This is a genomic window from Paenimyroides ummariense (assembly GCF_900115115.1).
Taxonomy (GTDB): domain Bacteria; phylum Bacteroidota; class Bacteroidia; order Flavobacteriales; family Flavobacteriaceae; genus Flavobacterium; species Flavobacterium ummariense.
The window spans coordinates 1-57,671 of record NZ_FOVI01000017.1 but is presented as its reverse complement, the minus strand read 5'-3'; the positions used below and the strand labels follow the sequence as shown (position 1 = coordinate 57,671).

The 57,671-nt window shown below is 35.5% G+C and carries 47 protein-coding genes (1 of these 47 running past the window's edge); 9 read left to right on the top strand and 38 right to left on the bottom strand.

Annotated elements, in window-relative coordinates; translation table 11 throughout:
• Window positions 1-793: the 5' portion of an IS200/IS605 family element transposase accessory protein TnpB gene (locus BM253_RS11990; RefSeq protein WP_091524520.1), read on the bottom strand. The gene continues 305 nt to the left of window position 1, outside the view; the window shows 793 of its 1,098 coding nt (coding positions 1-793); its start codon is at window positions 791-793; the stop codon falls past the left edge of the window.
• 10 nt (window positions 794-803) lie between these two features.
• On the bottom strand, window positions 804-1,466 hold the full coding sequence (locus BM253_RS11985; RefSeq protein WP_245758499.1) for a sigma-70 family RNA polymerase sigma factor: 663 nt from the start codon (window positions 1,464-1,466) through the stop codon (window positions 804-806).
• Between the two features lie 2,791 nt (window positions 1,467-4,257).
• Here BM253_RS11985 and BM253_RS11980 point away from each other — a divergent pair.
• Entirely contained in the window at window positions 4,258-4,509 is a 252-nt protein-coding gene (locus BM253_RS11980) for a helix-turn-helix domain-containing protein (protein WP_091524516.1), read from the top strand.
• Window positions 4,510-4,935: 426 nt separating this feature from the next.
• Here BM253_RS11980 and BM253_RS11975 read toward each other — a convergent pair whose 3' ends face one another.
• The 32 genes from BM253_RS11975 to BM253_RS11820 all read right to left on the bottom strand — a co-directional run bounded on the left by BM253_RS11975 (window position 4,936) and on the right by BM253_RS11820 (window position 41,805).
• On the bottom strand, window positions 4,936-5,808 hold the full coding sequence (locus BM253_RS11975) for an aldose 1-epimerase family protein (protein WP_091524512.1): 873 nt from the start codon (window positions 5,806-5,808) through the stop codon (window positions 4,936-4,938).
• Between the two features lie 142 nt (window positions 5,809-5,950).
• Window positions 5,951-7,087 carry a DegT/DnrJ/EryC1/StrS family aminotransferase gene (locus tag BM253_RS11970; RefSeq protein ID WP_091524508.1) on the bottom strand — a complete coding sequence of 379 codons (1,137 nt, stop codon included), beginning with the start codon at window positions 7,085-7,087 and terminating at the stop codon, window positions 5,951-5,953.
• Window positions 7,088-7,099: 12 nt separating this feature from the next.
• Window positions 7,100-7,741, bottom strand: coding sequence for an acetyltransferase (locus tag BM253_RS11965; RefSeq protein ID WP_091524504.1), 642 nt, complete (start codon window positions 7,739-7,741; stop codon window positions 7,100-7,102).
• Window positions 7,742-7,757: 16 nt separating this feature from the next.
• A complete protein-coding gene (locus tag BM253_RS11960; RefSeq protein WP_091524500.1) occupies window positions 7,758-8,432 on the bottom strand; it encodes a PIG-L deacetylase family protein in 675 nt (224 codons plus the stop codon).
• Window positions 8,425-9,399, bottom strand: coding sequence for a formyltransferase family protein (locus tag BM253_RS11955; protein ID WP_091524496.1), 975 nt, complete (start codon window positions 9,397-9,399; stop codon window positions 8,425-8,427). Before BM253_RS11955 ends, BM253_RS11960 begins: the two co-directional genes overlap by 8 nt.
• Window positions 9,392-9,976: a sugar transferase gene (locus BM253_RS11950; protein ID WP_091524493.1), complete on the bottom strand. Its 585-nt coding sequence runs from the start codon at window positions 9,974-9,976 to the stop codon at window positions 9,392-9,394. Before BM253_RS11950 ends, BM253_RS11955 begins: the two co-directional genes overlap by 8 nt.
• 70 nt (window positions 9,977-10,046) lie before the next feature.
• Entirely contained in the window at window positions 10,047-11,258 is a 1,212-nt protein-coding gene (locus tag BM253_RS11945; RefSeq protein WP_091524489.1) for a glycosyltransferase family 4 protein, read from the bottom strand.
• 5 nt (window positions 11,259-11,263) lie between these two features.
• On the bottom strand, window positions 11,264-12,403 hold the full coding sequence (gene wecB, locus BM253_RS11940) for a non-hydrolyzing UDP-N-acetylglucosamine 2-epimerase (protein WP_091524485.1): 1,140 nt from the start codon (window positions 12,401-12,403) through the stop codon (window positions 11,264-11,266).
• A gap of 65 nt (window positions 12,404-12,468) precedes the next feature.
• On the bottom strand, window positions 12,469-12,813 hold the full coding sequence (locus tag BM253_RS11935) for a four helix bundle protein (RefSeq protein WP_091524481.1): 345 nt from the start codon (window positions 12,811-12,813) through the stop codon (window positions 12,469-12,471).
• 41 nt (window positions 12,814-12,854) lie between these two features.
• Window positions 12,855-13,973, bottom strand: a complete 1,119-nt coding sequence (locus BM253_RS11930; protein WP_091524477.1) for a polysaccharide biosynthesis C-terminal domain-containing protein — start codon at window positions 13,971-13,973, stop codon at window positions 12,855-12,857.
• A gap of 27 nt (window positions 13,974-14,000) precedes the next feature.
• Window positions 14,001-14,411, bottom strand: a complete 411-nt coding sequence (locus BM253_RS11925; RefSeq protein ID WP_091524474.1) for a WxcM-like domain-containing protein — start codon at window positions 14,409-14,411, stop codon at window positions 14,001-14,003.
• A gap of 15 nt (window positions 14,412-14,426) precedes the next feature.
• Window positions 14,427-15,461, bottom strand: coding sequence for a polysaccharide biosynthesis protein (locus tag BM253_RS11920; protein ID WP_091524472.1), 1,035 nt, complete (start codon window positions 15,459-15,461; stop codon window positions 14,427-14,429).
• A 5-nt stretch (window positions 15,462-15,466) separates the two neighbouring features.
• Window positions 15,467-16,228, bottom strand: coding sequence for an AglZ/HisF2 family acetamidino modification protein (locus tag BM253_RS11915; RefSeq protein WP_091524469.1), 762 nt, complete (start codon window positions 16,226-16,228; stop codon window positions 15,467-15,469).
• Window positions 16,229-16,231: 3 nt separating this feature from the next.
• Complete coding sequence (gene hisH / locus BM253_RS11910; RefSeq protein WP_091524466.1) at window positions 16,232-16,846, bottom strand: imidazole glycerol phosphate synthase subunit HisH; 615 nt, start codon at window positions 16,844-16,846, stop codon at window positions 16,232-16,234.
• Window positions 16,843-17,985, bottom strand: coding sequence for an N-acetyl sugar amidotransferase (locus BM253_RS11905; protein ID WP_091524462.1), 1,143 nt, complete (start codon window positions 17,983-17,985; stop codon window positions 16,843-16,845). The genes hisH and BM253_RS11905 overlap by 4 nt, the downstream gene beginning before the upstream one ends.
• 4 nt (window positions 17,986-17,989) lie before the next feature.
• On the bottom strand, window positions 17,990-19,132 hold the full coding sequence (locus BM253_RS11900) for a glycosyltransferase (RefSeq protein ID WP_091524459.1): 1,143 nt from the start codon (window positions 19,130-19,132) through the stop codon (window positions 17,990-17,992).
• Window positions 19,132-20,313: a glycosyltransferase gene (locus tag BM253_RS11895; RefSeq protein WP_143095645.1), complete on the bottom strand. Its 1,182-nt coding sequence runs from the start codon at window positions 20,311-20,313 to the stop codon at window positions 19,132-19,134. The genes BM253_RS11900 and BM253_RS11895 overlap by 1 nt, the downstream gene beginning before the upstream one ends.
• 129 nt (window positions 20,314-20,442) lie before the next feature.
• Window positions 20,443-21,489, bottom strand: coding sequence for an EpsG family protein (locus BM253_RS11890; RefSeq protein ID WP_091524456.1), 1,047 nt, complete (start codon window positions 21,487-21,489; stop codon window positions 20,443-20,445).
• Between the two features lie 2 nt (window positions 21,490-21,491).
• The gene (locus BM253_RS11885; protein WP_143095644.1) at window positions 21,492-22,667 is read right to left on the bottom strand and encodes a hypothetical protein; all 1,176 of its coding nucleotides are present in this window, start codon (window positions 22,665-22,667) and stop codon (window positions 21,492-21,494) included.
• Window positions 22,668-22,692: 25 nt separating this feature from the next.
• A complete protein-coding gene (locus BM253_RS11880) occupies window positions 22,693-23,994 on the bottom strand; it encodes a nucleotide sugar dehydrogenase (protein WP_091524450.1) in 1,302 nt (433 codons plus the stop codon).
• Between the two features lie 26 nt (window positions 23,995-24,020).
• Window positions 24,021-24,995: an SDR family oxidoreductase gene (locus BM253_RS11875; RefSeq protein ID WP_091524446.1), complete on the bottom strand. Its 975-nt coding sequence runs from the start codon at window positions 24,993-24,995 to the stop codon at window positions 24,021-24,023.
• An 8-nt stretch (window positions 24,996-25,003) separates the two neighbouring features.
• Entirely contained in the window at window positions 25,004-25,864 is an 861-nt protein-coding gene (rfbA, locus tag BM253_RS11870; RefSeq protein WP_091524443.1) for a glucose-1-phosphate thymidylyltransferase RfbA, read from the bottom strand.
• A gap of 70 nt (window positions 25,865-25,934) precedes the next feature.
• Window positions 25,935-26,126: a hypothetical protein gene (locus tag BM253_RS11865; protein WP_143095643.1), complete on the bottom strand. Its 192-nt coding sequence runs from the start codon at window positions 26,124-26,126 to the stop codon at window positions 25,935-25,937.
• Between the two features lie 106 nt (window positions 26,127-26,232).
• Window positions 26,233-26,736, bottom strand: a complete 504-nt coding sequence (locus tag BM253_RS11860; RefSeq protein ID WP_091524437.1) for a transcriptional regulator — start codon at window positions 26,734-26,736, stop codon at window positions 26,233-26,235.
• Window positions 26,737-29,005: 2,269 nt separating this feature from the next.
• Entirely contained in the window at window positions 29,006-30,028 is a 1,023-nt protein-coding gene (gene galE, locus BM253_RS11855; protein WP_091524434.1) for a UDP-glucose 4-epimerase GalE, read from the bottom strand.
• Window positions 30,029-30,670: 642 nt separating this feature from the next.
• Window positions 30,671-31,519 carry a dTDP-4-dehydrorhamnose reductase gene (gene rfbD / locus BM253_RS11850; protein ID WP_091524431.1) on the bottom strand — a complete coding sequence of 283 codons (849 nt, stop codon included), beginning with the start codon at window positions 31,517-31,519 and terminating at the stop codon, window positions 30,671-30,673.
• A gap of 394 nt (window positions 31,520-31,913) precedes the next feature.
• Window positions 31,914-32,462: a dTDP-4-dehydrorhamnose 3,5-epimerase gene (gene rfbC, locus BM253_RS11845; RefSeq protein WP_091524428.1), complete on the bottom strand. Its 549-nt coding sequence runs from the start codon at window positions 32,460-32,462 to the stop codon at window positions 31,914-31,916.
• An 85-nt stretch (window positions 32,463-32,547) separates the two neighbouring features.
• Window positions 32,548-32,895, bottom strand: coding sequence for a four helix bundle protein (locus BM253_RS11840; protein WP_091524426.1), 348 nt, complete (start codon window positions 32,893-32,895; stop codon window positions 32,548-32,550).
• 158 nt (window positions 32,896-33,053) lie between these two features.
• On the bottom strand, window positions 33,054-34,124 hold the full coding sequence (gene rfbB / locus BM253_RS11835; protein ID WP_091524423.1) for a dTDP-glucose 4,6-dehydratase: 1,071 nt from the start codon (window positions 34,122-34,124) through the stop codon (window positions 33,054-33,056).
• A 1,127-nt stretch (window positions 34,125-35,251) separates the two neighbouring features.
• Window positions 35,252-36,097, bottom strand: a complete 846-nt coding sequence (locus BM253_RS11830; RefSeq protein WP_177205777.1) for an outer membrane beta-barrel protein — start codon at window positions 36,095-36,097, stop codon at window positions 35,252-35,254.
• Between the two features lie 9 nt (window positions 36,098-36,106).
• Window positions 36,107-41,386, bottom strand: a complete 5,280-nt coding sequence (locus BM253_RS11825; protein WP_091524416.1) for a T9SS type A sorting domain-containing protein — start codon at window positions 41,384-41,386, stop codon at window positions 36,107-36,109.
• 2 nt (window positions 41,387-41,388) lie between these two features.
• On the bottom strand, window positions 41,389-41,805 hold the full coding sequence (locus BM253_RS11820) for a hypothetical protein (protein ID WP_091524412.1): 417 nt from the start codon (window positions 41,803-41,805) through the stop codon (window positions 41,389-41,391).
• Window positions 41,806-42,347: 542 nt separating this feature from the next.
• Between BM253_RS11820 and BM253_RS11815 the strand changes: the two genes are divergently transcribed.
• On the top strand, window positions 42,348-43,571 hold the full coding sequence (locus tag BM253_RS11815) for a response regulator transcription factor (RefSeq protein WP_091524408.1): 1,224 nt from the start codon (window positions 42,348-42,350) through the stop codon (window positions 43,569-43,571).
• Between the two features lie 655 nt (window positions 43,572-44,226).
• Here BM253_RS11815 and BM253_RS11810 read toward each other — a convergent pair.
• The 3 genes from BM253_RS11810 to BM253_RS11800 are packed head-to-tail and all read right to left on the bottom strand — an operon-like array spanning window position 44,227 to window position 45,699.
• The gene (locus BM253_RS11810; RefSeq protein ID WP_091524405.1) at window positions 44,227-45,168 is read right to left on the bottom strand and encodes a HipA domain-containing protein; all 942 of its coding nucleotides are present in this window, start codon (window positions 45,166-45,168) and stop codon (window positions 44,227-44,229) included.
• A complete protein-coding gene (locus BM253_RS11805; protein ID WP_091524403.1) occupies window positions 45,161-45,496 on the bottom strand; it encodes a HipA N-terminal domain-containing protein in 336 nt (111 codons plus the stop codon). The genes BM253_RS11810 and BM253_RS11805 overlap by 8 nt, the downstream gene beginning before the upstream one ends.
• Complete coding sequence (locus tag BM253_RS11800; protein WP_091524400.1) at window positions 45,496-45,699, bottom strand: type II toxin-antitoxin system Y4mF family antitoxin; 204 nt, start codon at window positions 45,697-45,699, stop codon at window positions 45,496-45,498. The genes BM253_RS11805 and BM253_RS11800 overlap by 1 nt, the downstream gene beginning before the upstream one ends.
• Window positions 45,700-46,361: 662 nt before the next feature.
• Here BM253_RS11800 and BM253_RS11795 point away from each other — a divergent pair.
• Window positions 46,362-46,871 (top strand): lipocalin-like domain-containing protein, encoded by a 510-nt coding sequence (locus BM253_RS11795; protein ID WP_091524396.1) that lies wholly within the window; start codon window positions 46,362-46,364, stop codon window positions 46,869-46,871.
• Window positions 46,872-48,083: 1,212 nt separating this feature from the next.
• On the opposite strand, the gene BM253_RS11790 is transcribed toward BM253_RS11795, so the two are convergent.
• Window positions 48,084-48,641, bottom strand: coding sequence for a YciE/YciF ferroxidase family protein (locus BM253_RS11790; RefSeq protein ID WP_091524392.1), 558 nt, complete (start codon window positions 48,639-48,641; stop codon window positions 48,084-48,086).
• A gap of 510 nt (window positions 48,642-49,151) precedes the next feature.
• Here BM253_RS11790 and BM253_RS11785 point away from each other — a divergent pair.
• The 6 genes from BM253_RS11785 to BM253_RS11760 all read left to right on the top strand — a co-directional run.
• A complete protein-coding gene (locus BM253_RS11785; protein WP_091524389.1) occupies window positions 49,152-49,829 on the top strand; it encodes a response regulator transcription factor in 678 nt (225 codons plus the stop codon).
• Window positions 49,826-51,106, top strand: coding sequence for a sensor histidine kinase (locus tag BM253_RS11780; protein WP_091524385.1), 1,281 nt, complete (start codon window positions 49,826-49,828; stop codon window positions 51,104-51,106). The genes BM253_RS11785 and BM253_RS11780 overlap by 4 nt, the downstream gene beginning before the upstream one ends.
• A gap of 41 nt (window positions 51,107-51,147) precedes the next feature.
• Window positions 51,148-51,942, top strand: a complete 795-nt coding sequence (locus BM253_RS11775) for an HAEPLYID family protein (RefSeq protein ID WP_091524382.1) — start codon at window positions 51,148-51,150, stop codon at window positions 51,940-51,942.
• A gap of 66 nt (window positions 51,943-52,008) precedes the next feature.
• Entirely contained in the window at window positions 52,009-52,458 is a 450-nt protein-coding gene (locus BM253_RS11770) for a PepSY-like domain-containing protein (RefSeq protein WP_091524527.1), read from the top strand.
• A gap of 929 nt (window positions 52,459-53,387) precedes the next feature.
• Window positions 53,388-53,783, top strand: a complete 396-nt coding sequence (locus tag BM253_RS11765) for a hypothetical protein (RefSeq protein ID WP_143095641.1) — start codon at window positions 53,388-53,390, stop codon at window positions 53,781-53,783.
• A gap of 439 nt (window positions 53,784-54,222) precedes the next feature.
• The coding region (locus tag BM253_RS11760; RefSeq protein ID WP_177205776.1) for a glycine-rich protein at window positions 54,223-57,671 on the top strand (3,449 nt) is incomplete at its 3' end.

Below are 57,671 nucleotides of genomic sequence, written 5' to 3'. Positions count from 1 at the left end.
GTGTATACGCAGCCTGTATTGCCAGCCTTCGGTGTAAGAACTCTTCCTTGTTACCAATGTCCAATCTCTTCCTACCTACCTTTACCGAAATAGGATACTCTAACGATAAAGAAGCTTCAGCAACCACATCGGGCTTTAGGCAATGTACTTCTATTGGGATTTCAAATACCGCCAACCAATAGATTTTACCTTTTTCTAATTTTATACGCGACCTACAAAGTTTTACTTCTCCGCTTAAAAGTTGCTGCAGCAGTTTGTACTTTTCAGTAAAACCCCTACCCAGAAAGGTTTTAAACGGCACCGAATAGAGACGAAAACTAAACGCCTTAATTTCCTCGTTATACTTAAATCTTTTAAAACCTTCGATACCGAATGGAAAAACTGTGTTAGATTTGAAATTGTCTAAAGAACGTTTACCGTTCACGTAGTCCATATAATTTTTTTTGAACTTATTCATCAACTCGTAATTAGCATGATTTAGTATTTTCGTCGGTACTTCGCCTTTGAACCGCTGACTCAGCATCCTGTAGATACTACTACTGTGCGAACATTGCAGCATGCCGTTTGGATCTTTCTTTTCATCTGCCAATTTATACTTTATTCCTTCGGTCAGGTATAAAAAATCTTTAATCATCGCCTGTACGTACAGGTGGCTCATTGTAAGGTTGGCCGCCCTGCAGTATATATTCTGCCACCTGTACAGCTTTTCCCATACCTCTTTACGTTGTTCTTTTGTAGGAAGATCGATGTTTAGCTCTATCTTCCTAGTTAATTTAATTGTTGTCTTACTCATGATATCAGATTTAAAGTGACTGTAACTTATGCTGCTGCGCAAACTTATAGGCTGCCATAAATTCTTCATGCACCTGCTTTTGGGAAAGGTTGAGTTGTTCGGCGATGGCTGCAAATGAAAATTTCTTTTCACAGCGCAGCTTTAAAACCTGTGACTGCCTTTCACTAACTGCTTTCTGCTCCAATTCTGGTTTAAACTTCTTCTCGTTCCTGTTTCTTACAGCAACTATTTTTTTTATATCTTCAATCGCTCTATTTACCTCGTCTACCGTTTGTTTAGTACTTTTACCCATAACCTGTGCAATATGCTTGTACCTAAAACCATATTTCAGACAAAGGTTGATAAGGTGCTTCCGTTCCGGCTTAATGAGCGGCAATACACTGGTTACCAGATCGAACATTTTTTGTTGAGATTCTTGATCCTTTAGGTTTTCCACTACATCAGCGGGATCGTAACCCGCAAGATAGTTCTGAAAGTTTTCATAGCTTTCCAATGACCCTACCTTCCTAAAAAATTTGTTCCTAGGTTTGTTATAATGCGACAAGCAGGATTTCTTAATCACATATTGCAAGAAAAAAAGGATATGCATTGGGTCTTGTATTTTTTCGCGACAATCCCATAGTTTTAGAAAAGTATCCTGTACCAGGTTTTCCACCTCATAATCATCAGCTATTATCCTTCTGCCTATCCAAAAGATCCGTCTGTTGTATAGGGCATGAATTTTTTCTAATGCTGCAGGGTCGCTTTTTTTTTTAGTAATTCAAAGTTTTTTTGTGGCATAATAGTGGGGTTTTATATTATACAAGTTGTGTTTTCTCTCCTGCAAGGTTTTAAAAACCTTGTAGGTATAAACTTTTTAATTTAGTTTCTAACAAATAATTCGGTTTTTACAATTACAATTTGTTTCTTAATTCTTCTTCTTTTCGGATGAAAAGAAGCAAAAATCTCTTTTTCTTTATCTTGCCGTATCATTAAAACGGTCAATCTAAATTTTGAATGCTAAAGAATCGAATCGTAGCAAAGCTACCCGATTCTTTTACGTATTCTTCAATCAATTGACACTCGTTTTAACGATAATGACGCTTCGATTCTGCTACTTAGTATATTCCGTTTTCAATCAAAAATCCAATAATACAAATTACTACAATCTAAAACTGAGCATTCACAACGCAGTGAGCGTCGATTCGATGAAAATAGCGTAAAATCAAATGTTGTCCGAAGCTTTGAAAAAGCAAGTTTATTTGATTTCGCTATTAAATCGTTAATCGACCACGAGTAGTGACGCTCAGGAGTTTTGTTTCTTTTGCGACCAAAAGAAAAAAAAATAAAACTGCGTTTGTTTTTTTAAGCTTCTTGTGAGACCCCTTGTCAGGCAAGGGGTGACAGTAAGCTGATTCTCTTATCGGCATTCCCTATAATAATTCAGAGCTTCGGCACATAACGCTCCCAGGGGCTTTAACTACTTCACTTAACTAACTATATTAACATTTAATCTATTATGGTTTAGAAGCTGTTATGTGCTTTGCCCATGACTTACGCAGCTAACTTTTTGTATGTTGTAATTGTTTTTTAGCTGTAAGATTTATCTTCATATATTTTACATTTTTGTTTTGTTTTATCTTACTACAATTTTTCGTTTAATCTGTCATCTTGAACATTTGATATTAAGAGGAGAAGCGTACGCTTTGGTAATAAAAAGCTCTCTTTCAACTCACAATCCCCATTGTTCCTGATTGATATATTTCGATTTTTCTCTTCTTTTCCGATGAAAAGAAGCAAAAATCTTTTTTTTTATCTTGCCGTATCATTAAAACGGTCGACTACGTTTTGTAAGCTAAATCATAAAAACGTCACTTCGCTCCCTTATGATTTTGCGCTCACTTCAACTTGTCAACGCTCGTTTCACTGATAATGGCGCTTCGATTCTCCTACTTAGTCTATTCCGTTTTCAATCAAAAATCCAATAATTCTATTAACTACAATCTAAAACTGAGCATTCACAACGCAGTGAGCGTCGATTCGATGAAAATAGCGTAAAATCAAATGTTGTCCGAAGCTTTGAAAAAGCAAGTTTATTTGATTTCGCTATTGAGGCGTTAATTGACCACGAGTAGTGACGCTCAAGAGTTTTGTTTCTTTTACGTCCAAAGCATTATTTTACAGCTTGGAAGCCGTGAACCTTACGGTTTGCGGTCAAAAGAAAAAAGATTTCTGAATTAGGTTTAATGAATAAAATTTTTCCTCAAGAACAAATTGCATTTATAGTTCAAAAACCAATTTTAAAAACGGTATTTCCTCCGTTTGTTTTTTATTCGTTATATTTACCTGTCTAAACTTCTAAAAACACCATTTTTCACTTTTTTAAATTTTCCTTATTTTCTATCTAAATTTAAAAATTTAGAATAAACCACTGTTTTTTACTTATTTCTCCGAAAATGTGTTTCATGCACTATCCATACAGTATCCATACACTATCTACTTAGTATCCCCGCAGTTGATATTCCGAAAATCTTTCGGTGACCCGTCCTAAAATAACTGCACCTATTTTTAATTAAATCCTGTTAAAATTATACACCGAAAGAACTCAGTAACAGTTCTACGATTAAACGATTACACAACTAAACGACTAAACGATTTACCACATTGCGTCCCGATCTCAAAATCAACCTTCAAACGATTCCCCCTTTGAAGGGAGCCAGGGGGATGTACTAATAATTGCACAACTTTTCCCAATCTCAAAATCAACACTCGAGCGCAGCGACTGAACTAGGTTAATTAAACAATTAAACGGTTCTACGATTCGACAAACAATTAAACATATCTTGTCCCGTTCACGGCATCAATGACTAAACGATTAAACGGTTCTACGATTTAACAATTCGACAAATCTCGTCCCAATCTCAAAATCAACCTTCAAAAGATTCCCCCTTTGAAGGGGGGCAGGGGGATGTACAGATAATTACACAACCTGTCCCAATCTCAATATCAACATTTAAACGATTAAACATATCTCGTCACGCCCATCGGAATCAACAATTAAACAAATAAACGAATCAACGATTAACAAATCTCGTCCCGACCCTCGGTATCCACGACTAAACGACTAAACAAACAATAATTAGTGCCTGTACACAGCACCATAACCGGCAAAAGGTTGAGTAAAAAGCAAAAAAGGCGTGAAACTCAACATATCCGCCATTGAGGTACTGGTATACCCACACACAGATAAGTGAGCTCACGCCATGGTCGTGAGCTAATCTACTTATCATCTCGTGTGTCTAAAAATTACCAGTTTTCAATGACGAGACTCTAAGCAATAGCTTGATATTTTCTATATAAAGTATTGCAAAATTACAACTATGCTGTAATTGAATAGCAAATATATACAATTATTTTAATATTGGATTATAATCCAATAAATATTTTATTTTTAAAATGCAATTTGCTATATATAATACAGCAAAATGGATATTACAAAAGATTTACAAATACTTATTGGTAAACAGCTACATGATATTAGAATTAAAAATAAACAGACTCAAAATGATATTGCGTTCCTAACAGGTATAGATACTGCAGATGTCAGTAAACATGAGAAAGGAAAAAAAAACCTAACTTTAAAAACTTTAATGAAGTTTGCTACTGCTTTGAATATTCATCCAAAGGAGCTATTTAACTTTGATTTTGACATAAATAGATATAAAACTGAATACTAAGTAAATGGAATGCAAAAGTTTTGAGCAAATTTTTGCCTTAATAAAAATATTAAACAATTAACCTCTAATTCCTCTCAATCAGCAGTTGGTTTTAGATTAAAGATTACAATACTTTGGCTTACATAGATGATAATTTGTATATTTAATCTAACGCAAGAACAAAGACCTAATTTATGAACTGGCACTCTTATTTTTTTAAGAGTGCTTTTTTTATCATATAATTAGTATTATATTTACAACTCATAAGTGTTTTTTTTGGTTAAGTCAAGCGCATCAGCAGTCTATTGTTGGTGCGCTTTTCTCTTGACGCTACAAAACGTAATTTTCGCCTGATCACAAAATTTTGCTGTAGCACTATAATAATTTGTAACTGCAGCAATTATCAAAGTCAATAATATTTTATCCTTAATTCCAAGTTATTCAGTATTATAAAGCAACAGTAACGGTAAAAGATGCGGACCAAATCTCATTAGGCTGAAGCATATTTATGCCAAATTTATCCGTCAACTGCTGATTATGATCTTCAAAATCGGCAACGCCTGCCCACGGTTCTAAACAAACAAAGCCAGAATCTTTCACCGTCCAAATTCCAAAATAAGGAAAGTTTTCAAATTCAAAGTTTAAAATAGGTTCATCATCATTTCCTAACAAAGTGATTTTGTCGGATTTTATATCTAACAGTACCAGCGCATCATTTTCGAACATCTCATAATTTAATTGAAGTTTTTTGTTATTTAATGAAATACTATTCTTATCTGTAGTAAGTAATCCACCTTGCAAAATATTTGGATTTAAAGTAACATCTTTATTGAACTGCAATGTGTAACTCGAGAAATCATCTGCGTTACTACCAACATTAAACGCAGGGTGTGCCCCCAATGAAAAAAACATGGTTTCATCACCCGACAAGTTTTCAACTTTGTATGTTACTTTTAAACTATTTGCAGTTAATTTATAAATAATAAGTAACTTAAATAAAAACGGATATAGTGCCAGTGTTTCAGCTGTTGCTTCCAGAGAAAATATCAGTTGCGATTCTTTAACCTCCTCTAGTTTAAAATCATAATCTCGTGCAAAACCGTGTCGCGGTAAATGATACTCTTTTCCCTGATATATATATTTTCCATATTTCAAAGTACCGACAATGGGGAACAATACCGGACTTGACTTTCCCCAAAATTCTGGATCAGCCTGCCATAGTAATTCTTGCTGAGATACTTTGTTGAAGACTGATTTTGATTCTGCTCCTTTTAGGGCAACAGCTATTTTAAGATTTTGATTTTCTAAATAATAGATCATTTTTTTTATTTTGTATAGTGTAAAACGTATATTGTAATGATTAAACTATTAAATTCTTATTTCTCCACATCTCCCTGTCCCCTTCAAAGGGTTATGTATGTGGGTAAGACAAAAAACGACCGCAATATACGGTCGATTTAATTTATTTTGAAAATACTTCTTTTATTTTTGAAGCGATACGTTCGCGCTCTTCATCGGTTAAATTAGACCCAGATGGTAAACATAAACCGTCATCAAATAATTTTTCGGCTATGTTTGTTCCGTAATAAGGTGCATTAGCAAAAACAGGCTGTAAATGCATTGGCTTCCATAGCGGACGTGATTCAATATTGTCCTCTAAAAAGGCTAAACGTAAATCTTCTCTGGTTTTACCAGTAATCTCTGGATTTACTGTGATTGCCGAAAGCCAGTGGTTTGAATAAAAATCTGAAGAAGGTTCTGTAAATACATCTACTCCATCAATATCTTTAAAAACTTCCACATAAAAATCGTGCATTTTCCTACGTGCTTCTACTCTGCTTGGTAATACCTCCATTTGTCCACGTCCAATTCCTGCAACAATATTACTCATTCGGTAATTATATCCAATATGCGAATGTTGGTAATGCGGTGCATTGTCACGAGCCTGTGTTGAAAGAAATACGGCTTTATCTTTATCTTCTTGTGTATGGCAAACCAAAGCGCCACCTCCTGAAGTTGTAATGATTTTATTACCGTTAAAAGACAATATTCCAAAACGACCAAATGTTCCACACGCTTTTCCTTTGTAAGTAGAACCCAAAGCTTCAGCTGCATCTTCAATAACTGTGATACCGTATTTATTCGCTATGGCAGTTATCTCATCCATCTTAGCCGGCATTCCATATAAGTGTACAACAATGATAGCTTTCGGCTTTTTACCTTTTGAAATTCGATCTTCAACTGCTTCTTGTAATGCAGTTGGACACATATTCCAAGTGTCTTTTTCAGAGTCGATAAATACCGGAGTTGCCCCGCAATACGCAATCGGGTTTGCAGAAGCAGAAAAGGTCATAGACTGACAAATTACTTCGTCACCATACGCTACACCGCATTCAATTAATGCCAAATGCAATGCTGCCGTACCAGCAGAAAGTGCCGCTACTTTAACATCTGCATTTAAAAAACTTTCCAAGTCTTTTTCAAAGCCATCAACATTTGGTCCTAATGGTGCTACCCAATTAGCATAAAAAGCTTCGTTTACATATCTTTGTTCGCTTCCGCCCATGTGTGGGGAAGAAAGCCATATTTTATTTTGCATTATATTTAATTTTTATTCGTGAAATTTAATTGTCTTTGCTGGTATTCCCACTGCCGTACAATTTTCTGGTAATGTCTTAGCCACAACGGCTCCAGCTCCTACGATTGTATTTTGCCCAATCTCCAACTGGTTGATGATTTTTGCACCTGTCCCTACATATACTTTTTCGTGGATTATTACTTCGCCAGAAATATTTACCGAAGGCATGAACGAGGCATACGATTTTATGGTTGTGTCGTGCCCGACAGTACACATTAGGTTTAGAATTACAAAATCTTCGATCTTGATGTTGCAGGTAATGATACAGCCTGCCGTAATGATGTTTCCGATTCCTATTTCAACATAATCATCCGAAATCATTGCTTTTGGATGAATAATGTTGGGGTACTCTATAAGCTCGTTGGTAATTATTTGGTGAATTTTTGCCTTGGTTTTTGGATCGCCAATTGCAATTACTATTGCAAATTTTTCTTGAAGCTGATTGATATCCGCTACTCCACCCAAAACTGGAAAGCCATTGATTATTCCTCTTTGGAATCCGTCATCGAAAAAGCCTACAAAATCATATTGCTTTTTTACTTTATTTATTTCGTCAATAATGGTTTTAACTTCTCTACCAAAACCACCTGCTCCAAAAATTGCTATTTTTTTCATATGTTTTAGGTTAATTTTAAATAATTATTTGACGTTCTATAACAAATGCCTCAGCTCTTTCAACGCCTATAGTTGAGCCTCTATACATTGCCAACGCTTTAAATGCTTCTACAGAACGAGAGTGTGGAAAGCTTTTTATTTGAGATCCAAAAAATGCCATAGCTTCTGTTTTTTTTGAGAAAACATCGGTCACATCTACAAAACAGTTAGGAACAAAAGCTTTCTCTTGCATTGGCGTCCACTCAGTTTCAGAAAGAGTTTCATAGCAAAATATATTTGCTACCTTGTTCTCGCCTTGAGGTCTTGCAGCAACCAAAGAAGCTCTATATATAGCCTTATGATCTTGATGAATATCTCCAGGATGTGGTAAATACAAATGAGTAGGTTTTATTTTTACAAAAATCTTAGATATTTCTACGGATATTTTATACTCAGGATAAGCATTCAGAGCAGGTGCTGGAAAATCTAAAAAAATGGTTTCTTTTACTCCCAAAAATTGATGTGCTGCAATCGCTTCAGATCGTGTATTTTTTATTTGCTCAACAGAAAAAAGTTCTGGAGCTCCTATTGACGCATTTGTCGCTATGATTACAACAACCTCATCTCCAGATTGTATATGTTTAGCTATAGTTGCACCGCAACCAATAATTTCATCGTCAGCATGAGGTGCCACTACAATTACTCTATTCATTTCTAAAGTTTTTTAACATTTTTTTTATATTATAAATCTCATCTTCAATATTATAGCCTAATTTATCTCCTACGTTAATAACAATATTTTCAGTAACATCAGTTTTTTCGAATGAATATTTCTCAACCCAAAGAATACCATTACCTGTCTGTATTAATAACTCATTTCTTGAATTTTTTAGTAGGACTCTTCCAATGACTCCCTTAATTTTCATTTCCTTTTCGATTTTACATGACCAAATCGTTAGTTTTTTATCTCTGAAATATGTATAAGCTCCGGGATGCGGTTTAGCTGCAGCTTTTACTAGTCGATTAACATAAACAGCATCATCATTCCAGTTAATAATTCCATCCTCTTCTTTCCTCACTCCATAATAAGTTGCTAAATGATCACATTGTGGAACAGGATTCCATAAACCTTCTTTTAGATCAGGAAGCCATTCATCTAAAGCTTTATCAATATGGTTAAGAATTTTTTCTTCTACAGTTGATGCATCATCATTTTCATCCACTTTAAAAATGGATTGTGCAAAGACAGGTCCATCATCTGCCCCTTTTCCCATAAGAAAAAAAGAGGCAGAACCATAAGATTGCTCCAAAGTAATCCATGCCAAAGGAGCTCTCCCTCTTCCAAGTGGTAATTTAGTAGGATGAAAACCAATACATCCCATATTTGATACAGAAAACCAATCTTCATGCAAGAGTTGAGAAAAACCTACCGCAAAAATAATGTCTGGTTTTTTCTCGATTGCCCATGAAAAATTTTCTTGGTCATTGATTTTGGTAAAACTTTTATAGTTAACATTTAATACTTCAGCTAATTTTGCTAAGTCTTGCCACCCTGATATTTTTTCCTTATTTCTTGGCTCATGTCCTAAAACTCCAACAATTTCCAAGCTGTATTCAGCTAATTTTTTTATAATTTGTGCCGTAGAGCTTACCGCTCCTATAACTAATACTTTATACATTGGGACTCTTTAAGTATTTATCTTCTCCATTGAAAAGAATTAAAAAAGTTTTAAAAATAATCTTAACATCAAGAATAAAGCTTTGTTTTTCAACATATTGCCTGTCATACTTCCACCTTTCTTCCCAAGACAGATGAATGTTTCCATTTACCTGTGAAAGCCCTGTCAAGCCAGGAACTACTTCAATACGTTTTTTTCCATCTTCATTAAATTCTTTCAACTGTTGGGGTAAACAAGGACGAGGGCCAACCAGAGACATATCTCCCTTAAAAACATTGATAATCTGTGGAAGTTCATCAATTTTAAAACGCCTTAAATAGTACCCTATCTTTGTAACCTCAATATCATTTTTTAGTATTTCTCGATCTGCAACTCTTTCTTTATCAAACATAGTTCTGATCTTGTAAATTTTAAAAACTTTCCCCTGATAACCTAACCTATCCTGAAAAAAGAAAAATCTTCCAGGACTATCGATTTTCACCAAAATATAAATTATGAGAAATAAAGGAAATAAAAAAATTATTACAGAGAGAGCAACTATAAGGTCTAAAAACCTTTTTATAAACTTCTTATACATAGATAGTTTTAATTTCGTTATTTATTATTTCTTTTATCAGAACTTATTAAAAATAGATTAAAATTAAAATTCATGATACGGAATTAATAATTTTCATATAAGATTCGTAAACTTGAAAATTATTTATTAAAAATTTGGAACTATTTTCCCTCATTATTTCAAACTCAGCCTCACCCATTAACTTAAAGGCATTTATCGCTTTGTCCATTTCCTCAATACTCCCCGAATATACAGATAAACCACATTTGTTTTCAATTATATCTGAACCTACATCTGTATTTTTATCTGTAGCTGCTAAAACAGGCATTTTAAATTCCAAATAGGAAAGTAATCTAGATGGATAGTTAGGTATCGTAAATTCTTTATGCAAAAAAATAAGTCCCACGTCACAAACTCGTACCAAATAGTCATATTCTTTTTTAGGTAATGCCGGTAGAAAAAGTACATTTTTAGGGTTATTTTTAATAATCCACTTTTGTATTTTTTCATATTCGGTTCCAGATCCGATAATTACAAAAAAAATGTCATCATCATTTATTTTAAGATGTAAAGTTTCGATAAGAAAATCAATTCCCTGTGGTTTTCCTAAATTACCGCCATAAATAAAAGTTCTTTTGTTTAGGGGAATTTTAAATCTTTTTCTAATCTCCGATTTCTCTTCCAATGTCAATTCTTTAAAATTTTGAATTTCAATTGAATTTGGATTGATTTCCGTTTTACCTTGGTTTACGTTGGAATTGTGTTTGAGAACAAAATCAATATTTGCTCTTGACATACATCCTATTTTATCTGAGATATTATAAAGTTGTTTTTCTTTATTTCTAAAATAATTATATAAAATACCACGGTCTGACATTAATTTCATATCTACCGCATTTTGTGGAAAAATGTCTTTTAACAACAAATAGGTTTTGGCTCCGTCTCGTTTTTTAATGTACTTTATAAGATTTGTGAATGTAATTGGTGGTGTTGAATAAATTACAAGATCAAATTTAACATCAGTAAAATATCTTTTTACCGCCTTTGAGAAGAATTTCTCTATTAATAATGTTGAAAATCCTTTCTCAATAAAATTAGTTTTTTGAATATTTAATGTTTTTACATTAAGAAATTTGGTATTACCCTCTTCTTTCAAAGATGTGTTCAATTTCTCTCTTCTTTCAGAAGGAGAAACAATATACAAATGATGACCATGCTTAGAAAATTCACGCATCAAATCATGATAAATACCTCTTTGCTGTAAGCTATCAATTTTTGCTAAAGTAAGAAACAGTATATTCATTAATATTAAATCTCTTCAGACCAAACCGTCCTTTTAATATAATCTGTATAAGAAATAATGATTCTTACCACTTTTTCTGAAACATTCGGCATTGAATAATCTGAAACAGGTCTAAAGTTTCTTTCAGCACCTACTTTTTGTTGTAAAACCTGAGTCAAACCTTGTAAGATACGTTCCGGAGATAATCCAACCATCATTACACTTGCTTCTTCCATCGCTTCAGGTCTTTCGTGAGCCTGACGAATATTTAGCGCTCTGAAGTTCAATATTGAAGATTCTTCCGAAATTGTTCCCGAATCTGATAATACTGCATACGCTCTTTTCTGTAATGCATTATAGTCATGGAAACCCAAAGGTTTTAAAAACTGGATTTCGGGACGCATTTCAATCTGCATTTTATCAATCATATTCTTAGTACGCGGATGCGTTGAAACGATGATAGGATACTGATATTTTTCTGCAATTGCATTTAAAGAATCCATCAAACCTCTGAAGTTTTTTTCAGAATTGATATTTTCTTCTCTGTGAGAAGAAATTACAAAGAACTTGCCTTCTTTTAAATTTAATTTTTCTAAAACGTTTGAAGCATCAATTTGAGGTAAATAATGATTTAAAACCTCAAACATTGGCGAACCTGTTTTGATAATTCTGTCTGCAGGAAGACCTTCTCTTAAAAGATATTCTCTTGCAATATCAGAATACGTCAAATTAATATCAGAAGTATGATCTACAATTTTACGGTTGGTTTCTTCAGGAACTCTTTGATCAAAACATCTATTTCCTGCTTCCATATGGAAAATAGGAATGTGTCTTTTTTTAGCAGGAATTGCACATAGACAAGAGTTAGTATCACCCAAAACTAAAAATGCATCAGGTTTTAGCTCCTCCAATAAAGGATCAATTTTAATTAAAATATTCCCTACAGTTTCAGTAGCTGTTTTTCCTGCTGCTTCAAGGAAATAATCCGGTTTACGAAGTCCCAAATCTTCAAAAAAGATTTGGTTAAGTTCGTAATCATAATTCTGTCCTGTATGAACAATGATATGTTCTACTGCTTCAGATGCGTCTAAAGCATCCAGTACTCTTGATAATCTTATAATTTCCGGTCTTGTTCCGACGACCGTCATCACTTTTAGTTTTTTCATGTCTTAATTTTATAGGGCAAAGGTTAAAAGTTTAAGGGCAAAGTTTTAAGGGTTTAATAATAAAATTACTGCTTACCTTTTAACAAAATTGCACCAAATATGTTTTTTAACTCCTTACTTTCTTGTAATAATTTATTTAATTCTGCTGAATTGTAACCGATTGCTGCGATTAAACGTAACCAATAATTTGATTCTCTGGCTTCTCGAAGCACAATTCTGATTTTATTATTAAAGTCCGCTTTAGATGAAGCACCTTGCGACTCTTCGTAATTAGCGCCTACCGAAGTAACCGATTTAATCAATTGATATTTAATAATCTTCAGTTCATCGTTATAAGGCAAAGTTCTAAGAAATAAAACAATATTCACACTAAAATCAAAAGTTCTACCCAATAAACTATTTTCTTTCATATTTTTACTTTTGCCTTTATCCTTTTACCTTTTTTAAAAACTTAAACTTCCAAGAAATAAGTATCTGCATTTTCCGGATTAAATGCTTCATTAATCCAAAAAATGGTATATAATTCTTCTTCGCCGATGTTTTTGATGTTGTGTGTGTACCAAATCGGCATATCAACATAAGCAGGTTCATTTCCATCCAGATAAAAATCTAAAACCTCATCAGAATCAATTTTTCTAAGTTGGATTAAAGCTTTTCCTTTGATTACGGCAAATCTTTCAATTTTTCTTGTATGAAAATGATTTCCCCGTGTAATTCCCGGAACCGTAGTTGAGAAAGAACATTGTCCGCCAATCCCCAAACGAATTACCTCCACAAAAGCTCCGCGAGGATCTGTGTGCTGTGTAAATTTCACCGGATAATGCGTTTTATGATCGATATATGAACGATACGTATTGAATAAATTATGTTCAAAAGAATCGTTGATAACCGGAATTTCTCCACCGTCAAAATACTTTGTTCTATAATCATTTAATAAGGCTAAAACTTCAGATACTTTTTTAATTGCTGTAGGTTCAACAAAATATTCTGTTTTGCTGTTGCCTTCTTTAATTTCATTAACAATGGTTTCAACCAATTCCTGAACGTAAATCAGTTTCACTTCTCCATCTGTCGCAATCGTTGGAGTTTCACCATGTGTCAACTGATAACAGAATGTAGAGATAAATGAATTGTAGAAAGGTTTCCCGAAAGCTCCAAAAACATTTGGAATAATCAATCCTGTGATTTTACCACCATTTTCCTGAGCCCAGTTTGCTAATGCTTCTCTTCCTTCTTTTTTTGATTTTCCATATAAATTGTCTCTTTCTTCCTGAGTAGAAGAGGAAATCATCACATGAGCGTTTGAGCCAGTTCGTTTTAATGAATCAACTAATTTTTTAGCTAAACCTACATTGGTTTCATAAATAAACTGTTCACTTTCATGACGATTCATTGCAGCCAAATGAACAATAACATCACACTGAGCAACAAATTTATCTAATTTTGTATCATCTTCGAAATATTCTTTCTGAAAATCAATTCTTTGAAAATCTTCAGGAGATAATCCCAAAGTATTATATAAATGTCTTCCGACAAAACCATTCTGACCAGTAATTCCGATTTTCTTCATGAGTTATGTTTTATTTTTTAATTATAATCAATTTTCATTAAAATAATTTAAATCAAATCGATATTCATCAGCAATTTCTCCTAAACCGTAGTCTGCCAAAACCAATAATTTACTGTCTAAAGATTTTGACTGAATTGCAGTGATATAACCTGCAGGAATATGAAGGTAAGTTAAAACATCATCTTTTAAAAGATATTTCTGAATTGTTAAATCTTTTGAAGGATTTGTGAAATCATCTACCTCAATTACCGAAACTTCAAAACTTCCTTTCATACAGGCAAACCATCTTTGTTCTATTTTATGACCTTGCCAACCACGAATAAAATCCGGTGAATGGTTTTCGATGGTATAAATTCTTTTGATTTCAGATGCATCAAATTCATTATTGAATGTAATAATTCCCCGATCATCCTGATGAGCCTTTCCCTGAAGTAACATTAACTGCTATTTTGGTTAGTAAGGATATTGCATTACATCTTCTCCGAAAACTTCTTTACGAATAAGTGGCAAAGTTGAAATCAGTTTTTTAAGACCTTCTACTCCTTGCTGTTCTGTATTATGTGAGTGATAATCTTCAATTTGGGCAACTTCTTCCTCACCTTCGGAGAAATATTTAGCATAATTCAAATCACGATTATCTGCAGGTACACGGTAGAAATCTCCCATATCTTCTGCTTTTATCATCTCTTCACGAGTACATAAAGTTTCATATAATTTTTCACCGTGACGGGTTCCAATCACTTTTACAGGTACTTCTTTACCAGTCAATTCAATTAAAGCTTTTGCTAAATCTCCGATGCTTCCTGCAGGAGCTTTATTTACGAATAAATCTCCCGGATTTGCGTGTTCAAATGCAAATAACACCAAATCTACAGCATCTTCCAATGACATGAAGAATCTAGACATATTTGGATCTGTAATTGTAATGGGCTCACCTTTCTGAATCTGATTCAGAAACAAAGGAATAACAGAACCTCTTGAAGCCATTACATTTCCGTAACGGGTAAGACAAACCACTGTATCTGTAAGGTTTCTTGCTTCTGCAACGGCTACTTTCTCCATCATTGCTTTGGAAATTCCCATCGCATTAATCGGATATGCCGCTTTATCTGTAGACAGACAAATTACTTTCTGTACTTTGTTTGCTGCAGCTGCACGAATTACATTTTGAGTTCCCTCAACATTTGTTTTTACAGCCTGCATTGGGAAAAACTCGCAAGAGGGAACCTGCTTTAATGCTGCGGCATGAAAGATGTAATCTACACCGCGAGTTGCAGGTTCTACACTTGAAAAATCTCGTACATCACCAATATAATATTTTATTTTATCGTTTTTGTACAAGTTTCGCATATCGTCTTGCTTTTTCTCGTCACGTGAAAAAATGCGGATCTCTTTGAAATGATCGGTTTGTAAAAAACGGTTTAACACTGCTGTTCCAAAAGAACCTGTGCCTCCTGTTATTAACAGAACTTTATTTTGTATTTTCATGGTTATTATTTGAATAATAAATCTTTCTCTGATTTGTTAGGGTAATTAATTAAAACAGCTTTATACTTTCCTTTAAAAACAAACAAACTACCAACTGCAACACCAATAATTTTATGTTTCTCTATCACTTTTTTTATGTCTTCCACAGTTCCAGCCCCGCCAAGAAAAGTCATTGGTAATGATGATCTTTCTCGAGCCTTGTCAATTAAAGACATGTCAAAACCTTTCATTACTCCATCCTGATCAATTGAATTAATGACAATTTCACCAGCTCCCAATCTTTGAGCATCTTCTATAAATTTAAAAGGATTAATTCCTGTTGCCTTTTTTCCATTATGAGTGTAAACTTCATAGCCGCCTAACAACTTCTTTTTTACATCAAGTACCACAATAACACTTTGAGCACCTACCCTGTCAGCGATTTGAGTGATTAACTTTGGATTTTGTAGTACAGATGAAGACAAGGCAATCTTTTCAATACCCAAACCAAAGATCTTTTGTGCTTGTTCTACCGTTTTTACGCCCCCTCCATAACACAAAGGCATTCTAGACTGGTTAGCAATACGTTCAATTAAACTATAGTTAGGGTCTAAGCCTTTAACTGTTGCATCAATATCAAAAATAGCTAGCTCGTCAACTTCTTTTTCATTGAAAATTTTCACAGCGTTTATCGGATCTCCTACATATTTTGGATTCTTGAAATTAACTGTTTTTACTAATCCATTATCTTGGATTAACAAACTAGGTATAATTCTAGGTCTTAACATAAACTATAGTTTTGCAAAGTTATGTAATAAAGTTTCGCCATACGAATGACTTTTCTCTGGATGAAACTGTATTCCATACTTATTTTCATGGTTTGCAGCTGATGCAAATTCTCCACCATACTCTGTAACTGCCATAATATCCTTTGGATTATTACATTCAAAATAATAAGTGTGTAAAAAATAAAAAATGGCATCCTTTTCCAATCCATTAAACAATGGGATTTCTTTAACAGGCTTTACATCATTCCAGCCCATGTGAGGTAATCTCGTCACCTGATTAATTTTTGACTCATCAAATTTTCGTACCGATGCATCAATCCATTTTAGCCCCTCCATCGTTCCTTCATCGCTACTATTCGCCATCATCTGCATACCAACGCAAATTCCAATTACCGGAATTTTATCCACCAAGACCATTTTATCTAATGTGTCGCGCATACCCGAATTATTTAATTGTGTCATTGCATGATCAAAATGACCAACGCCTGGGAGAATCAGTTTTTTCGCTTCAATTAAATCTTCTTTCGTTTTCGCAATTTTCACAGGAACATCAACCCTTTTATACACGTTTACAAAAGCATTAATATTACCTACACCGTAATCAATTAATGTTATCATCTGAACAATCTTTTTTCTAAACCAAAACTCCTCATCATTTTTGAACCAAGCCCAATTAATGATCTTTTATTTTTATAATCGTTAAATGTCTTATTTTCTCCATGAAACAACCTCTGTAGCTCATCCTTAGTGAAATCTAATTTGTCTGCTATATACTCAAATTCTTTCATTAAGAACTCTTCTGATAACTCAGGTTTTGATATCCTTTCTAAAGCTTTGTCTCTTGTCATTTGACCTGTTAATATTAAACTTGAAAAATGAGCTCTTCTTTTTTCATAGCCAAACTTTCTTGGCATCCAATAATCTTCATAAAATCTTGTAAATCTTGATTCGTGGTGTTTATGCTGAAAAGATTCCCAACCAAATTTTTCGAAAAGTAATTTTTCAGCATCAGCTTTTATATATGGTAATAGGTTTAATGGTTTAAATACTTCCATCCCTAATACATACTTATAATACAATTTATATTGCATAATATCAACAATAGGAAATGTTTTTAATTTATTATTTCCAAATCTCTTATAAATATCACTAATTAGCTTTTTATCAATCCCAGGGTACGCACCCCATTCTTCTGGTTCACGACAACATTCAGTAGAATAATTACCACCTGTCAAAACGTATTTAATTTTATTCTTTTTTGCAAATTTATAGAGACCTGAAAAGAATGCTATATCCTGAGGCATGTCCTGATCAGCAATCTGAGACTTAAAAAAAGCTCTTTGTAGGTCTTTCATTTCTTCCCAATTTATAACTTCTGTATATAATTCTACCCCCAAACCGTTTACCAGTTTTTCAATATTTCCAACAGCTTTATCGGTATTCCATCCTGCATCTACATGAAATAGCAAAGGTCTTAACCCCATAATCTCTTTAGCGACATAGGCAACATAGGAACTATCTAACCCACCGCTTAACCCTATAATACAGTCAAAATCACGATTTTTACCATCCTTCTTAATTTTATCTGCGGTAAGCATTAATTCTTTCATACCTTCTTCACCAGTCTTCCAACTTGGTAAGATTTCATTGATGTAGTTAATGTAATAATCACTTTCACCTTTTTCATTAAAAACAATGTTTGGATCGGTTGTATCCATTATTGTTTTTGTGCATATTTGATATGGTCTAGTATTCATTATATTATTTCTTTAAATTATTATATACTTCAGTTACGTAATTAAAGGTCTCTTTACCACATCGATTCCAACTATATTGCTTGGATAAATCTTTTGACTTTTTTGCAAATTCCATACGCTCTAATTCATTATCAATCATCTTTTTTAGTGTATTTGTGATTGTCATACTGTTTTCAGGATCAAAATAGAGACCTCCATTTTGGAGCACTTCAGGCATTGGACCTCTGCTAGAACATATTATGGGTATTCCCGTACACATTCCTTCAATTAATGTATTTGGCATATTCTCACAACTTGATGCAAATATAAAAATATCCGAATTAGCAAGATATATTGGTAGGTCTTTATGTGAAACAAATTCGTATTGTGAAACAAATTCCCGTTTAGGATCCACTTTAGCGACTGTTTCTAAAAATAAATCTTGAGCTTTACCTTCTCCGCCTCCAACGAAATCAATTATTAAATTATATCCTTCATTTCTTAAATTTGCTATAGCTTTAACAACATTCCACTGGTGTTTATACAACGCAACATTTGATACATAAATGCACCTAATAGGCTTAGCAATTCTTTCATCATTTTTCCAAAGAGAGGTATTTATTCTAAAATTCTCGCTAACTCCGTGAGGAATAACTTTATAATTTGCAATATTCCCAGAAGATTTCTGTATTACTTCCGCAGCATACTTTGTTAAAAAAATTGCTGCAGTTGAGTTTTTTAAAGAATAATTTTGAACATATTTCAGTGCTAGTAGTCTTAATCTTTGAAATGAAAGTCCAAATCTTTGCATCTCACCAGGCTCATACGATAACATATCCCTACTCATGGTAATTGCAGGTAAAAAACGACTAATGGTTCCCGCATCTGTATTTAGCATTATATCAATTTTAGCTTCTTTAGCTTCTTTAGGCAAACATTTATATTGCCACATTAATTGATGAATAAGGCTTCTCTTAAGAGATTTCGGCGAATGCTTAATCAACCAAGGATAATTTGGTAACATATTTAATAATTCGTCATACGACCAAATATGTACTTCTTCCATTTCTTCTGGCAAGCACTCTATGTCTTTTAATATACCAATAATATGAGCTTTAGCACCACCTGAGCGGTTACGGGAAGCGTCTATTCCTAATTTATATTTCATTATAATAAACCTTTAAAAAAAAGATTAGTTGTTATTATATAACTATTAAAATCAAAATATTGAACTCCAGATAATTTAGCATTACTACTTAAATCTTGATATTGAGAAGGAGACAAATTTTCCAATTTTGTAAACATTTTCAATATATTACCTATACTTCCATCTTCTAAAATGAATCCATTCTTACCATCTTCGATATAAGTACTAATGTCTGAAGTACTATTTGCTATAACTGGTATTCCACTACATAAGCTCTCTACAAATTTAGTAGAAAAACCTGCATGTGCATAACGTTTATCTTCTCTAATCAAAATAGAAAAATGATTTTCACTATAGAATTTGGGTACAAGATGCATATCAACCCTACCTAAACAATTTACATTATCTGGTAATTTATCCATATGCAAAATATTTAAAAGTCTATTTTCGTCAATACCTAAAATGTTAAAAGTAATTTTTTTTTGTGATGTTTTATTAAAAATTTCAACTGTTTTTATAACATCTCCTAAAATATCTTTTCTGCCAGGATCACCAGCATATATAATTTTAATATCATCGTTATAATTTCTAACATTATTTGTTATTAGCCATTTTTTTTCTTTAATATCAATTAATGGTGGTAGTAACAATGTTTTACATGCATTTGAATCATAGAACTTTTTTAGAAAAGTACTAATAACAATTACATTTTGTGCTTTAACATTCGCTACCTTCATTCTTAAAAAGTTATCAATACTTGGAATACCATATTTTCCTCCTGGTAAATGTTCCGATTCATACCATTCAGTGCTATCGATAATTAATTTTATTTTGTTAATGCGGCAAAACTTAATCATTCTATTTACAAATAAATAATTTGAATTATAGATTATAATTATATTTATATTTTTATAATTATTTTCTATATATTTTAATGTTTTATTGCCTCTTTGATAATAATTAGAAATTTTTGAAAGAACAGAAGTGTTTATAATATCTAATTCATTCATTGAATTATATTCAAAACCTTCATAAACATATTTTTTTTCAGCATTTAAATCTTCCTCTCTCTCTTTGTTTTCCCATCCTAAAAAACTAACATCATAACCCAACTTTTTAAGAATCTTACCGTTGTTCAAAACTCTTTGTGAAGCAGCATCTTTATCTGGAAACCTAAAAGCACCGGTATATATTACTTTCATTTAAATTTTATTTAAAAACTGCTGTTAATTTTAAAAATCCACTCATCATTATTGACATTTTTTGCATCATATTCATTGGTAATAATAATTTCACAAAACTAAAACTATTTATTATATTTAGAGTATTTTCTATTTTCCAATAATAGTTCTATAATATAAATTCCTATCTCCTCTACCATATTCACCAACGGTTGTAAATCCTTTATACATATATAAAAAGCATGCAACAAAAATTGCTAAATAGGTAATTAAACGAATTTTAAAATGCTGTAATAATAATGGAAACAATAATATTAAAACAACTCTAAAATAATAATTTAAACGTAGCGCAGCGGGATCCATAACTAATAATAACGATAATATTACCGAAATATAAAAGATACGGTATAAAAACTTTTCTTTTTCTGTAAACTTATCTGAAATTTTCATTAAAAAAAGCAACAAAATAATATCAAACAACATTCCCAAACTAAAACCATATTCAGTTGTTTCCTCTCGCCGGTATACAAGTAAATATTTATTTAGAAATGGAGTATTGCTTGCTATATAATAATAAAGATTTGTCAACAAACCTATATTTAAACTTAACACTATGCTGATAGCCAAAACAATTAATTGTACTTTCTTTTTTATTTCATATTTAAAAAAATACGATATAGGCAGTACTATTAATACAGATATATGAAACCCCGCAGCTAAAACAACATATAAAATATATTTATAATATTTTTTTTCAAATAAGTATTTATAACCTAAAAGAACTATGGCAATTGCCAATCCCTGACGAATTATATGAATATTAAAGGTTATTAAAAAAATAGAAAAATAAATAAAAAGAACTGTATTGGCATATTCATAATTAAAATACTTTATACCATAATATAAAAAGTAAAAAGATAATAAGGAGAACAAGAAAATTACAAATTCAAAATTAAAAAGAACATTAAAAAGTATATAAATCAATTCTTTAGAATCCGTACTTCCGTCAGTATTTATACCTAAATAATTTTGATAATACGTATCAATATCATTGCCGACATTATAACGAATACCGACAAAAAACATTAAAAATATTAGGGAAAACTTAAAGAGAAATCGTGAATAATCACGAGGCTCAAACCGATCAAAAACTGAAAAAGCAAAAAGAGAAATAAATATTATAAAATAAATTTCCATAACTATATTACTGAATTGACAAAATGATTTTTATTTAAATAATATCCCCCAACAATCATAATATTCTGTACAACTGATAAACATGTAATTGCGAACGTAAATAAAATCACATCAACATTCATAAAATAAAACATTGCTACAATAGATAAAATAGTAAAAACTTCAATTATCAAAATAACAATATTTAACTTTTTTATCCTTAAAGCAACTCTATATGGATTTGCAAAGAGAAAGAAAACCGCATTTACAAACATATAGGGAAACAGCTGAAAAGTAATTGCCCATTTATTAGCTAAATAGTTTTGATTTATAAAATCAATATAAAATAACCCCATAAACAGCAAAACTAAAACCACTATTAATCGCTTGTCAAACCAAAATACCGACTTTAAAAAGACAAAATCATTATCTTTTGCAAATTTATGTGTTAACACTTGAGCCAAGCTCGAAGATACTAATACTGTTGGTGCCCAAATTAACCGATATGCCATTGAAAACTGTCCTCCAATATTTTCACCAAATTTGTCCACGTAAAAAATTACAGGAAGGCTATAAATCAATACGGATAACAGTTCTTGAATGGTACCAAAAATAGTATAAGACCTCCATTCAACAACAAGAGACTTAACACTTTTTAAGCTATTTTTATAAAAAAAAGTAATAAAGAATAACTTTTTATACAAAAAAATGAATAAAACAGATACTAACTCACCTATGAACGCTCCCAATAACAAACCATAATCAACTTTTACATAAAAAAACAAAAGTTGTAAAATAACAATAAAAATAGCTCTTAATATAAAAATTAAAGAGAGTGATGTAAATTCACCTCTATAAATTAGAAAATTATTTAATAAATTAACGATTGCTAATAAAAACGCAAAAAGTGTTGCAAAGATATACTCTTTACTTATAAAAAAAGAAATCGTTATAATTAATGTAAACATAATAAGAAGCGTACTAAAAACTAAACTTGTTTGGAGTGTAGCTTCTTTTTCGTTTTTTGACAAAGGAATAATATGCTGTAACTGAAGAGTTAAAACAATAGTTAAAATTGCAGAAATTGATTGAATTTTCCCCAATACACCAAAATCATCAGGAATATATAAGGTTGTTAAAACCAACAACCCCAAAAGTTGTATAGCTTGTGCAAAGGCATTACCTGAAAATAATTTCAAAAAATTTTTAAACATTCAACAAAAGTTACAATTTATGGTGTGATTGCGCCAAACCTCCTTTTACATCGTAAATTATCCCGTCTTTTTGTAAAAACTGATTCAGATCTAAATCAAAAAACTCTTTGTGTGCAACAGTTAATACTACAGCATCATATTTATTTAAAGATGCATAGTTATAAATCGCCTGTATATCATTTTCAGAACAAACATTATATTCATGATCTACTTCCAAAGGATCTGCCCAAGGATCAAAAGTCGTTACCTTTACTCCATACTCTTCTAAACTTTTTATTACATCTACGGCCTTTGTATTTCGAACATCAGGGCAGTTTTCTTTAAAAGTAATTCCTAAATTTAAAACATTGGCATTATTCACATTGATACCTTTTTTAATCATACATTTAATGATTTGAGACGCTACATATTCACCCATAGAATCATTTAATCTACGACCTGCCAAAATAATTTCAGGATGATACCCTTTTTCCTGTGCTTTCTGCGCTAAATAATAAGGATCAACTCCAATACAGTGTCCACCCACTAATCCCGGTTTAAATGGTAAAAAGTTCCATTTAGTACCTGCAGCCTCAAGCACCGCATGAGTATCAATCTCTAAAAGATTAAATATCTTTGCCAGCTCATTAACAAAAGCAATATTAATATCCCTCTGCGAGTTTTCAATTACTTTTGCAGCTTCAGCTACCTTGATAGATGGAGCCAAATGAGTTCCCGCTATAATAACTGATTTATATAAATCATCAACTACTTTTCCAATTTCAGCGGTTGAACCAGATGTAACCTTAAGTATCTTTTCTACAGTATGTTCTTTATCACCTGGATTTATTCTTTCCGGAGAATAGCCTGCAAAGAAATCTATATTAAATTTCAATCCTGAAAATTTTTCTAAAACAGGAATACATTCTTCTTCAGTTACCCCAGGATATACAGTAGATTCATAAATAACAATATCTCCTTTTTTTAATATTTTACCTACTGTTTCACTAGATTTGTATAAAGGTGTTAAATCTGGACGATTATTTTTATCAACAGGTGTTGGTACTGTAACTATATATATATTAGCATCTTGAATATCCATAATATCACAAGAATTGTATAAACCAACCTCATTATCATTTGTAGATTTTAATACTTTCTTTAGCGATTCGTTATCAACTTCTAATGTATCATCAATTCCTTGATTTAATTTTTCAATCCGTTTAGTATTAATATCAAAACCAATAGTAGGATATTTTGTAGCAAATAAACGCGCTAAAGGTAATCCAACGTATCCCAAACCAATTATGGCTATCTTATATTTTGTATTCATTCTTTTTAATTATCTAAATTTGAAAATTATAACATTGATTTGTTTTCCCAGTACCATCTAACTGCTTCTTTTAAACCTTGTTGTATAACATGTGTTGGTTGGTATCCTAATAATTGTTTAGCTTTGTCAACTGATGCCAGTGAGTGTGGAATATCTCCAACTCTGTTTGGACCAAATTTAATTTCAATTTTAGCTATTTCTGTATCATATTCCGCTAAATATTCTTTAATATAACCTGCCAACTGCATTAGATTAGTTCTGTCCCCAACAGCAGTATTATATACGGTATTAACAGCGTTTTCGTTATCCGTCAACATTGCCCGCTCGTTCATCTGAATAACGTTATCAATGTATGTAAAATCACGTGAATTTTCACCTGTTCCATTAATTGTAGGACTTTCATGTTGAATTAACAGTTTGGTAAATAAGGGAATAACAGCCGCATAAGCTCCACGTGTATTTTGGCGACGTCCGAAAACATTAAAATAACGTAAACCTATAATCTGCATATTGTAGGTTTTTGCAAACACGTCAGCGTATAACTCATTTACATACTTAGTAACCGCATAAGGTGATAAAGGCTTACCTATAATTTCTTCTACTTTAGGTAATTTCTCCGAGTCACCATACGTGGATGACGATGCAGCATAAACAAAACGCTTGATTCCTGCATCACGAGATGCCACTAACATGTTTAAAAAACCGGAAACATTGACTTCATTCGAAGTTATTGGATCATTAATAGAACGCGGAACTGAACCTAGAGCAGCTTGATGTAATACATAATCCATACCTTTTACTGCTAAATGACAAGTTTCTAAATCTCTTATATCCCCTTCAATTAATTCATAGTTAGAATTATTTAAAAACTCTTCGATATTGTGGTGGTAACCTGTTGCGAAATTATCTAAACATCTAACGAAATACCCTTTATTCAAAAAGTATTCCGTTAAATTCGATCCTATAAACCCAGCACCTCCTGTAATTAATATTTTTTTCATTAATGTAATTAAATAGATATATTTATCAAATATTCTCCATAACCACTTTTCTTTAATGGTTCGGCAGCTTTTATTAATTGTTCTTTATTGATATAACCCATACGGTAAGCTACTTCTTCAATCGCACCAATTTTCATTCCCTGACGTTCTTCTATTACCTGTACAAACTGACCTGCCTGCATTAACGATGCAAAAGTACCAGTATCTAACCAAGCAGTTCCGCGGTCAAAAACACCTACGCGCAATTTTTCCTGTTTTAAATATTCTTTGTTAACATCGGTAATTTCATACTCACCACGGGCAGAAGGTTGAATATTTTTTGCAATTTCCACTACCGAATTATCATAAAAATACAATCCAGGAACAGCATAATTTGATTTTGGTTGAGTTGGTTTTTCTTCTATAGACAATACGTTGTTATCCTCATCAAATTCTACCACTCCATAACGTTCCGGATCGTGTACGGGGTATGCAAATACCACACCGCCTTCTTCTTTGGTACAATCTTGCAACAACTTGCTCATACCACTTCCGTAAAAGATATTATCGCCCAAGACCAACGCTACTTTATCATCACCGATAAATTGTTCCCCGATAACAAATGCCTGCGCCAAACCATTTGGTTCCGGTTGTTCTGCATACTCAAACCGACAACCGATTTGAGAACCGTCGCCCAACAACTTTTCAAAATGCGGTAGATCATGCGGTGTTGAAATGATCAATATTTCATTAATACCGGCTAACATTAATGTGGACAACGGATAATAAATCATCGGTTTATCATAAACCGGCATTAACTGTTTACTTACAGCTAATGTTAAGGGGTGTAAACGGGTACCAGACCCACCGGCTAAGATAATTCCTTTCATTTCTTTATGTTTAGTGTTTAACCTTTGAATAGGTTTATTGTTGAATATATATTGTCGACTTTAGTCTATATTACTTAATATTATTGTGAACAAAAAAGTCATTAAAACTTTTCTTTAAACCTAATACTTCATCTTTAGCTATTTCTGTGCCTGTTAATAAAAATATATTTAATTTCTTATTATATAATTTTTTAAAAGATAGAATATCTAATGACTTTATTTTCTCTATTCTTTCACTAAATGCTACAAAATCTTCTTTCACTGAATTGCTTTTATATAATGTTAATTTCGATACTTCACTTCGGCTCCGCTCAGTGACCATACTTCCGCAAGCTCAGCAACCATAGTTCGATAGTTCAACAAGCTCACTACCCGCCAAATAGCACGATTCCATCTTCTGACAACGCCCTATCGTAATGAAATAAAACCTTACGATTCACAATTTCCTCTATTTTTGGAATGATACTCTTGGTATATTCGGTATTAATGGTATTACCTGTAATATTAATTTCAATGATGCCACTGTCAATTCCTTTTGCATAATCGCCAATTAATTCAATCTGTTTCACATCTCCCATACGTTCCAAAATCTGTTCAACAATAGTGTCCAAACCCAAATATTTGTGAACCACCTGTTGCAACAATTTAAACATTGGATGCTGTTCATTCGCCGCGTATGCAATTTTATTACTGACTTCTTTCTTCTCTAGATAACCCGCATCAGACAAATGATTCAACTCTTTACGGATGGCATTTGTTGATTCGTTAAACTCAGTTGCCAAACCACGTAAATGCCCTGAATTGGCTGAAGTTATAAAGAACTTTACCAACAACTTTACTCGTGTTTTAGATGTAATTAACAGGTCTAACATGTTTTGTTAAAATGAGCAGTAAAGGTACTCGTTTAGATTTATAAAACAAATATTTGGATTAAAATTTACGGTTTGGTAATGTGGAGGGGGTGTATGGTGTGGGATGATGGGTGTTTTTTTTGCTGTAAAATGTATGTTGTATTGGTTAACCCTTGATTCGTTGACTGATGAATCGCTTATCCGCTAAAGCTAGACAGTTCGCGCTATGATCTTGGTTTGTTTACTATTGCCGTTCTCAATCAAAAATCGAATTGATTACTCTAAGGTTAAATGAATACTCTCAGTTATCATACTCGATTCTTAGTGACTGAAATACTTGTTTTTTTCTCAACTTTTTAAAGATACAAAGTTGCAAAAATCTCTTTTTTAGCCCTACAACCCAAAGAATAAACGTTGGCTTTTACTTCTAAAATTTCGAATGCTTCGCGTCGAAATTTCTTTACGAAGTTGCATTTAACGTTTTTAACGCCTTTGGCTTAATGGGCTGTGTATTCATAACAATACGGTTTCTATCCACTCTCATTCTTTTTATTTTATCTTATTTTATTCAAATCTATAACTTTGCGAACATAGGAGATGCACAGATTGTAAAGAATGCAATAAAGTTTATATCTAAAATAACGTATAAAATAAACACAGATGGCTGATGTGGTACATTCGTTGTTTTGATTGACTATCCGGTAAAGCGAGACAGGTTCGCGCTATGATTTGGGTTTGTTTACTATTGCCGTTCTCAATCAAAAATAGAATTGATTACTCTTAGGTTAAATGAATACTCTCAGTTTTCATACTCGATTCTTAGTGACTTAAATACTTGTTTTTTTCTAAACTTTGTAAAGATACAAAGTTGCAAAAATCTCTTTTTTTAGCCCTACAACCCAAAGACTAAACGTTGGCATTTACTTCTAAAATTTCGAATGCCTAGCGCCGAAATTTCTTTACGAAGTTGCATTTCACGTTTTTAACGCCTTTGGCTTAATGGGCTGTGTATTCATAACAATACGGTTTCTATCCATTCTCATTTTTTTTATTTTATCTTATTTTATTCAAATCTATAACTTTGCGAACATAGGAGATGCACAGATTGTAAAGAATGCACTAAAGTTTATATCTAAAAAAACGTATAAAATAAACACAGATGGCTGATGTGGTACATTCAGTTGTTTTGATTGACTATCCGGTAAAGCGAGACAGGTTCGCGCTATGATTTGGATTTGTTTACTGTTGTCGTTCTCAATCAAAAATCGAATTGATTACTCTAAGGTTAAATGAATACTCTCAGTTATAATACTCGATTCTTAGTGACTGAAATACTTGGTTTTCTCTCAACTTTGTAAAGATACAAAGTTGCAAAAATCTCTTTTTTAGCCCTACAACCCAAAGACTAAACGTTGGCTTTTACTTCTAAAATTTCGAATGCTTCGCGTCGAAATTTCTTTACGAAGTTGCATTTAACGTTTTTAACGCCTTTGGCTTAATGGGCTGTGTATTCATAACAATACGGTTTCTATCCACTCTCATTCTTTTTATTTTATCTTATTTTATTCAAATCTATAACTTGCGAACATAGGAGATGCACAGATTGTAAAGAATGCACTAAAGTTTATATCTAAAAGAACGTATAAAATAAACACAGATGGCTGAATGTGGTACATTCAGTTATTTTGATCGGTAATTTAATGGTAAATTATTTTTATCCCCAGGAAGATTGGTACAAGATCTGGGGGAATTATTGAACTGTTGAACTGCTTATTTTATATTAGGTAGAATGGTAAATGGGTATAAAATGCAGTGACTTTAGTAAGTGAACCTGGGAATGATAGATTTATAAAAAAATCACTATCTTTCAAACGTATTTAGTTACTCTAAAAATCCCGGTTAAAAAAAAATTCAACCTATCAATGCCGCATCAGTGTTGTATCAATCACGTGTTTAAAGCATATCAAAGCCTACTTTAATAGGTAATTAAAGCTTGCGAACCTAATCTACTGTCGACATAACAAGATAACAAACATTCTTATTTACCTATACCCTAACAGGTTCTATTTCCGTAAGCGTCACGCTTGCCTCTATACTTAACTGCTGCTGAAAAATACGCGTACCGGCGGGTGTTTTTACGGTTATTTAGTTAAAGAGGTAAATGGGTATACGGGGTACTTCGTGTGAATCATTTAATCAGTTGTTTTATTGAGAATTTACAAAACAAAACCCTGATGATCGCTGTAAAACGAATTCAGGGTTTCTATTAAACTATAAAGAATAAAAAATACTATTCTGCTTGTTTACCTAACTGCTGTTGGAATTCCCAAGCGGTTTGCATAGACGTTTGCAAGGCTGTTTTAGGTTCCCAACCTAATTGTTCTTTTGCCTTTGAATAATCGGCATAAGCTTCTACAATATCTCCTGCCCTGCGTGGTTTAATTTCGTAGTTTATTTTAAGGTTATTTACCTTTTCAAAGGCATCTACTATTTCTAAAACAGTAGATCCTGTACCTGACCCTAAATTAAAAAACTCTAAATTAGCTGTGTTCTTTCCATCCAATAAACGCTGCATGGCTTTAACGTGGGCATCGGCTAAATCGTTTACATCGATATAATCTCTAACGGCTGTTCCGTCACGGGTTTCATAATCGTTACCAAAAACACCTAAGCTTTCTCTAATTCCCATTGCTGTTTGGGTTACATACGGAATAAGGTTGTTTGGAATACCATTAGGAACTTCACCAATAGCCGCAGAAGAATGTGCCCCTACCGGATTAAAATATCTTAAGGCAATTGCTTTTTTATGGGTAGCCTTTACAAAATCTTCTATAATTTCCTCTCCCATTTTTTTTGTATTTCCATAAGGTGACTCCGGTTTTTTTAAGGGAGTAGCTTCACTGATCGGCATGTGATCTGCCTGACCATATACGGTGCAGGAAGAAGAGAAAATAAAATGACCTACATTGTTTTCTTCCATAGCTTCCAACATATTTATTAAGCCTACTAAATTGTTGCGGTAATACATTAACGGTTTTTCAACAGACTCGCCTACTGCCTTGTATGCTGCAAAATGAACAACTCCATCTATTTTATGTGACTGAAAGAAGACGCTTACTGCATTAAAATCTTTAAGATCTATATTGTAATATACAGGTTGTACACCGGTTATCCCTGTTATCTTGTCCCAAACTTCCAACTGCGTATTTGAAAGATCATCAATAATATATACTTGAAATCCTGCCTGCTGTAAAGCCACTACAGTGTGTGAACCAATGTAGCCTAAACCACCTGTTACCAATATATTTTTCATATTCTTATTCTTATTTTTAGTTTTCAAATATAGCTTTTTTTGCTGTATATTTTATTGTGAACTGGTGATTCTGCGAATTGTTGAACTGTTGAACCGATGATGTGTTATATTAGGTAGAAGGGTATATAGGTGTATGGGGAATTTGTGCAAATAATTTAATCTGTAGTTAGGTGATGGATGTTTTTTTGTTGAAATGTTGAGCTGTTGAACCGATGATTTGGTTATGTTAATTATTATTTTGAACGCTCCCTACTCCTCCTCAAGGAGGGAATCTTTTACCACAGATTTATGGATTTTAAATTAATTTTTTACTGTGTATGTCCTGTGAGTAAAAAATTCTCCCAACGGTGCCTGAGGTTCTCGAAGGCACATCTTGATTCGTTGAATTGTTTATATGTCTGAATGTGACTTTAAACACCTCCCTAGCCCTCCTCAAGGAGGGAATCTTTTACAACAAATTCACGAATTATAAAGATTTTACTAAAGTGGTCTATTTTTTAAAAACTTATAAAATCTACATGGATGCCTGAATGTGGTATATTCAGATGCTTCGATTGATAAGATTTCTCGACTCCGCTCGAAATGACAATATTATATAAAAGAAAAACGGAGTAAAAGTTGAACTATTACTCCGAATATGACTTATAATTTAGCAAGCATTTCTTCCAGGCTTGTTTTCCAATCTGGAACGGATACGTTGTAAACTTCTTTTATTTTTGACTTGTCTAATAACGAGAAATTCGGGCGCTTTGCAGGTGTTGGAAATGCATCGCTGCCAATAGCGTTTACTTTGGTATTAAAACCTTTTATTTCTTTTATAGCAACTGCAAAATCGTGCCAGCTTATTTTACCTTCGTTGCTGTAATGAAAAACTCCTTGAACAAATTCCGGTGCTTCGATTATCTGCATGATAGCGTTTGCCAAATCGCGTGCATAGGTTGGGGTACCAACCTGATCTGCCACTACGCCGATCTCTTCACGCTCGCTCATTAAACGGATCATAGTTTTTACAAAATTCGCCCCATAAGTTGAATACACCCATGCTGTACGGATGATGACATGATTTGCACTTGATGCACGCAACGCCTGTTCACCATGTAATTTGGTCAATCCATATACATTGATAGGATCCGGTTCATCGGATTCTTTTAATGGTGTTTCACTGGTACCGTCGAACACATAATCGGTTGAGATATGGATGACGTTCGCATTGTTATCTGCTGCCCAGGCACCTATTGTTTTTACGGCAATATGGTTTACGGCATCGCATAATTCCTGATCGCTCTCAGCTTTATCAACAGCGGTGTAGGCACCTGCGCTTACAATAATCTCAGGCTTTTCTCTATCTAATACTGCTAAAATCTGATCCGGATTGCTTAAATCCATTTCTTCACGGTCAACGAAGACCATTTCGTGCTGTGTATAAGCGTCTTTTAAATCGTGTAATTCGGATCCTAACTGACCGTTACGGCCGGTGATTAATATTTTCATATTTGTGTTGAATCGTTGATGTGATGAATTGTTGAACTGACAAATTTTTAAGTCTAAATTCGTGTTTAATATAATTCTGACTTAATTAACAAATTCTGCCTGTCTAAATATATCTTCTTCTTTTACGTCCATGCATATTTTCACAGCTTCGAAGTCGTGAACCTAAAGGTTTATGACTAAAAGAAGCAAAAGTCTTTCTTTTTTGTCTTGCCTCGGTCACACGACGGTTACCTTACATCTTAAAAACTATCAAATAGCAGTTCGACAAGCTCACTGACCAACCGATTTGATTGCGTTTTCTTCGCTGAGGCAACTATCGTCATTTAACCAATGGCGCTTTTATTACAGCTAAATAATCTAATTTAACTTTTCAAAAGTTAAATAATTCTACAAATCAACGATTATACAACTGGTTGAACGTTGGCAAAATAAGATCTTTTTCTGAAACGATTTCTGCTCCAGCTTCTATTCCCCAATCGATATTTAATTCGGGTGAGTTATATAGTATGCCTTGTTCTGATTCTTTGTTATAGAAATTATCGCATTTATAGAAAAATACAGCTTCATCGCTTAATACCGAAAAACCATGCAAGAAGCCACGTGGTACAAACAACTGTCTGTTGTTTTCTGCCGAGAGATGTACCGCTACATGCTGACCAAAGGTTGGAGAATCGGGACGTGCATCAACAGCTACATCGATCACTTCTCCTTTTAATACACGAACCAACTTTGCCTGTGCGTACGAACCTGCCTGTGCATGCAAACCGCGTATCACTCCTTTTTTGGAGTAACTTTGATTATCTTGAACAAAATGAGTGTTTGTACCTGTTAAATCGTTGAATGTTTTTTCGTTAAAGCTTTCAAAAAAGTAACCGCGTTCGTCTTCGAACTTTCGTGGTTCTAAAATAAAGCAGCCTTTTAGTTTTGTTTCTTGTATGTTCATTGTTTTGTGTAACGGGTATATAGTTAAAAGGTGAAATGGTTATATAGCTAAATGGGTATATAGTGAAATGGGTAAATGGGTGAAATTAGGAATCTAGACTTTTAATCAATTTAGACAGCATGTTTTTGATAAATCGTATTTTTGAATCTAAATCTTTTATATCGCTTACAAAATTTAAACGATATGCTATTTCAATCTGTGTTTCCAATTCGCTAGCCGAACCCAGCGCAATATATAAAAACCTACAATATTCTGCTTTACCTTTTCTTCCTGCGCCTTCCGATATATTACTGGGTATAGAAACAGCACTACGCTTCATTTGACTGGTTAAAGCATAAAGTTCTTCTTTCGGAAATTGTTTCGTTATCTTGTAAATATCGACAACTAAATCCATACTTTCCTGCCAAACTTTTAAATCTTTGTGACTGTCCATAGAATGTGTTTTTTTAAGGTAAAATGGTATATATTTAATTGGGTAAATGGGTATATAGTGAGATGGGTAAAAGGTGTAATGGATCCTCTAACTTTATAACAATCTAACTTTATAAACTTATACACTTTATCCTTTTTATAACTTTCTAACTGTAATAACTATTTATACTGCACCTCGTAATACTTCTGATAATCACCCGATGTTACGTTGTTCAACCATTCCTGATTATCCATAAACCAGTCGATTGTTTTTGCCAGTCCTTGTTCAAAGGTTACGCTTGGATACCATCCCAGTTCTTTATTAATCTTGTTGGCATCGATCGCATAACGCAGATCGTGCCCCGGGCGGTCTTTTACAAAGGTAATCAGCTGTGCCGATGTTCCCGGTTCGCGACCTAATTTAGCATCCATCTGTTGGCATAACTCCTTAACCAGATCAATGTTCTGCCATTCGTTAAATCCGCCCACATTGTAACAATCACCGTTTTTACCTTTGTGGAAAACCAAATCGATTGCTTTTGCATGATCTATTACAAACAGCCAGTCACGGGTGTATTTTCCGTCGCCATAAATTGGCAGCGGTTTGTTATTGATGATGTTGTGGATACACAATGGAATTAGTTTTTCAGGGAAATGGTTGGGACCGTAATTGTTTGAACAGTTTGTTAATACTATAGGTAAACCGTAAGTATCATGATAAGCACGTACAAAATGATCTGAAGCAGCTTTGGATGCCGAGTATGGTGAATGCGGGTCGTACTTGGTATCTTCGGTAAAGAAACCTTCGCTGCCTAATGCACCAAAAACTTCATCGGTTGATACGTGGTGGAAACGCTTGCCTTCGTAACCTTGTGCTGAGCCTGTCGAAGTACCATTCCATATTTCACGTGCAGCATTCAACAGGTTGACCGTACCAATAACATTGGTCATTACAAATGCCGAAGGATCGGCAATGGAACGGTCTACATGCGATTCTGCTGCCAGATGGATTACTCCCGTCGGCTGATATTTCTTAAACACTTCCAATACCGCCTGCGCATCACAAATATCTGTTTTTTCGAATTTATAGTTTGGTAAATGCTCTACATCCTTCAGGTTTTCCAGATTTCCGGCGTAGGTTAACGCATCTAAATTTACGATGGTATAATCGGGATATTTGGTTACAAATTCACGTACAACGTGCGATCCGATAAAACCGGCACCTCCGGTAATGATGATGGTTTGCTTCATATTGTATTATGCTTAGCTAATTTTGTTCAAAGATAGAATTTTTTTTGGATGAGGGAAAAGACTTTCTATTGTATAGTGTACAAATGTATATTGTAATGTTGAATCGCTGATTCCGTAAGCGGACAAGTCGTTGGACGCTTGGTGTTTGGTGCGGGATGTATGGTCCTGGGTGTGCCTTCGAGAACCTCAGGCACCGTTCAAAGCTTTTTGTACCTCAGATGCACGGATTTCAAATGATTTATTAAAATGTTTCTACTATGAAGGTTAAAAAATTACACTGATTGCTGAATGCTGTAAATTCAGTTGTTTTAATTGAAATTTTTCAGTTACAAATAATTCAAGTCATATAGAAACTGAGCGAAAACTGTCATTTTGAGCGAAACGAAGTGAAGTCGAAAAATCTTAGGCATTAATCATTATAGATTTCCCCTTACCAAAATTACAACTCGAGTCAATTTTCTTGACTTTCTTCTTATAAAGCTGGCGCACTCCCCCTTTTGAAGGGGGACTAAGGGGGATGCCACCTGACCGTTGGGTGTGCGGTGATCGTTGTAATTTACTGTATATCGTTTTAAAGTATATTGTAGTACTGAATTAATAATTTGTACACCTCCCTAGCCCTCCTCAAGGAGGGAATTTCTTATCACAGATTTAAGGATTTAAATGATTTATTAATTGATGAATGATGATGGATAATGGGTTCACGGTTGCTGAGTCCGCCGAAGTATGGTTAGTGAGCCCGTCGAACTATCGAAGCACGGTTATTGAACTTGCGGTGCCTGAGGTGGTTATTGAGCCTGTCGAAATACTCTCGAAGGCACCCAAAACCCTTTTATAAGATTAAAAAAATCTATTAAAATGTTTTACTTATAAGAAGTTTACATCCCCCTCACCCCCTTCAAAGGGGGAATAATTAACCTACAGATTCAAGATTTAAATAATTTGTTAATAAATTACGATGGATGCTGAGTTCATGGTTGCTGAGTCCGCCGAAGTATCGAAGCACGGTTATTGAGCCTGCTGAAATATTCTCAAAGGCACCCACTAACGTCTATTATATATATCGTACGTTGGATAATAAAAAATAAAGAGGCTGCCCGTTAAGGCAGCCTCTTGTGTGTGATGTATTAAAATTGAAAGCCGTACCTGATTTTAAAACCAAACATGGTAGGCATAATGGTGTTTTCTTTATACTGCGACTGGTTCAGCACACTGTTTAAGGTAAGCGGTTGATCCAGATTCGGTGTATATTCAACGGGTTGTGTTTCTGCAACTGTTGACGGGCGCATATCGTTCAACCCCATTTCAAAGAACAATCCCAGATACAGGCTGTTGCCGGTATTCAGTGTTTGTTTTACCCCTGTTTCCAAAACCCATGAGAAAGTGTTGCGAAGCTTTACCGTACCTTCGGTACGTTTGTTACCCATGCTGCCGAATCCTGCGAATTCCGGACCGGTAAGTTCCGCATCCCATTCCGGATAATAGCCCGAAGTGGTAAGGTTGTTCCATTCCTGACGGTATTTAGAATTTCCCAACTGTAATCCGTATAGAACCCCTGTTCTAAGATACCAGCGCACAACGCCCGATGTTTCAAACTGTACTGTTAAAGGAATACGTACGCTTTGCCATACAACCGATTCTTTAAAATAGCCGGTGCTGTATCGAAACTCGAACGGATCTCCTTCCATATCCACCTCCATCGAAGTTCCCTTTATCTGCGATGCAGCAAAGGTAAGATCTGTTTTAAAGTACGACAGTCCCAAACCGATACTCCAGTTGTCATTAAAATACTGATTGTAACCTATACCGAAAGAATACCCTTCGGAATGTTTCGCCATGGGAAATGAATCATCGCCCGGATGCTGGATCAAATGTCCGGCACCTTCAACCTGCCATTCCTGTGCCTGTGCTGCACTCACAAAAAAGAATGCAGCCAAGCAGCTAAAGAATGTATTTATACTGTTATTTTTCACTGTTTGAATTTATTGTTTAACAACCACTTTAACTGTTTCCTGTCTGCCTTCGATCTGAAGCACCAACATATAGATTCCTTCCGAAAGACCTGCAGGAAGCTGTACCGATGATACTTTCTCATTTAACTTAACAGACTGTAAAAGCTTACCTGATGTTGTGTAAAGCGAAGCCGAAGCACCTTTGAATGCCGCTGACGGATAATCAAAAACTACCTGCAACTGCTCGTTTACACGTACCGGGTTAGGGTAAACGTTGATTTTAAAATTATTTGTTCTCGTAATTTCAGAGGCACAGGTATGGATAACGTCACCGTTTTCGGTTGTAAGAACTGCTCTGTACAGGGCATTTTCATCTAGTATGTCTTGTTTTGAGTTCCCTGCCGAATATACCTGTTCCGTACCGATCAACACATCGTTTCTGTACCATTCGTATTTTACAAAACGATACCCTCCGTTTGTTTGCGGATTATTATTAATTAATAATGTATTGTTAAATTTCTGCACTACGATATCATCAAAGGCAAACGGACGTTCTACAATGATCTGGTATCGTTGAACATTTGTTCCGTCTTCCGAAACAACCTCTACAGTATTTCGGTACACACCTGGTTTAGGAATACCGATAACAAAATCACGTGCAGGTGAAACCGTTGCTCCAAATTCTGCATCGATCTGTACTGGTACTTCGTTAGTTGTATCATTACAGTCTAGCATATAGTAGATTACCGCATCCGGATCTGTATATACAACCCCGTTAACAACAATCTGCTGGATAGAAGCATCTTTGCTTTCAATTATCAGACTACGTTCTACAGAAGCTGCCGGAAGGTAGTTGCTGTCACCTTGCTGATGCGCAGTTATTAATACGGAACCTGAATGTAGTATCTCTACCCATCCTTCAGGTGAAACCGTAGCAGCAGGTGTAGATTGATCGTAGGTGTACGTATATGTTACAGGCAGTCCCGAAGAAGCTGTTGCATCTAATTGGAAGTCCGCAGCTGTTTCTAACAGAACAACTTCCAATTCATCAAACTGAATGTTTTGTGCTGCTTTTTCAATAACCAGTTCCGCAGTAAGCGTTACCGGCTCACAATTAACTGCAGATGCAGGTGGGGTAACAACAGCCGTAACCGTGTAAGTACCTGCATTCACCGCACCGTTATCTTCTTCGGCCTGTGGTGCAATGCTGTATGATACAGCCGCGCCTGCAGGCATGTTAGCTACCATTAAATTGTGAACGGTACTGTCATAAACCGTTGTAAGGTCATTCAATACGATAGCTGCTAAAGGCGATTCTTCAACAATTACAGTCTGCTGTTGAACATACGTGTTACCGTTACCGTCGTTATACGTCCAGTTGATGGTATACGTACCTTGTTCGGTGTACGTCAATGCATCTGTAGTAGTTGCACTGATGATTCCCACACAGTTATCGTTTGCCGTTGGTACCGGGATATCAGCAGCTGTTACCGTACATTCTTTGGTAATGGTTGGTAAAGTAGCAACTGTTGGAACAGGTGCTGTTACATCATCTACAACAATTGTTTGCTGCTGTGTTGCAGTGTTACCGTTACCGTCGTTATACGTCCAATTGATGGTATACGTACCCTGCGCTGTGTAAACCAATGCATCGGTAGTAGTCGCCGTAATGGTACCTGCGCAATTATCAATTGCCGTTGGTACCGGGATATCTACAGCTGTTACAGCACATTCCTTGGTAATGGTTGGTAAAGTAGCAACTGTTGGAACAGGTGATGTTACATCGTCAACAACAATGGTCTGTTGCTGTGTAGTCATGTTACCGTTACCGTCGTTATACGTCCAGTTGATGGTATACGTACCCTGTTCGGTGTACGTCAAAGCATCGGTAGTAGTCGCACTGATGATTCCAACACAGTTATCGTTTGCTGTCGGTACCGGAATATCAGCCGGTGTTACCGCACATTCTCTCGTGATCGTTGGTAAACTTGCTACTGCCGGTATTGGTTTAGTAACATCTTTTACAATAACTGTTTGTAATTGTGTTACAGTGTTACCGTTACCGTCGTTATACGTCCAGTTGATGGTATAAGTACCCTGCTCGGTATACGCCAATGCATCGGTAGTAGTTGCACTGATGATTCCCACACAGTTATCGTTTGCTGTCGGTACCGGAATATCTGCAGCTGTTACCGCACATTCTTTAGTAATGGTTGGTAAAGTCACAACTGTTGGTACAGGTGCTGTTACATCGTCAACAACGATGGTCTGCTGCTGCGTTGTAGTGTTACCGTTACCGTCGTTATACGTCCAGTTGATGGTATAAGTACCCTGCTCGGTGTACGCCAATGCATCGGTAGTAGTCGCACTGATGATTCCCACACAGTTATCGTTTGCTGTTGGTACCGGGATATCAGCCGCTGTTACCGCACATTCTTTAGTAATGGTTGGTAAAGTAGCAACTGTTGGTACAGGAACTGTTACATCATCTACAATAATTGTTTGTTGCTGTATTGTAGTGTTACCGTTACCGTCGTTATACGTCCAGTTGATGGTATACGTACCTTGCGCTGTGTAAGCCAGTGCATCGGTAGTAGTCGCCGTAATAATACCTGCGCAATTATCGTTTGCTGTTGGTACCGGAATATCAGCCGCTGTTACCGCACATTGTTTGGTAATGGTTGGTAAACTTGCTACTGCCGGTATTGGTTTGGTAACATCTTTTACAATAACTGTTTGTAATTGTGTTGATCTATTTCCGTTTCTATCGTTGTATGTCCAAGTAATCGTATAGGTACCTTGATCCGTATATATTAATTCATCAGTGGTGGTTGCTATTACAGTACCTGCACAATTATCGTTTGCCGTTGGTACAGGAATGTCTGCAGCTGTTACCGCACATTGTTTGGTAATGGTTGGTAAACTTGCCTTATTTGGTGTAGGAGCAGTTGTATCGGGTGTTGTGTTTACAAAAACCTGTTTTTCTATCTGACAACCATTAGCATCAGTAACGTTCACAACATACACACCTGCAGTTAAACCGGTTATTACATTAGTAACACCACCATTATTCCACACATAAGTATAAGGTGCAGTACCTCCGGTAACATTTATCGCTGCGGTACCATCATAATGGCCTGGGCAACTAACGTTTGATGCCGATGTAGTAGCTGATAAAGCTGAGGGCTGCGTAATGGTAAAGCTTTGAGTTGCTTGACAACCGTTAGCATCTGTAACTGTTACGGTATAAGTACCAGCGATTAAACCTGTAGCTGCAGCTGCCGTACCGCCACTCGGCGACCATGAATAAGTATAAGTTCCTGTTCCTCCTGCTACTGCAACCGAAGCCGAACCATTCGATCCGCCATTACAAAATACATTGGTTTGAGTATCCGCAGTAGCTGTTAAAGCAGTAGGCTGTGTAATTATAAAACTTTGTGTGGCTTCACATCCGTTTGCATCGGTTACCGTTACGGTATAAGTACCTGCTGCTAAACCTGTAGCTGTAGCTGCCGTACCGCCACTCGGCGACCATGAATAAGTATAAGTTCCTGTTCCTCCTGTTACTGCAACCGAAGCCGAACCATTCGATCCGCTGTTACAAGACACATTGGTTTGAGTATCCGCACTAGCTGCTAAAGCAGTAGGCTGTGTAATTGTAAAATTTTGTGTGGCTTCACATCCGTTTGCATCGGTAACCGTTACGGTATAAGTACCTGCTGCTAAACCTGTAGCTGCAGCTGCTGTACCGCCACTCGGTGCCCATGAATAGGTATAACTTCCTGTTCCTCCAGTTACTGCAACTGCAGCCGAACCATTCGATCCGCCGTTACAAGATACATTGGTTTGAGAAGCCGGAGAAGCTACTAAAGCTGCAGGCTGCGTTATGGTAACGGTTTGTGTGGCTGTTTGGTTATTGCTATCGGTTACGGTAACTGTATAGGTACCTGCTGCAAGACCTGTCACGGTTGCTGTTGTAGCACCGTTACTCCATAGGTAGGTGTATGGAGGGTTAGCGCCTGCTGCGGTAACCGTGGCAGCACCTGAAGTGCCGCCATTGCACGCAAGGTTAGTACTGCTGCTCATGGTAGCCGTTAACGGTGCTAGCGTTGTAAAATTAGCATTATATATGGTTGAATAAGCCGTACCGTTATAACTTACAAAATATAACGTATAGGGTGTAGACGGAGCAAGCCCCGTAAGATTATATGTTACAGATGCATTAGCCGCCATTGCTGCCGTGCCGCTATTTGCAACCACTGTACTGCCATAATTTGTACCGGCCTGAATTTGTGCGGCAGTTGGCGGTGTAGCTCCTTGCGGAACTACAACATAGTATCCTGTAGTTGCTGCTGGAGAAGAAGAGGTAAACACAGCCGAATTAGTGGTAATGTTACTTATTGCACCACTTGCCTGGGCTACTTCATTAATAATTTCTTCAAGGTCTGCTATATCACCTGCGGCATAGTATAATGAAAATTCATCGCTTGCGCCCACAGGCAGGTCGTTAAACCTTACATACATAGCATAAGAATTGTCACTTGTTACTGATACAGCGCTGTTAAGCGGATCGGTATTAATGGCATTTATAAAAGAGCAGCACGAGCTTATACTGGTGTAAGCGCGCGGATGTGTAGTATAAAACAACACGCCCTCAACCCCAGATTCAATTTTAAGGGCTTTAGCCTGAACACTGGTAGATGAGACAGTTGCAAATGCTCCGTTTACAAGGTTGCCCCTTGTTTTAGTAGGTCTATCATTATTGCCCACATAATCATCACGTGTGCCCAGCCATGTTCTTACGTTTGTTGCTGTTGCATTGCCCACATTGGTAACTTTACATTTTACCTGTATAAAACTTGAGTTTTGGCCCAGGGTATAGGTATATTCAACCTGAAGGGTTGCCGCCCCAATGGTAATATTACCCGTAGAAATTATCTTACCATATCCCATATTGGTACCTGTACTCACATACTGCGAATAATCTATTACCTGTCCGGTCAGCAAAGGGTTTTCTACTAAAGTACCGTTAATGTTCCATTCGCTGGTACCGCTTCCGCCGGTAGCAAAGGCATTATCTAGTGGATAGGAAGAAAAGGTTAATTTTCTCCATAAATTTAAAGTTTGATTGTAATAAAATGGCTGCTGCATGTTTCCTGAAGAGTTTATAGAACTCTCAGTGCCGTTACCTATCCGTACTTTATTGTTGTTTAAAACTGTTTGTGCAGTAACAGCCTCTAAGCCAAAAGTCATCAATGCTAAAAAGACTATCAGCCTTCCTGTAATGGATGTAAGTATTTTGTTCTTCATAATTATCGGCTTGGTTGTGCGTCTTTAATAATCCAGTTAACACCCTTTTTTTCCAGTAGTACCGTGGCTTTAAATTCTTTGCCTTCGGTGGTGTTTTGGTCATAGTTGTATACAAACTCAATACGGGCATCATTCCCGCTTACATTAAAAGTCCAAAAAAGAAAATAGGCATCTGGATGCTGGTCTTTTATCTGGTCTTTTGATAAAAAAGACACTTTTTTTCCGTTGTGGCTGGGATGGATGTTACCAAACGATACATTATGCTGCATTATATACAGTGGTACATGTTCAGGGTATAGTTTTTCTAAAGATTTTAAATTGATACACTGCTGTACAATTTTCTCTTGGTCAGTTAGTGACTGCGCTTTGACAATTCCTGTACACCATAATGCCAGGAGCAAAAAATAGATTTTTTTCATCAAGTTAAATTTTGATATTTTTTACATTTTAGGTTAATTCAGAATTTTAAAGACATATACTTTACCTCTACCCAGTTTTGTTTTAATTTAGAAAATCAGGACTTGATCGTTATGTTCATTTACTAACGTTACAGGACAGATAATTTTGCATTGACCTTAAATTTTGAAGCAGTACCCGTAGGTGCTACCAACATTTTTTAGAAGTGTACTTATTTTTTCATAGATTTCGTTTTAGTTAAGATTTTATTTAGCAATTTTATGTTCGCTTAAAGTTGAAAAAATGTAAGATCAACCAGTAACATGTTTATGCTACAAATGTGAAAATTTTGAAAATATTAACAAAGCTTATATAAGGTAGTTTAAGTGTAGTATGTTACTAAATCCACTACCCGCTTGGGTAGCAGAAACACAAAACGTTAATTATCAAATATTTAATAAAATACTTGTAAACCGTGATTTAATTTTAATTCTTTATCAATAAAACATTTTTTTTATTGATAATAATTCAAATAAATAGGTACTTTTGCTTAAAATAGCATTTTATGAAGAAAATTATTACGCTACTACTATTTATTTCTACACTTTCAGCTTTCGGAAATAACAGATCCCTTAAAAAACTGACACACGAAATAGAAGTTTCTACAAATTTGGGAAATCACGAGGCATCTATCAAATTAGTATGTAATTTTTTGGCAAAGCCAAACATAACTTCTGCAGAAAGGTACGAAGCCTATTTGCTAAAATCGGCCATTTACAGAAGACTTTATAAATATGAACACGCGCTGCATTTTCTTGATCTGGCGCTTAAAGAAGGTCTTAAAGGTGATAACGGCGCTGCTGTAGAGCAGATTATAAAAGCCGAAAGATCATTTGTCTATTTCGATAAGCAGGAATTTGATACGTCTGAAAAACTTACAGTCCAGTTGGAGGCAACGGGCTACAAAAATCTTGAGCCAAAATATATTTTGTTCCTTTACACACAGAAAGGTTATTTCCACCTGAAGGCAAAGGAATACAGTGCAGCAGAAGAAATTTTAAATAAGGCATACAATTTAAGTGTGCAATATTTTCCGGCAGAACTGCCTATTATTTTCGGTAAACAAATAGAGCTTTACCATCATACAGGAAACGTACAAAAAAGAGATTCAACATATCAGGCCGCAATTCAGTCTGCAAGAAAAACAGGAAACATTAAATATGAATTCTACCTTGAAGAAATAATGAAGAACGTTTTCAGCAGTACTAAAGACTACAAAAATGCGTTTTTTCACCAGCAAAAGTGCGATTCGCTGTTTTCTCTGTACAATTCCAATATAAACAGCAGTAAAGTGGAACTGTTGGAACAGCAGTTGAAAACCCAGGAATATAACTACAGCTCTCAAAAAAAACATTATATCTTGCTTACCATTGCTGTATTTGCAGTACTTTTATTACTGCTTCTCTTTATCACGTATAAACTTTATAAAAATACCAAGCTTAAAAACAAGTTTATAACGGAGGAAAATACGCGAATACAGAATGAGATAAAATACCACCTGCAACTTACCGAGCAAGCTCAACCTTCTGGTAAAAGCAAGCTGGATGGATTTCACTTTACAGAACGCCAGCTTCAGATCATTGAGTTACTAAAGAAAGGCAAAAGCAATAAGGAAATAGCAGCAGAACTTTTTATTTCTGATAATACGGTAAAGTACCATTTAAAAATTATTTACAACGTTCTTAACATCAAGCAGCGCAACGAACTTTTAATTTTGTATGCTTCCTGATAAAATATGTTTATTCCCGATGGATGTCGGGTGCTAGGTTTGGGATGAAATTTTCAGTTACAAATAATTCAAGTCATATAGAAACTGAGCGAAAACTGTCATTTTGAGCGAAACGAAGTGAAGTCGAAAAATCTTAAGCATTAATCATTATAGATTTCCCCTTACCAAAATTACAACTCGAGTCAATTTTCTTGACATTCTTCTTATAAAGCTGGCGCACTCCCCCTTTTGAAGGGGGACTAAGGGGGATGTCACCTGGACGTTGGATGTGCGGTGATCGTTGTAATTTAATGTATATCGTTTTAAAGTATATTGTAGTACTGAATTAATAATTTGTACACCTCCCTAGCCCTCCTCAAGGAGGGAATCTTTTACCACAGATTCACAGATTTTAAACTAATTTTTTACTATGGATGTCCTGTGGTACAAAATCCTTCAAATGGTGCCTAAGGTTCTCGAAGGCACATCTTGATTCGTTGAATTGTTTATGTATATAATTGATTATAACGTATCCCTAGCCCTGCCCAAGGAGGCATTTTGTTTATTTAATGCTTCGAATTATCCCTTCAAAGTGATATTAACGGCGATGTTACGTAGATCCCGATAGCGATCTGGACAAGCAGAGGCGACGTGATTGTTTAAGTGACCTAAACCACTAAAGACCTAATTGGTTATATTTAGCACTTAAAATTCTGATGTATTCTTGTTTATATTCTTCGCTTAGAAAACTTCTGTTGATGAGATCGATTGCCTTATAAATATGTTTAGAGAAATCTCTATAAATGTTGTTACGCACTATATTATTAATTTCCAAAGATGTTGCAAATTGATCAAAATCTGAACCTTTTATTTTTCTTTTCCTACCTGCCAATGTTAATGCCAATTCTTCTTCATCGCTAGGAAAAATAAGATTTACATTTAAAAGATCATAAGCCGGTGAAAACAAAACACCATTCTGGGTATGTACTAAGGAAAAGTTTTTTAAGTGCATGTCGTTGTTTCCTGTCAGAAAAGAAAATAATACCAAACGATAATACCTAATAGCATCTAAACCAGGATTGGCAGCATACTTTCTGATGATTTTGCCTACACGCTCATACGAGCTTTTATACTTCTGCTCTGTAAGCAATTCTGACAACTGACACAGATCTTCTACATGAACCTTATTTCGCAGGGAACCAGACGAAGTATATCGGTCAAAACGTTTGGTAATATAAGCCAATTCTCTAGTTGAAGTGCGTATCAAGGTATGCTGCGCAGTATCTATTTTAAACAGCTTTGCCAGATGCATGGTGAGATCTTCAACCTGAGGCATCTGCGCAAAATGATCGGACTGTGGTTTTAGGATATAATCGCCCCACAAACCAACCAAGGTTAGACGTTTATTTCCTTTTTCACCATTTAAGCTTAATGATATTTTGGGTTGTACCCCTGTTAAAGCTAACCGCTCGTTTACGGTTATTTGCGCCATTTGATTTAATTTATCCTGGTCTAATTCTAGGAAAGGAACGTTTGTTGTTCCAAAGAATTTCTTTGAACAAGCGGTGTGATACTCGCCATGCTCCACGGGCTTATAACAAAACAAACAATTATTCATTACTTTCCGCCTCCACCGGATATACAGAAACTGCCCCAATGGTGTCTCTACATAAATTGATTAATAGTTCAAAGCGGTCTCGCGTATTGAGTTTCCAATGTTTTTCTCCAATTTCCAACAACCATCCTTCAGGAATCAGTCCGTCAAAAAATGGAAACAGCACGTTGCTATGGTAGCTGTCATTTGAAAGTGGCAGCGTTAAACTCACAGGTTTAGGATTAGATGCTTGTAAATACTCTTTTTTATAGTAAAATGTATAGCCATTATCACCTTCGACCAGTGTACCAGCCAACTGATCTTGAAAATATATGTTTGCCTGCCGTGCCATTACTCTTGAATTTTATCTATTACCCCTACTTCTTTTCCAAACAATACCAGTATATCGTTCACTTTATCTAATCGCAATGTTTTTTTACCCTGCTCTAAATCACGAACAAAGCGCAGACCTACCCCGGCGTTTAAAGCTAAATCTTCCTGTGTAAGTTTCAACTCTTTTCGTTTTTGTTTTACAAATGATCGTAATGAATTCATAGTTATACCTTTTCTGATATAAATATATGAAAAGTAAATATAAAAATACCACTTCGGGTGTAAAATTTATTATATAGCCTAGTATTATACCTAAACGGGTTGAATTATTGAGGTAGATAGGTAGTTTAATCCGGATGGCGGTAGAGGTGTTGGATTCTGCGGGGCGGGACAAGTTGTTTGGTGTACGATGATGGATGATTGGTGTTTGGTGCGGGATGCTGGGTGTATTTTTTCGCTGTATAGTATATTTGCTGTTTACAAAATCCTTCCAACGGTGCTTGAGGCGGTTGCTGAGTTCATCGAAGCACGGTTATTGAGCCTGCTGAAATATTCTCGAAGGCACATCTTGATTCGTTGAATTGTTTATGTATATGATTGATTATAAAACCTCCCTAGCCCTCATCAAGGAGGGAATCTTTTACCACAGATTCACAGATTTTAAAGAACTTATAAATATGATGAAGGATCAATGGTGCTGGGGGGTATTTTTTGATGCATTATTTGATAGTTAAAGTTTTTAATTAGTAGCTAATCATAACACAATGTTATATGTTAAAATAGTTAACATAACCTAAAAAGAGGCATATTTTTTTCTTTTATCAATTATTATTCAGTTATTTACAATTCAATAGATATTTATTACCAATATTAAAGTACTTATCATGAAACGTATTTTATCTTTTATTCTGCCTGTTCTTTTTGTAACCTTTTCAATCCATTCGTGCGCAGAGTATACTGAAGCTGAAACACCCGTTACACAAAACCCAAACCCAAATGATCCTGATCCTAATCCGAATGATCCTGATCCAAACCCTAATGACCCCAATCCAAATCCAACGCCTACCATTGTTGCTAAATGGAAAAAAGTCGGTATTACCGATGTGCAGGGGGTAGATATAGCTTACCACGACCATGAGTGCGCAACAATCTATGATTATCTTCAATTCTCTTCCAACGGTACGGCTAAAGACGTAAGCTACCTTACAGACTGCGTTACAACGGAAGAAGATTCTGGAAGCTATATTCTAAACGGTACTACACTTACAATGGTGGCAAATGATCCAAACGGTAATTTAATGGCAGGCGATATGACTATTTTGGAACTTACGAACACCTCACTAAAATTAAAGGTAGAACCATTAGATTTCGTGCTTCTTTTTGAATCGTATTAACAACTTAATACTTTAATTTAAAACGTGTGGAAGAAATTCGGACGCTTTTTAATATGTAGGATTTTTATACGATATTAGTTGACAACCTAATTAACGAATTGATTTGACTCTATAATCCTATCCGGCTGTCATGCTTCTCTGGTCACTGAGCCTGCGGTTACTGAACTCGTTGAAGTATCGAAATGTTCTCGATGGGTGCCTGAGGCGGTTGCTGAGCCCGTGGTCACTGAGCCCGTGGTCACTGAGCCCGTGGTCACTGAGCCCGCCGAAGTGCCGAAGCATCGAAGCACGGTTATTGAGCTTGACGAAATATTCTCGAGAGGTGCCTGAGGTGGTTATTGAGCCTGCTGAAATATTCTCGAAGGCACCCAACAATCTTCATCAGATTAAAAAATTTACTAAAACATTTTTATTTTAACAACTTGAAAATATATTCGGATGGCTGAATGTTGTACATTCAACTGTTTTAAATTGAAAATTTTCTGTTACAAATAATTCAAGTCATATAGATGCTGAAGAAAGACTGTCATTTTGAGCGAAACGAAGTGAAGTCGAAAAATCTTAAGCTTTAATTTTATACATTTCTCCTGCCTGTACTATGTTTGCCGAAGTATCGAAATAACAATCGAACTCAATTTTCTAGATATTCGTCTTATAAAGCTGGGTCATTCCCTCTTTGAAGACGGACTTACGGAGATGTTAAGTGAAGTGTTGAAGCTTTTAACAGTATTTACATGATCCTTAGAATTCATCTAATCTGTTATAATTCTATTCACAACGCTCTAAAATTGCTCTACTATACGGAAAGCATCTTACTTTTCTTTATCTTTGCTCAAGTACACAGCAGCACCATATAGAATAACCTTGTACGGTTAATGTGATCTTCAAATATATAGAGATTTTATTTTGACTACTTCGATTGGCACAAAATACAACGGTTGAATTTCAGATTGGTACCTATCAATGCCGCATCAGTGCCGCTTCATTAACGCATTAATGCCATACTTAAGGTATTCCAACTTCATATCTAATACGTACATTGCTTACTAACGTTCCGTTAAAGGAATCATGTAAAATAACTAAGTACTGTCAGTAACCTGCTACAAATTTTTTATGTACAACATCATTGAAAGGCAATCAAGCATATGCAATCTGTTTAAGCAACAAAAAAAGCTCCGTTGGGAGCTTCTAACATTTACTTATTTTTTTCTACTATTCTACAGCATCAAAATTAATGTCGTTGTACGCTGCCTTGGTAAGTGTTGCATCGGCATCTTTTTCTTCTTTCAAGGTTTCTTCCAACAAAGAAGCTGCTTTATCTTCACCCAACGTTTTGGCAAATGCAACCAATGTGCCGTACGATGCAATTTCATAATGCTCTATTTTTTGAGATGCTGAAATGATGGCGGCATCACGTACCGGACCCGGTTCGGTTTCTTCCAAAATACCTTCACCCTCTTTAATTAAACCTTCCATGGCATCGCATTTTTTACCTCGATCCGATTCGCCTAAAAGGTCAAATACTTGTTTTAAACGCTCAATCTGTGTTTCGGTTACGGTTACATGCTCTTCAATTGCTTTTTTAAGCTTCATGCTGCTGCTGTTGCTGGCCATTTTTGGCAGTGCTTTTAAAAGGGCGCGTTCTGCATAGATGATATCTTTCAGCTCGTCTATAAACAATTCGCGTAATCCTTCGGCAGCAGAGCTTTTAGGTTTTACCATAGTGGCATCAGTTGCTTTTTCTGTCGTTTGTTCTTTTTCCTTTTTCATAGTTAATTACTTATAGTTAATGTGTTTTACTCCCTATTTGAAATATTTTAATGTAAGTCAAAAATAATCTCTTTAGTTTCTTAAGCGTTTTCGGAAATAAGTTTTTGTAATCAGCATCAAAGTTTAAGCCAACGGCATATGCGATGGCTGGCGGATATGATAAGGATATGGCAATTACTGTAATTACATGTTACGCAACTGTAGCCATAGCTTGATAGCACTATTTTTTTTAAAATAAATTTTATTCAACTCTAAAACAAAAAATCCACCATATGGTTGTACTGATGATTAACACTTTATTAAAGAAATAATGAATATAGTTCACAAAATGTACATTAACACCACACTTTTGTACGATCATACAAAAACGATGTAATACGGTCGGTAACTTTTTATTGAGTGTGAATACGCTGGGTACATATCCGCATCGATACATACTACTATGTTAAAACTGCTATTACATAAAAAATTCCCACATCTTTCCCAAATTCATTAACTATATTTACCTTCATGAAAATTCTTATTGTCGAAGATGAAAGAGAATTGCTCGATGCCATTTCTGTTTCGTTAAAAAAGGAACATTTTGTTATAGAAAACGCTACGGACTTTTATACGGCACACGAAAAAATGCTGCTGTACGATTACGACTGCATATTATTGGATATAATGCTTCCCAACGGTAACGGTTTGCAGCTTTTGAAGCATCTTAAAGAAACGGGAAAATCGGGAAATGTAATTATTATTTCTGCTAAAGATTCGCTAGACGACAAGCTGAAAGGCTTGGAACTTGGGGCAGATGACTACCTTACAAAACCTTTTCACATTGCCGAACTAAATGCAAGGATTAAAGCTGTTATACGCAGAAACAGATCAAACGGAAAGGATACCGTTGAAGTGGGCAATGTTGCTTTAGACCTTAATAACCGCACCTTTTTTGTAGATAAGGAAGCAGTTGCACTTAACAGGAAAGAATTTGATATACTTAACTATTTTTTATTCAACAAAAACAGGCTCGTTACCAAAGGGGCACTGGCAGAACATGTGTGGGGCGACAATATAGACCAAGTAGATAATTTCGACTTTATTTACTACCAGATAAAGAACCTGCGTAAAAAGCTGAACCAGGCCAATGCCGAAATTGAAATTGAAGCTGTTTACGGAATTGGGTATAAGCTGATCGAAAAATGAAATTACTGAATAAATCGCTGCTACACTTGTCGTTATGGATGTTTATGATTATAGGCGTGTGGTCTGTTTTCTTTTACTTTAACATGCTGAACGAAATAAAGGAAAGTGTTGATGAAGGCTTGGAGAATTACAAACGTCAGATTATATACAGCGTTGAAAAAGATCCCTCGCTTTTAAAGAAAACCAATTTCGACGAGGGCTTTTTCGCTATTCGCGAACTGTCTGAAGAAAAATCTTTAAGGGGTAAGGATACTTATATTGATACACTGATGTACATGCAGGATGCCGATGATCAGGAATTGGAACTTGAACCGGTACGGTTGCTGGCAACGGCCTTTAAAAGTAATGATAGGTTCTACGAATTAAAAATTATCAATTCAATGGTTGAAGAAGACGACCTGGTGAAGGAACTGTTCCGTGAAGCGCTGGTGCTTTATCTGGTGCTGATTGCAGCTATAATTTTTATAAACAGCTTCATACTTAAAAGATTGTGGAAGCCTTTTTACCTTTTACTGAACCAGTTGAAGGATTATCGGGTTGGAAGCAGCGATAAGTTACCGCAGGCGCCAACGAATACAAAGGAATTTAACGATTTGCAGCAGGCTGTTACCATTTTACTGCAGCGAACCATTGAAACCTACCGGCAGCAGAAAGAGTTTATTGGAAATGCTTCGCATGAATTGCAAACGCCCCTTGCTATTGCTACGAACAAATTAGAACTGTTTGTAGAAAAAGCAGGACTTAATGCAGAGCAGGCAGGAAACATTTCCGAAGTATTAGACATCATCGGGCGTATGGTGCGGCTGAACAAATCGCTATTGTTGCTTACCAAAATTGAAAACAGGCAGTTTTTTAACAACCGTCCGGTTTCGCTTAACAAGGTAGTTCATCAATCCATAGGCGATCTGGAGGAGCTGGCAGCGTTTAGGAATATCGAAATATCGGTACAGGAAACAGCAGAAATGTTGGTTACGGCCGATAATGCATTGGCACAGATCGTTGTATCTAATTTGTTGCGAAATGCTGTTTTTCACAACATCAACTACGGAAGTGTAGCTGTTTTTATAACCGAAAAATCCATTCAAGTTGTCAATACGGGTATTGCACAGGCACTTGACCACCAAAAGCTTTTTTCGCGTTTCTACAAATCAGAAGGTCATTCGCAGGGCTCCGGATTGGGATTGGCAATAGTAAAAGCCGTATGCGATCTGTATGGTTTTTCCCTGCAATACCATTACGATGAAAAAAAACATATATTTGAAGTGAAATCAAGCTGATTTTCCCAAATGTTTCCAAATTCGCGTTGGTATTTTGCTGTATGAACGTGATTAAAAAATATTTTCTGTCGGCTGCCTTAATCTTAGTTGCAGCCAAATGTTTTTCTCAGGACATGCTGCCTGAAAAAGTTTCGCACGCCGAACCGCTCTACTATGATCTGGTGCGTGACCTGGGTGCCCGAAAAGGGGAAAAAGAGTTTAATGCAGGGTACGACTTCTCAAAACACACAAGCTACAACGAGCATGCCTTTCTGTTGGAATATGAATTTGCACCCGTTGATCGCTTGGGATTTGAAGTGGAAGCTGATTTTTCATTTTTCAACAATAAAACCGCCGCCGAAACTCCTGGAAACAAGATTGAAGCACTACGTTTTTCCTCGCAATACTCTTTTTTCGTATCACCAGGCTTAAAAACAACACTGGCTGTGGGTTATACCCAGATTATCAATTTTAAGCCATTTAGATCGGTTGAAAAACAGCCGTTGGTTACAGGAACGGTTTACAGTCCGTTCTTTGTGGCAGCAAAGCGCTGGGGTGCATATGTAAATTCGCTTGTTTATGCTTATCCGTTATTTAGGCACGATTTCGCCGCTAAAATGCTCAGCGTGGAATGGCAGGTAAATACTTCACTGCTTATTACTATACCGGGAACAAAGCATTTTGCAGGTGTTGAAATAAACAAAGAATTTCAGCAAGGAAGGTTTAGAATGACGCTTCGTCCGCAGCTAAAGTTGAAATTAGACGAACATACAGCCGTTGGACTGGTAGCAGGCATACCCACCCGAAAAGCAGGTGAAGGTTTCAGTAGCTTCGCAAGATTTATTTACGAACCATAGATAAATTCCCAAATGTTTCCAGATTGCGTTTTTAAGTTTACTATATATTTTAAAAATTTTATAAAAATGAAAAGATTCTATCTAACAGCATTGTTTGTATCGGTATTTATTGGAAAGAAAGCCGCTGCACAAGATTTAAATTATAATGAGGTTCCGTCTGTAATTATAAACAGTTTTAACAAAACTTTTCCCAAGGCATTTGATGCAGAATGGGAACTGGACGGGGGATATTACAAAGCAGAATTTGAGATAGGTGTATTTGGAACAGATCACGACATTTGGTACGACAAAAAAGGCAGACTGATAAAACATACAGAGGAAATTTCAAAAAACGAACTGCCTAAAAACATACTTAAAATGATTAACAGTGGCTTTATAGGGTTCCGCATTGATGATGTAAAACGTATTACAGAGTACGGCAAAACTACCTACACAATGGAACTTAAAAGCTTTACGGAAGAATGGAAAGCAGCTTTTGACCATAACGGAAATCTTCTGAGTAAGGTAGCCGACTAATGCCTGGCTGCGATGGTGCTGGAGGATGGGTATTTTTTTAACTGTAATATTGTATTGATGTATAGTGTTGTGTTGATCCCGATAGTGATCGGAACAAGATTTTAAACACCTACCCAGCCCTCTCCAAGTATGGAATTGGTTGGATCTTGTGGGGAGCGGGACGGGACAAGTTGTTTGGTGTACGATGATGAATGATGAATGTTTTTGTATAATGTATTGCTGCGTACTTAATAAACTAACTAGTGATTTTAAACACCTCCCTAGCCCTCCTCAAGGAGGGAATCTTTTACCACAGATTCACGGATTTTAAATTAATTTTTTACTATGGATGTCCTGTGGTACAAAATCCTTCCAACGGTGCCTGAGGCGGTTGCTGAGTTCACGGTTGCTGAGCTTACCGATGTATCGAAATACTCTCGAAGGGTGCCTGAGGCTCTCGAAGGCACATCTTGATTCGTTAAATTGTTTATGTGTATAATTGATTATAACACCTCCCTAGCCCTCCTCAAGGAGGGAATTTATTTATGATCTTGCGGATTCTCTTTTTTAAAGGGGATATTTATTGAATTGTTGACGCGTTTAACCGTTTAACCATGCTGATAAATATAAATCTGTGTAAATCATGTAATCTGTGGTTAATAATAATAGTTGGGACAAACTATTTGAGTCTGGATGTTCTATATTCTATATTCTATTTTCTATATTCTACTTTCTATTTTTTCAATATTCTTTTCTCTTTTTTCTTTTCTCTTTTCTCTTTTCTCTTTTTTTCTCTTAATAAGTATTTTAGCAATAGTAATAAAACATAAAAATAATTTTAAATTTACTTATGAGTTTGTGAATTTTATACATTTTTATAATATATTTACGCACACTTATGCAGAATAAAAATTTTCACTTGTAAAAGTCTTAATTTAATTATGCACCCTATGAAACTATATTTTTTTAAAACACACACTAATCATTCCAACTATATGGAAAAAACTGTGAACGATCTGGAACAACAGGTCGCACAGCAGTTATGCAATAACACAAAAGCATCTTCAACCTTTGTAAAAATCGTATATACTTTCACAAGCGAGCACGGACGTAACGGAAGTAAATTTGCCGCAAAACTTGCTGAGGCAAACGATGATGTGATCTACTTTTTAAATGAACATAAGAAATACCAGATTACCGGAATCATTAACAAAATTATTCCTAACGAACAAAGCATTACAAAAATACTTACTTATAAAATTGAAATGGCTAATAAATACAAATGTGTTTTAAGCAAATGGAACATTACTTCCGATGAAAATATTCACAGGTTGGGTTTGGAATGATGTTAGGTGTTACATGTTTGATGTTGTATGCTAGATTCCGATTAATAACTTAACGAGTTGTATGAAACAAATACCAAATGGTTTTAACCGCAATATTGTTATGTTTATCTAGTTAAAGTAGAAACCGTTAAGGATTCTCAATCATTAAAATTACTAATAATTTTAATTGTAATGACACATAGGTGGGGAATTTCTCCGCCTTTCTTTATGTACAAAATTTGTTAGTTTTGTGTTTTTTTTGAATTAAATTTGTTAAAAACTACAAATAAATAAAAAAATATCAAAAAAATATCAGAAAATTTACTTAAGTTTGGTTTTTAAACTAACAAAACAATATTTCATGGAAAAAACTACCAAATTATCAAGTCTCAAGGTTAGGTGGCTAACCACTCGATCGCTCATTTTATTATTCGTCTGTTTTTGTTTGTCCTATATAGAAATGCAGGGACAGACTTTCTCTTACACAGGATCAGTACAGACTGTAACCCTGTCTCCAGGTAATTATGAAATAGAAGCTTGGGGAGCTAACGGAGGTGATGCTAAAGCTGGTATAGGGGGCAAAGGTGGTTATAGCAAAGGAACTATAAGCGTTACCACACCTACTACTTATTACATATATGTTGGAGGAAAAGGAGCCGTTGCAAGTGCACCTACAACTGGCGGATGGAATGGCGGAGGTGGGTTCTTAGGAACATTTAGTAGTGGATCTGATGGTGGAACAGGCGGCGGGGGAACCGATGTTAGAACTACTCAAAATACAACATATACAGACAGAATTATTGTTGCCGGTGGCGGTGGCGGCGCTGTTGGCTACACAACCTATTCTGGTAATGGAGGTCATGGTGGCGGTACAAATGGAGAAACCGGAGGCAGTAGCCGAGGTGTTACGTATGCAGGTGGGGGCGGAAGCCAAACAGCTGGGGGAACTGCCGCAACGGGAGGAATAGCTGGTTATTCCTTACCTGGTGTATTAGGAATTGGTGGAGACTATTCTTCTACAGGAACTTTAGGTGGTACTGCCGGTGGTGGTGGATATTACGGCGGAGGCAGCGGACATTGGGGTGGCGCAGGTGGTGGAGGCTCTTCTTACACCGGCGGAGTATCTAGTGGCACAACAATTATGTTTGGTCAACCAGGTTTTATGCCTAACCCTGACGTTACAGGCAATGGTACAGTTGTAATAACAAATTTAGCGCCTTGTACAGGAACGCCAACTTCCGGTACGGCAACAGTAACTGCAAGAACTTGTATAAACGATCCATTTACTTTGTCTGTTTCTGGTTCTACAAGGGCAGGTAACATTACCTATCAATGGCAAAGTTCACCTTCTGCAACGGGACCTTGGACCAATATAAGTGGAGCTATCAATCCATTTCATACAGTAACCAATCAAACAGCTACTACCCATTACAGAATGATTGTAACCTGTACAAACGGTGGAGCTACTGCAACAACAAACGTAGTAAGTGTATCACAAACACCAATTGCTAATTTATCGGAAAACTTTGACACAACAGCAACCGGAAGCACATCAGTTGCTACTTTTCCTTCATGCTGGAGCTATATAGATGAAATTACCACAACAGGTTACGGTTATGTTGAAGCTGCTACAGCACAATCTGCGCCCAATTCATTCAGATTGTATAGAACTAATTCTACAGCAAATTCTTCACAGAATCTGGTATTAATATCACCACAGACTGATAATTTGGGTAACGGAAACAAACAGCTGCGCTTTTATGCAATGGCTACTAATACAAATGCAACTAATATATTACAAATAGTAAGATCAAACGGAACAACGTCTTCTGCTACATTTACAGTTATACAGAGTATTGTTGTTAATCATACAGGCTATCAAGAATATATAGTTCCTTTACCGGTAACAACCGATGATTATTTTGGATTTCGTCTCGCTCATAATGGATCAACAGCAACAGTAGACATTAATATAGATGATGTTTATTACGAAGATTTAGATACATGTCTTTATCCTACTGCTGTTACTACAGCTAATATTACTCAAACCACAGCCGATATCTCATGGACAGCATCGACATCTTCTAGCGTTACTGCATATCAATATGAAGTACGTAGTTCAGGAGCCCCAGGTTCAGGTGCAACCGGATTAGGAGCTACGGGTACTACTGCAAATGCAACCACAACATCAGTAACGGCCTCAGGCTTGGTTCCTTCATTAAATTATACCGTTTATGTTCGTGCTATATGTGGTACATCAACCGGAAAATGGACACCTGTCCCAATATCGTTTTATACGTTATGCGGTATTGTTACAAATAGTTTTTATGAAAATTTTGACACAACAGCTACCGGTAGTACAACCAATGCGTCTATTCCTTATTGCTGGAGTTATATTGATGAAATTACTACAACAGGTTATGGTTATGTAGAAGGAGCCGACGCACAATCTGCACCTAATTCATTTAGATTGTACAGAACCAACTCAACAACAAATGCTACACAAAATCTGGTATTGATATCACCTGAAACAGCTAATCTTGGAAATGGAACAAAACAGCTACGTTTTTCAGCTATGGCACTTAATACAAATACAAGTAATATACTGCAAATAGTTAGATCCAACGGAACTACATCTTCTGCTACATTTACCGTTATTCAGAATGTTGTGGTTAATCATACCGGATATCAAGAATATATAGTTCCTTTACCGGCAACAACCGATGATTATTTCGGCTTTAGATTAGCTCATAATGGAACAACAACAGCAATTGATATCAATATTGATGATGTATATTATGAAAATTTATCACCTTGTATATTTCCAGGTAATTTAAATGTTTCAAATATCACACCTACAACAGCTACAATTTCATGGGATACTTCTTTGGCAACGGGTGTAACGGGGTATGAATACGAAATACGCACAACTGGAGCAGCTGGCTCAGGATCAACCGGTTTAGAAAAAACAGGAACAACAAATGCCACAACTACTACTGTAAATATAACCGGATTACAATCTTTTACCGGTTATACATTGTATGTGCGCAGTATTTGTGGAACAGCAAACGGTATGTGGACTAAAACACCATTTTCTTTTCAAACTCCGTGTGATATTTTTGGTACTTTTACTCAAAACTTTGACACTACAAGTGCAGGTAGCGCAAGTAAAACAGGTTCCAATTATCCGGACTGTTGGAGCTATTTAGACAATACCACAACGGGTTACGGTTATGTGGTAGCTTCTAATCCGCAATCGTCTCCTAATGTTTATAGATTGTATAGAGCTAACACAGCATCAGGAGCTGCTTCTGAAGAAATAGTTTTAATTTCACCACAGACCAATAATTTAGGTAATGGTGCTAAACAGCTGCGTTTTTCAGTTCGATCTTATGCTACAACAACTTACGTTAGTCAGTTGGAGATTCTTTCGATGCCAAGTGCAAACTCTACTGCCAGTGCTACTATACTGCATACCATTAATAATAATAATGATAGGGTATGGACCGAATATGTTGTTCCGCTTCCGGTGACTACTGATGATTATTTTGCATTCAGACTTGCTTACCCTGGTGTAACTACTGCATCTTCTGTTACTATTGATGATGTACACTACGAAGATGTACCTGCACCAACGGTAGTAGCTACCCATACAGATATTTTATGTGGTGGAACTGCAACAGGTACTGCTACTGCTACTGTTACAGGCGGCGCATTACCACTAACCTATTCATGGTCGCCATCTGGCGGAACGGCAGCTACAGCTACAGGGTTAGCAGCCGGAACTTATACCGTAACTGTAACAGATGCATTAAATCGTACTGCAACCGCAAATGTTACGATTGATGAACCGGATGCTCTTGTATCTAATATGGCATCAACAAGCATTACTTGTAACGGAGCAAATAA

Coding starts and splice junctions, on each gene's coding strand:
- BM253_RS11775 (WP_091524382.1), top strand. CDS start 51,148: ATGAACGTGATTAAAAAATATTTTCTGTCGGCTGCCTTAATCTTAGTT.
- BM253_RS11815 (WP_091524408.1), top strand. CDS start 42,348: ATGAAGAAAATTATTACGCTACTACTATTTATTTCTACACTTTCAGCT.
- BM253_RS11960 (WP_091524500.1), bottom strand. CDS start 8,432: ATGAATAGAGTAATTGTAGTGGCACCTCATGCTGACGATGAAATTATT.
- BM253_RS11770 (WP_091524527.1), top strand. CDS start 52,009: ATGAAAAGATTCTATCTAACAGCATTGTTTGTATCGGTATTTATTGGA.
- BM253_RS11780 (WP_091524385.1), top strand. CDS start 49,826: ATGAAATTACTGAATAAATCGCTGCTACACTTGTCGTTATGGATGTTT.
- BM253_RS11950 (WP_091524493.1), bottom strand. CDS start 9,976: ATGTATAAGAAGTTTATAAAAAGGTTTTTAGACCTTATAGTTGCTCTC.
- galE (WP_091524434.1), bottom strand. CDS start 30,028: ATGAAAAATATATTGGTAACAGGTGGTTTAGGCTACATTGGTTCACAC.
- BM253_RS11905 (WP_091524462.1), bottom strand. CDS start 17,985: ATGAATACTAGACCATATCAAATATGCACAAAAACAATAATGGATACA.
- rfbB (WP_091524423.1), bottom strand. CDS start 34,124: ATGAAGCAAACCATCATCATTACCGGAGGTGCCGGTTTTATCGGATCG.
- BM253_RS11765 (WP_143095641.1), top strand. CDS start 53,388: ATGAAACTATATTTTTTTAAAACACACACTAATCATTCCAACTATATG.
- BM253_RS11935 (WP_091524481.1), bottom strand. CDS start 12,813: ATGAAAGAAAATAGTTTATTGGGTAGAACTTTTGATTTTAGTGTGAAT.
- BM253_RS11900 (WP_091524459.1), bottom strand. CDS start 19,132: ATGAAATATAAATTAGGAATAGACGCTTCCCGTAACCGCTCAGGTGGT.
- rfbD (WP_091524431.1), bottom strand. CDS start 31,519: ATGAAAATATTAATCACCGGCCGTAACGGTCAGTTAGGATCCGAATTA.
- wecB (WP_091524485.1), bottom strand. CDS start 12,403: ATGAAAAAACTAAAAGTGATGACGGTCGTCGGAACAAGACCGGAAATT.
- BM253_RS11970 (WP_091524508.1), bottom strand. CDS start 7,087: ATGCAAAATAAAATATGGCTTTCTTCCCCACACATGGGCGGAAGCGAA.
- BM253_RS11800 (WP_091524400.1), bottom strand. CDS start 45,699: ATGAATTCATTACGATCATTTGTAAAACAAAAACGAAAAGAGTTGAAA.
- BM253_RS11825 (WP_091524416.1), bottom strand. CDS start 41,386: ATGAAGAACAAAATACTTACATCCATTACAGGAAGGCTGATAGTCTTT.
- BM253_RS11925 (WP_091524474.1), bottom strand. CDS start 14,411: ATGTTACTTCAGGGAAAGGCTCATCAGGATGATCGGGGAATTATTACA.
- BM253_RS11840 (WP_091524426.1), bottom strand. CDS start 32,895: ATGGACAGTCACAAAGATTTAAAAGTTTGGCAGGAAAGTATGGATTTA.
- BM253_RS11790 (WP_091524392.1), bottom strand. CDS start 48,641: ATGAAAAAGGAAAAAGAACAAACGACAGAAAAAGCAACTGATGCCACT.
- BM253_RS11810 (WP_091524405.1), bottom strand. CDS start 45,168: ATGAATAATTGTTTGTTTTGTTATAAGCCCGTGGAGCATGGCGAGTAT.
- BM253_RS11930 (WP_091524477.1), bottom strand. CDS start 13,973: ATGAAGAAAATCGGAATTACTGGTCAGAATGGTTTTGTCGGAAGACAT.
- BM253_RS11880 (WP_091524450.1), bottom strand. CDS start 23,994: ATGAATACAAAATATAAGATAGCCATAATTGGTTTGGGATACGTTGGA.
- BM253_RS11890 (WP_091524456.1), bottom strand. CDS start 21,489: ATGGAAATTTATTTTATAATATTTATTTCTCTTTTTGCTTTTTCAGTT.
- BM253_RS11920 (WP_091524472.1), bottom strand. CDS start 15,461: ATGAAAATACAAAATAAAGTTCTGTTAATAACAGGAGGCACAGGTTCT.
- BM253_RS11785 (WP_091524389.1), top strand. CDS start 49,152: ATGAAAATTCTTATTGTCGAAGATGAAAGAGAATTGCTCGATGCCATT.
- BM253_RS11805 (WP_091524403.1), bottom strand. CDS start 45,496: ATGGCACGGCAGGCAAACATATATTTTCAAGATCAGTTGGCTGGTACA.
- BM253_RS11860 (WP_091524437.1), bottom strand. CDS start 26,736: ATGTTAGACCTGTTAATTACATCTAAAACACGAGTAAAGTTGTTGGTA.
- BM253_RS11895 (WP_143095645.1), bottom strand. CDS start 20,313: ATGAAAGTAATATATACCGGTGCTTTTAGGTTTCCAGATAAAGATGCT.
- BM253_RS11820 (WP_091524412.1), bottom strand. CDS start 41,805: ATGAAAAAAATCTATTTTTTGCTCCTGGCATTATGGTGTACAGGAATT.
- BM253_RS11945 (WP_091524489.1), bottom strand. CDS start 11,258: ATGAATATACTGTTTCTTACTTTAGCAAAAATTGATAGCTTACAGCAA.
- BM253_RS11915 (WP_091524469.1), bottom strand. CDS start 16,228: ATGTTAAGACCTAGAATTATACCTAGTTTGTTAATCCAAGATAATGGA.
- BM253_RS11965 (WP_091524504.1), bottom strand. CDS start 7,741: ATGAAAAAAATAGCAATTTTTGGAGCAGGTGGTTTTGGTAGAGAAGTT.
- rfbA (WP_091524443.1), bottom strand. CDS start 25,864: ATGAAAGGAATTATCTTAGCCGGTGGGTCTGGTACCCGTTTACACCCC.
- BM253_RS11955 (WP_091524496.1), bottom strand. CDS start 9,399: ATGTATAAAGTATTAGTTATAGGAGCGGTAAGCTCTACGGCACAAATT.
- BM253_RS11875 (WP_091524446.1), bottom strand. CDS start 24,995: ATGAAAAAAATATTAATTACAGGAGGTGCTGGGTTTATAGGATCGAAT.
- rfbC (WP_091524428.1), bottom strand. CDS start 32,462: ATGAACATACAAGAAACAAAACTAAAAGGCTGCTTTATTTTAGAACCA.
- hisH (WP_091524466.1), bottom strand. CDS start 16,846: ATGATAACATTAATTGATTACGGTGTAGGTAATATTAATGCTTTTGTA.
- BM253_RS11795 (WP_091524396.1), top strand. CDS start 46,362: ATGAAACGTATTTTATCTTTTATTCTGCCTGTTCTTTTTGTAACCTTT.
- BM253_RS11980 (WP_091524516.1), top strand. CDS start 4,258: ATGGATATTACAAAAGATTTACAAATACTTATTGGTAAACAGCTACAT.
- BM253_RS11975 (WP_091524512.1), bottom strand. CDS start 5,808: ATGATCTATTATTTAGAAAATCAAAATCTTAAAATAGCTGTTGCCCTA.